40 protein-coding genes and 1 pseudogene (2 of these 41 running past the window's edge) are annotated in these 57671 nt (G+C 42.4%); 10 read left to right on the top strand and 31 right to left on the bottom strand.

All coding sequences use genetic code 11. From position 1 onward, the window contains the following. The 12 genes from MHI37_RS04635 to MHI37_RS04580 all read right to left on the bottom strand — a co-directional run. Window positions 1-4631 carry the 5' portion of an FtsK/SpoIIIE domain-containing protein gene (locus MHI37_RS04635; protein WP_076337921.1) on the bottom strand. It extends 703 nt beyond the left edge of the window, so only the first 4631 of its 5334 coding nucleotides appear in the window; the start codon lies at window positions 4629-4631; its stop codon lies beyond the left edge, outside the window. After that, window positions 4631-6172 (bottom strand): hypothetical protein, encoded by a 1542-nt coding sequence (locus tag MHI37_RS04630; RefSeq protein WP_076337920.1) that lies wholly within the window; start codon window positions 6170-6172, stop codon window positions 4631-4633. The genes MHI37_RS04635 and MHI37_RS04630 overlap by 1 nt, the downstream gene beginning before the upstream one ends. Then, window positions 6165-8006 carry a hypothetical protein gene (locus tag MHI37_RS04625; RefSeq protein ID WP_076337919.1) on the bottom strand — a complete coding sequence of 614 codons (1842 nt, stop codon included), beginning with the start codon at window positions 8004-8006 and terminating at the stop codon, window positions 6165-6167. Before MHI37_RS04625 ends, MHI37_RS04630 begins: the two co-directional genes overlap by 8 nt. A 154-nt stretch (window positions 8007-8160) precedes the next feature. Beyond that, a complete protein-coding gene (locus tag MHI37_RS04620) occupies window positions 8161-8991 on the bottom strand; it encodes a hypothetical protein (protein WP_076337918.1) in 831 nt (276 codons plus the stop codon). Between the two features lie 14 nt (window positions 8992-9005). Next, complete coding sequence (locus MHI37_RS04615; protein WP_076337917.1) at window positions 9006-12482, bottom strand: hypothetical protein; 3477 nt, start codon at window positions 12480-12482, stop codon at window positions 9006-9008. Next, window positions 12475-13374, bottom strand: a complete 900-nt coding sequence (locus MHI37_RS04610; protein WP_076337916.1) for a DUF4007 family protein — start codon at window positions 13372-13374, stop codon at window positions 12475-12477. The genes MHI37_RS04615 and MHI37_RS04610 overlap by 8 nt, the downstream gene beginning before the upstream one ends. A 689-nt stretch (window positions 13375-14063) precedes the next feature. Beyond that, window positions 14064-14438: a transposase gene (locus MHI37_RS04605; RefSeq protein ID WP_144023725.1), complete on the bottom strand. Its 375-nt coding sequence runs from the start codon at window positions 14436-14438 to the stop codon at window positions 14064-14066. Between the two features lie 482 nt (window positions 14439-14920). Beyond that, entirely contained in the window at window positions 14921-16057 is a 1137-nt protein-coding gene (locus MHI37_RS04600; protein ID WP_076337914.1) for a DUF6155 family protein, read from the bottom strand. 381 nt (window positions 16058-16438) lie between these two features. Continuing rightward, window positions 16439-21301 (bottom strand): S-layer homology domain-containing protein, encoded by a 4863-nt coding sequence (locus MHI37_RS04595; protein ID WP_076337913.1) that lies wholly within the window; start codon window positions 21299-21301, stop codon window positions 16439-16441. A gap of 183 nt (window positions 21302-21484) precedes the next feature. After that, complete coding sequence (locus tag MHI37_RS04590) at window positions 21485-24529, bottom strand: ATP-binding protein (RefSeq protein WP_076337912.1); 3045 nt, start codon at window positions 24527-24529, stop codon at window positions 21485-21487. A 24-nt stretch (window positions 24530-24553) separates the two neighbouring features. Continuing rightward, window positions 24554-25693 (bottom strand): response regulator, encoded by a 1140-nt coding sequence (locus tag MHI37_RS04585; protein WP_076337911.1) that lies wholly within the window; start codon window positions 25691-25693, stop codon window positions 24554-24556. Window positions 25694-25965: 272 nt separating this feature from the next. Next, a complete protein-coding gene (locus MHI37_RS04580; RefSeq protein ID WP_144023724.1) occupies window positions 25966-29700 on the bottom strand; it encodes an ABC transporter ATP-binding protein in 3735 nt (1244 codons plus the stop codon). A gap of 225 nt (window positions 29701-29925) precedes the next feature. Between MHI37_RS04580 and MHI37_RS04575 the strand changes: the two genes are divergently transcribed. From MHI37_RS04575 to MHI37_RS04565, 3 genes are all read left to right on the top strand, one after another. Beyond that, window positions 29926-31089 (top strand): Gfo/Idh/MocA family oxidoreductase, encoded by a 1164-nt coding sequence (locus MHI37_RS04575; protein ID WP_076337909.1) that lies wholly within the window; start codon window positions 29926-29928, stop codon window positions 31087-31089. Window positions 31090-31140: 51 nt separating this feature from the next. Beyond that, window positions 31141-31908: a sugar phosphate isomerase/epimerase gene (locus MHI37_RS04570; RefSeq protein WP_076337908.1), complete on the top strand. Its 768-nt coding sequence runs from the start codon at window positions 31141-31143 to the stop codon at window positions 31906-31908. A gap of 135 nt (window positions 31909-32043) precedes the next feature. Continuing rightward, window positions 32044-32889: an AraC family transcriptional regulator gene (locus MHI37_RS04565; protein ID WP_076337907.1), complete on the top strand. Its 846-nt coding sequence runs from the start codon at window positions 32044-32046 to the stop codon at window positions 32887-32889. A 38-nt stretch (window positions 32890-32927) separates the two neighbouring features. Here the strand turns inward: MHI37_RS04565 and MHI37_RS04560 are convergent, their stop codons facing one another. The 6 genes from MHI37_RS04560 to MHI37_RS04535 all read right to left on the bottom strand — a co-directional run bounded on the left by MHI37_RS04560 (window position 32928) and on the right by MHI37_RS04535 (window position 40843). Beyond that, window positions 32928-34532, bottom strand: a complete 1605-nt coding sequence (locus tag MHI37_RS04560; RefSeq protein WP_076337906.1) for a helix-turn-helix domain-containing protein — start codon at window positions 34530-34532, stop codon at window positions 32928-32930. Then, window positions 34510-36219, bottom strand: coding sequence for a sensor histidine kinase (locus tag MHI37_RS04555; protein ID WP_076337905.1), 1710 nt, complete (start codon window positions 36217-36219; stop codon window positions 34510-34512). Before MHI37_RS04555 ends, MHI37_RS04560 begins: the two co-directional genes overlap by 23 nt. A 193-nt stretch (window positions 36220-36412) precedes the next feature. Beyond that, on the bottom strand, window positions 36413-37741 hold the full coding sequence (locus MHI37_RS04550; protein WP_076337904.1) for an extracellular solute-binding protein: 1329 nt from the start codon (window positions 37739-37741) through the stop codon (window positions 36413-36415). Between the two features lie 79 nt (window positions 37742-37820). Then, a complete protein-coding gene (locus MHI37_RS04545) occupies window positions 37821-38651 on the bottom strand; it encodes a carbohydrate ABC transporter permease (protein WP_076337903.1) in 831 nt (276 codons plus the stop codon). A gap of 18 nt (window positions 38652-38669) precedes the next feature. Continuing rightward, a complete protein-coding gene (locus MHI37_RS04540) occupies window positions 38670-39548 on the bottom strand; it encodes a sugar ABC transporter permease (protein WP_076337902.1) in 879 nt (292 codons plus the stop codon). Between the two features lie 407 nt (window positions 39549-39955). Then, window positions 39956-40843: a LysR substrate-binding domain-containing protein gene (locus MHI37_RS04535; protein ID WP_076337901.1), complete on the bottom strand. Its 888-nt coding sequence runs from the start codon at window positions 40841-40843 to the stop codon at window positions 39956-39958. Between the two features lie 114 nt (window positions 40844-40957). On the opposite strand from MHI37_RS04535, the gene MHI37_RS04530 reads away from it, so the two are divergent. Beyond that, window positions 40958-42340, top strand: a complete 1383-nt coding sequence (locus MHI37_RS04530) for an MFS transporter (protein ID WP_076337900.1) — start codon at window positions 40958-40960, stop codon at window positions 42338-42340. Window positions 42341-42376: 36 nt separating this feature from the next. On the opposite strand, the gene MHI37_RS04525 is transcribed toward MHI37_RS04530, so the two are convergent. After that, the gene (locus MHI37_RS04525; protein WP_076337899.1) at window positions 42377-42937 is read right to left on the bottom strand and encodes a TetR/AcrR family transcriptional regulator; all 561 of its coding nucleotides are present in this window, start codon (window positions 42935-42937) and stop codon (window positions 42377-42379) included. 157 nt (window positions 42938-43094) lie between these two features. Here MHI37_RS04525 and MHI37_RS04520 point away from each other — a divergent pair, with 157 nt between their 5' ends. Together MHI37_RS04520 and MHI37_RS04515 are read left to right on the top strand one after the other, a co-directional pair. Beyond that, entirely contained in the window at window positions 43095-44027 is a 933-nt protein-coding gene (locus MHI37_RS04520; RefSeq protein WP_076337943.1) for a DsbA family protein, read from the top strand. 19 nt (window positions 44028-44046) lie between these two features. Further along, complete coding sequence (locus MHI37_RS04515; RefSeq protein WP_076337898.1) at window positions 44047-44349, top strand: monooxygenase; 303 nt, start codon at window positions 44047-44049, stop codon at window positions 44347-44349. A 182-nt stretch (window positions 44350-44531) separates the two neighbouring features. On the opposite strand, the gene MHI37_RS04510 is transcribed toward MHI37_RS04515, so the two are convergent. Next, on the bottom strand, window positions 44532-44885 hold the full coding sequence (locus tag MHI37_RS04510; RefSeq protein WP_076337897.1) for a VOC family protein: 354 nt from the start codon (window positions 44883-44885) through the stop codon (window positions 44532-44534). Between the two features lie 325 nt (window positions 44886-45210). Between MHI37_RS04510 and MHI37_RS04505 the strand changes: the two genes are divergently transcribed. Next, on the top strand, window positions 45211-45612 hold the full coding sequence (locus tag MHI37_RS04505) for a VOC family protein (RefSeq protein WP_076337896.1): 402 nt from the start codon (window positions 45211-45213) through the stop codon (window positions 45610-45612). Between the two features lie 207 nt (window positions 45613-45819). On the opposite strand, the gene MHI37_RS04500 is transcribed toward MHI37_RS04505, so the two are convergent. The 4 genes from MHI37_RS04500 to MHI37_RS04485 form a co-directional block, all read right to left on the bottom strand. Then, window positions 45820-46389: a DUF4256 domain-containing protein gene (locus MHI37_RS04500; protein WP_076337895.1), complete on the bottom strand. Its 570-nt coding sequence runs from the start codon at window positions 46387-46389 to the stop codon at window positions 45820-45822. A 105-nt stretch (window positions 46390-46494) separates the two neighbouring features. Then, the gene (locus tag MHI37_RS04495) at window positions 46495-47037 is read right to left on the bottom strand and encodes a histidine phosphatase family protein (protein WP_076337942.1); all 543 of its coding nucleotides are present in this window, start codon (window positions 47035-47037) and stop codon (window positions 46495-46497) included. 209 nt (window positions 47038-47246) lie between these two features. Then, complete coding sequence (locus MHI37_RS04490; RefSeq protein ID WP_342556536.1) at window positions 47247-48062, bottom strand: hypothetical protein; 816 nt, start codon at window positions 48060-48062, stop codon at window positions 47247-47249. After that, on the bottom strand, window positions 48059-48592 hold the full coding sequence (locus MHI37_RS04485; RefSeq protein WP_076340088.1) for an RNA polymerase sigma factor: 534 nt from the start codon (window positions 48590-48592) through the stop codon (window positions 48059-48061). Before MHI37_RS04485 ends, MHI37_RS04490 begins: the two co-directional genes overlap by 4 nt. Before the next feature lie 360 nt (window positions 48593-48952). On the opposite strand from MHI37_RS04485, the gene MHI37_RS04480 reads away from it, so the two are divergent. Next, window positions 48953-49426: a DUF2975 domain-containing protein gene (locus MHI37_RS04480; protein ID WP_076340087.1), complete on the top strand. Its 474-nt coding sequence runs from the start codon at window positions 48953-48955 to the stop codon at window positions 49424-49426. Between the two features lie 144 nt (window positions 49427-49570). On the opposite strand, the gene MHI37_RS04475 is transcribed toward MHI37_RS04480, so the two are convergent. From MHI37_RS04475 to MHI37_RS04465, 3 genes are all read right to left on the bottom strand, one after another. Further along, entirely contained in the window at window positions 49571-49753 is a 183-nt protein-coding gene (locus MHI37_RS04475) for a hypothetical protein (protein WP_144023832.1), read from the bottom strand. A gap of 803 nt (window positions 49754-50556) precedes the next feature. Continuing rightward, window positions 50557-50925: a DoxX family protein gene (locus tag MHI37_RS04470; RefSeq protein WP_076340086.1), complete on the bottom strand. Its 369-nt coding sequence runs from the start codon at window positions 50923-50925 to the stop codon at window positions 50557-50559. 251 nt (window positions 50926-51176) lie between these two features. Next, entirely contained in the window at window positions 51177-52892 is a 1716-nt protein-coding gene (locus MHI37_RS04465) for a glycoside hydrolase family 2 TIM barrel-domain containing protein (protein WP_076340085.1), read from the bottom strand. 119 nt (window positions 52893-53011) lie between these two features. Here MHI37_RS04465 and MHI37_RS04460 point away from each other — a divergent pair, with 119 nt between their 5' ends. Further along, window positions 53012-53836, top strand: a complete 825-nt coding sequence (locus MHI37_RS04460; protein WP_076340084.1) for a response regulator transcription factor — start codon at window positions 53012-53014, stop codon at window positions 53834-53836. Window positions 53837-53846: 10 nt separating this feature from the next. Here the strand turns inward: MHI37_RS04460 and MHI37_RS04455 are convergent, their stop codons facing one another. The 4 genes and pseudogenes from MHI37_RS04455 to MHI37_RS04440 all read right to left on the bottom strand — a co-directional run bounded on the left by MHI37_RS04455 (window position 53847) and on the right by MHI37_RS04440 (window position 56883). Then, window positions 53847-54728: a glycerophosphodiester phosphodiesterase family protein gene (locus MHI37_RS04455; protein ID WP_076340083.1), complete on the bottom strand. Its 882-nt coding sequence runs from the start codon at window positions 54726-54728 to the stop codon at window positions 53847-53849. A 113-nt stretch (window positions 54729-54841) separates the two neighbouring features. Then, window positions 54842-55129: a hypothetical protein gene (locus tag MHI37_RS04450; RefSeq protein WP_083676599.1), complete on the bottom strand. Its 288-nt coding sequence runs from the start codon at window positions 55127-55129 to the stop codon at window positions 54842-54844. 107 nt (window positions 55130-55236) lie between these two features. Beyond that, window positions 55237-56349: pseudogene (locus tag MHI37_RS04445) on the bottom strand (DEAD/DEAH box helicase); the annotation flags it as partial. A gap of 57 nt (window positions 56350-56406) precedes the next feature. Beyond that, the gene (locus MHI37_RS04440; protein ID WP_076340082.1) at window positions 56407-56883 is read right to left on the bottom strand and encodes a GCN5 family acetyltransferase; all 477 of its coding nucleotides are present in this window, start codon (window positions 56881-56883) and stop codon (window positions 56407-56409) included. A gap of 344 nt (window positions 56884-57227) precedes the next feature. Between MHI37_RS04440 and MHI37_RS04435 the strand changes: the two genes are divergently transcribed. Continuing rightward, window positions 57228-57671, top strand: partial view of a helix-turn-helix domain-containing protein gene (locus MHI37_RS04435; RefSeq protein WP_076335446.1) — the 5' portion only. Its footprint extends 240 nt past the window's final position; only the first 444 of its 684 coding nucleotides appear in the window; it begins with the start codon at window positions 57228-57230; its stop codon lies beyond the right edge, outside the window.

The following is a 57671-nucleotide window of genomic DNA, read 5'->3' as shown; positions in this document are numbered from 1 at the left end:
CCTCCTTCAAACTCACCACCCAAGTTTAAATAAAGTATTTCACCGTCTATCTCCTTGACACCAATAACGAAACTCATATTTAAGCCCGAACCATCGTTTTGTACTTTGCGGAGTTTCCAAACATCGGCTAAGGGTATTCCTTGCCTATGTGGACGTGCTAATGAAACCACTATCTCTCCAGGATGAGCCATGATATTGATAACATCAAGGGCATGAGTTGTTAATAGAATTGATCTTCTTTTTTCAACATCATCAACTTTTAATTGGTCGGATCCTTTTAATCGTATTACTATTGCGTTAGGTGTTAATCGATGGCTAACTACTTTAGCTTGTAAATTATAGCTAATTAGAGCCATTCTTAATTTATTTACAGTTTCACTTACCCATGTTTGGTCTTCGATATTATCCTCTACAGATTGAGCGTTTTGCTCGATCCAGTTGAATAATGAAGGTGTAGCCCAATGAGCAATTCTATTATCCTTTTCGTTATTGAATATAGTTGTTACAGAAGAAGAGATTTTATTATCCACTACACTTCTATGTCTTGTAACATTATTAGCATCATCTATATCCTTGTTTACGTCTTCCTCTACTTCAACAGAAGTAGAATTTTTTTTAGTGATTTCATCTTCAATAATAGAGGTAGTACCATTATTACTTGCAGCTAGGAAGTTGACTCTCGGAGCAGGTAAACTAGATTCATAAATCTCCCACGGCTTACTCTCATCCAATTTTTCGCGAATTGAGATGATAGACTCTCCTTTATGATAAGCCAAAACTAAATCTCTCACTAAATCTCTAGTAAACATCTCTTGATAGCATTTTTTTGCATTGGTGATCGGTAATCTTTCACTTTCCATGTTAGTATCAGGTAAAGTAGATAAAAACACATGAGAATAACCTTTAATCTCGATAGGAATTGAGCCATTACGAATACCCTCTCTTAACTCTTCTACAGAGAACGGTGATCCCGGATGTAACTCAATTCCATCATTTAGCATGTCACTTAATCTTGAGAGCCACAGATCCCTGTCGAGTCTACCAGGGTTGCCAAATATAGCATTATCCATTCTAGATACAGTATCACGCAGCTGTTTTGATGAATTTTTTTTCGCTTCTGAAGCTCCCTTTGCATCCACATACTTTGCTTCAGATATAAATACCTGGAGATGAGGTTTCTCTCCAACTATTTTGGGGCTCAGAGATAATATATCAGCAATCTGCTCTTCCTTTTGGCCTAACCAGGTTGCGTAATCATCCAAGAGAAACCAACTTATAGGTTGATCAACTTCCATTTCTGATTGGAGGATTGCTTTACTTAATACAACTCCAATTAACTCGCCAGCAAACACTCCACGTTTTGCAGCACGTAAAACAATATCACCTGAGATTGTATTAGCATCATCAATAAAACGCTCAGTTAATTGAACCAACTCTACCTCGCTTAAGCCTAAATTTAATGCATTCAATCGTCTTTTCACTAACACATTTAGCAAATTTAATTGTGATTTTGAGGACACTACTATATTAGATCCATGGGATTTATTATGTTGATACTTTATTACTTTCACACCTAAATTCTTTAATTGCCTGCGTTCTAACAATTCATCATAATTGACTACCCATTCACCCAGCTTATGGGCTTCATCAAAAATTGTCTTCACTTTTTCATTTTGAAATGATATTTGCCTAGCTGGTAAGAAATAAGTTCCTATACTAACATCTTTACCTTTAACTACTGAATAAATTGTCGTAAGATATGACCACCCGACAGATGGTTGACTCGGACATGTAAGATAAACAGTTGATTTTAATTCATCTTTAGCTGTAGAACGCCTTTTTGCCCACCGCGGAGGATAATGATCAAGAAGATCAGGCATTTGTCTAATCTTTACATCGTCCCATTCAAGACTTGCTTGTCTTGATATAACATCTTGAAGAAATACAATGTCAGCAAGTTTTCCCTCTTTGGGATCTGATACAGATGCCTCATGTGCCATAACCCCTACACGAAGTCTTGCCATAAAATCGCGTGTCACTTCACTTGCTACGAAAGAATCTGCATTATTATCCGTACTTTCGACCATCTTCATATACAATTCATTCAATTTATTCGTATCGCGATGTCGTAGGATAACTTGACATCGAACCTCGTCTTCGGTTTCATGCAAAGTCGCAAGTGAGTTAACAATGGTTTCGGGTAATCTAATTGAATCACAGTTATATAAGACTAGACTCAGATTTGTTTTCTCATGCGGTTGAAGATCTAAATAACGTTCGACAAGTTTTAATAGCTTATCACTTGCTTGTTTAGGATCCTCATTTGTCTGCATGTCGTTATCATCACGTAGTGGTGACTCCATTAAACTGTAGTCGTTTTTGGTATCTGAAACTGCAAGCAAAACGGGCTCTTGTCCCCTATACCCTAAAGATACTTCTGGATAGTATGGATTTAATACTTCCTCTTTCAAATCCATGAAAAACAAGCGCTGGTCACCAAAGTCTATTTGTTCAGTAGTTAACACATAGTTAATTAACCCTATAACTTGTCGCGCCTTCACGGACTTCGCAACCATACGCATAGGATGCCAAGGGGATATAATAGCCATTGGTTTATTTTTATCCCCATCAACCTTCACATTACCAATATTCATAACTGGCTGGAAAATATCAATTCGATTCATATCCCCTAGAGCATGCACCTGTAAAGTACGAAGAAACTTATCATACAATTCACATTGCTGGATTATTGAATCTGCATTAATTCCTTCTTGCAACCATTCTTTTAGAGCCAATTTGTATCCTTCGGAGAAATTTTCCCAAGCATCTTTAACAGAATCATAATTTAGTTGGGATAGTCTGTCCTCTTCCAACGACTTTTTTAAGTTACTCAAAAAAACCTTCTCAAGATCTGTTGCTTTAGCAAAGATACCAACTAAAGAACCTCTATCTCGACCAAAAACAGCCTGTAGTGTCCCAACATCACTTAAGGAGAGACCTTGAAGCTTTCCTTTCTTACTAACTGGATTTTGAGAAACAGTTGAGTATGAGAAAGGATGGTCCGCTAGTCTTTTTAAATCATCATGTAATTCTAATCCAATTCCCGACGAGTCACCTTGCCAAATGAGCTTAACATCATTTTTTTGTTTTGTTCCCATTAAGTCTTGATAAGTCAGTTCGATATAAAAAGCAATTTGAGTAGCTGTTCTTGCGCTAGAAGTATTCTTATTATTTTCTTTTTGCTTCCGTTCTACAACCAGCTGATCATATTTAAATAAATGATGAGTTTCCCAATTGACTTGCCAATCCGTTAATTTCTCCAGCCCTCTATATGCACAGCAGAAGTATAAGGCGACATCTTCATTTAGATCCATCCATGATTTTTTACTATTAGTCTTTTGGGTCCGTATCTTTAAAGATTTCACTCCAGTGACACTATCACATTGCGCAAAGAGTCTTTCAGTCGCTTCAAGCAAACCTACTAAAAAATCACTACACTCAATTGCTTTTCCATAAACATAACGATCCCACTCAGCCTTTAATGATTTGTCTGTTTCTAAATTTTGTCTATGCTTTTCATAAAACTCCTTGTCCTCATCTGTAGCTTCTTTTGCTTTTCTTTTTTTAAAAAATTCATTTAAGTTACTTATATAAGTTATTTCTTCATCCGTAAGAGTATTTGGAAATTCATCCTCGTATAATTGACGAGTTCTCTCAGCCAAGTTGATTTTCAATGGTTTTAACTCAAAAAACAAAAGGTTTACCTTATCTGATTCCCATTCTAACTCAGCCAAACTTTCTGCTGCATTAGACCAGTTTGCATTTGAGTTTATGAATAACTCCATAATAGGTTGAACAGTTGGATCAATTTTACTTTTCACTTTTTCATATGATGACAGAATGTCGCTATTCTCTATTAATTGTCTGTTGGGATGCTGTTTGTATAAGTAGCATGCTCTCTTACTGTACGCTTCTAAGAACATTTTTTTCCAGCGACTTGCATGTCCTAATGCATTATCTGGTATCGAATCGAAAAAATAAGAGTCACGTGGTATACGAAGAGCTGGTAATGCCCAGCCCAATGCACGTACTACAGGAATACTATTCTCAAAAATCACTTCACGCACCATAACCACAAACTCACTAAATTCCTCAAGACTGCATTCGCTTGCATCTTGTAGCCCCTTAAGGGATTGCTGCCAATATCTTTTTTGATCATCCGTTAGGGGTAAGTCCTTACTAGCTACTTGAACCCAGATTTCCGGTTGGCTCTTTAGGTCTCCCGCTCCAATTTTTGCAATATCCCTTAACGACTGTCCCTGATCATCATTTGTATTGGCTAGAAGAATAGCCGGTTTATCACATGCGGCATTTCTCCAATAAGTCGTTTTCTCATCAGTAACCATTTCTTCAGGCAACCCACTACCTTCAACAAGTTTGCGAGGAACTTTAATAGCTAGAGATAACGATAATAAAATATCCTGACTAATTGTTTTACAAATTACTGAAACTTGATCACCTGTAAGACGATCTAATAAAAAACGTGCTACTCCCTCTTCTGAGTTGCCCGTCTGTAATTGCCGGCGGAGATATTCAGTTGCTACTTGTCCTATAAGATCCAGTTGATTCATTAATTTTCATCCTCCCGAATTCCGAAGGGATTTTCTACATATGCGCAGGCATCAGATAACCTTCGCAATAATCCCATGCTTGCTAAACGTTGCTCGAGTCGCCTAGCATTTTCCGAAAATGCTTCCATATCAGCTCTTCCAGAATCCGTTAGTTGCTGAGCCTGCTTATCACCAATTATAAAACCAAACTTCTCATATAGTTTTTCTAAAAAGTCCTGAAACTCCATTCTCTTCGGCACTACACAAAGAACTAAGGATTTAAGCAACATATCTTGAGGAGCATATCTTAACCTTCTCGCTCCTCTTTTAGAAGATAATCCGATTTCTTTACCCCAAACACTATGAAATTTATCAACATGTTGTTTATGTCTAGTATTAGCAGCTGAAACAAACTTATTTATCAAGTCTTCGGGTGAATTAGCAGACTCTACTTCACTCTCTTTATTGTCCTTAGGCCAAGCATATTCTTTCTTCAAAAGGGTGATTGCTTCGGTTATATCTGTTATTTGATCCCATGAATCTGTTTCAACGACTTTTCTTATGTATGACTCTATTGCACGACGAGACAAATTATTGTGTTCTATAAACGAATCAGAAGATAAATCCCGTATAACTGTTTTCTTTGATGAGACAATCTCTAAAACAAATGTAAGCCGCTCCTCGTCTCCTAGCTCCGCTTTAGCGCGATTCAAACTATATATGATAAAGCGTAAACCGGTGATGTTTACAAGATGAGGAATAGCATCGTAATTTGGAATGTTGCTTTGTAATAAACTTAACCAGTCGTTAGCCATTGTCTGGTAATCTGGTAATTCTAGATATGGTAGATACGCTCCAGATCTAATAACAGTTGAAGATAATGTCTCCTTGGGTTCCAATGCAGCCACTAGACGATTAAACTTATTCCCTTGATTTAATACACTTTTGTTAAGTAATGAAAGTAGTTCCTCTCCCTTTCCACTTCTTGCTAACATTAAATACAATAATTCCCCAGTCCTACCAAAAAATCTTCGATCATTAGTAAATTGTCCATTATCTTTAACTTTTAAATCCTCATACAAACAATCGGGACCATACGGGAATATAAATTGAGAACTCCACCTTTTATTGTTTTCACCTTCAATGGTGGTTTCTCGCAGAAAGTGAACTACCTCAGCAAAGTCCTCGAATTTTGAGAACCGCTTCTCGAGGTAGCTGAAATCAGCATTAATAAGCCCTGCTTGTCCTTTATTCATGACATCATACCATTGTAGCCAAGCTTCTTTGGGATCATGTTTATATCTATTAGTTATCAAAGCTAATTGCGGGTTATTGAATAGTATATTGCGCAAATACAATCTAGATTTTGGAGAATAAGCTAATTTATTGGCCTCTACTTCGATAAATCCTCTCCCTGCATCTAGTTCTGATTGAAGCACATTTAAAAACTCCATAAAACAAAGCCATGGAGTTTGCTCATCGTATAGACGATGTCCCCAAATTGCTTCATCCACCCACATATCTCCATCATGTTTAGTAGGACGTGGAAGCCTATCAAGCATTGTATTTCACCTCCACGTTTTTATCATCTATCATACCTTCTGGATTCAATCGAATAATTCTAAAGCTCAAATCATTTACTTCATCAGCATCTTCTTCATCTATCTTACGGCGTAGTTCCAGCTGTTTAAGCAGCCTGCTTTTAAAGCCTAATATATCTTCATAGCATTCCCTAGAAAAACTACCAGGTAATGCCCCCTCAGCAACACGTGAAAGAAACTCATATCGAACTAATTGTAGAGGTAATTCAACAGCATCTACAGATGAGGACAGTTTAACCTCAATTACAAGTTTCCCAATATCATTAATTTTAAGTTGCATGCTTTCCCCACGCTTTTTAGGAACAGAAATACTCTCTTCAAATATTCTACTAACTTTTGCCTGGGAGTGACTTCCTGACGTAGCCAATATTAACTCATCGTTATTTTTTGCTAGTAAACCTGTAAATATACGATTTAAGCCTTGCGCAATTCGAGATGTAATATGTGAAGCTACTCTACCGTTTTGTGCCGTCTTGTATACGTCATTTAAGAATTCGCCGGCGTATTGAAATGTGGTAAGTTTCCAAAGTTTCAGTTCCTCTTCTTTCTCTCGAGAAATCACAAAAAATAATCTTTGCCTCTGAGAACGAAGTGAATCTAAAAAGGAATTCCCACTATCCGTTATTACACCTTCTAAATACTCCTTTTGATTTGCACGAAATGTTTGGTCTGCGCCGTAATATATATCATTTAGAACAAGATCATTGTAGTACACATTTAGATCAGGATCATCTTGACCAAAAATTAAAATATTATCAATAGTGTTACTTGTCTCATATCCTATTCCAAATCTACCTAATGTAGCGAAAACATCTGTAGACTCTCTTCTTCTTTCTGTGAGATTTTCACCTAGAATATTACGGTAGATGCTCGCTAGTGAAGTTCTATTGTTCTCGACAATTTTCACGGCTTCAGAACAAGACATAATTCTATCTCTTGCTTCTGGATGGCCTAATAACATATTCGATACTAGAAGAAGCAACTGCCTTATAGGAAGATGTATACCATTTAACTCACATAGTTCTAATAGATCAGTGACTCTTGAACGAATCAGATTTTGATCTGCGGTACCTTTAAGTCTTTTACGATTTTCCCATATTGGGCATCGCTTTTCTATCTGATCATTTTCCTTAAGAGAACAGTTATTACAATCTTTCCAACCTCGATGGTTCAATACGGCATCAACAATCTGTGGAAAAAGCTTTGCTGCACTGATTTGGCTCAAATTATAAAGCCTCAGATTAAATCCATCTTTCTCTCTAATCTCATTTACAAGTAATTCCTCTACACAAAGTTTTACAGATTCAGTATTTATACTAGTATCAATATTTTTCCATGCTTCCACTAATTGACCGTCATTGGCTGCAATCAAAAAAACATTACTACCATCCGGGTTCATTACTGAATCTACAAAGTCTTTAAGAATCCCTCTTTCTTCATCCTTCAGCTCACTTAAGTCCTTTATTACGTATAGTATTTTTAAGTTTGGTAATTCAAGTTTTTTAATTTTATCATCATTTTGCCAATCTTGTAGTGAACCGCTGAGAGAAATCCAAATTTCACGACAATTATAGGTTTTTCCATCCCCAGCAGTCCCTGTTAAGATAACTGATTTAGGTTTATTTGACTTATAATTATCAACTAACTCACTCAAATAAACAGAGTCAACTATTATCGGATCAATATTTTTGCGTTTCAGAATTCTATGTATGGATTCATCGTACATGTTATCGTTGCGTGGAATAGGGCCATATTGGCGAAGAAAACTTATCCAGCTGGATTCAACCATAGTCATTTTTCACTACCACCTTCTATAAAAAACTCATATTTAGGTCTTAAGTAGAGGTTCGACAAAATAATACAATTCCCTTCTATTGGAAACAAAAACTCCCCAGATATGCCTATCTGGGGAGTTTTATTATTTCTGTGCATTAAAAAAATGATTAACCTCAAGAAAATACACAAACACACGGAACCGTATCGTCCTCATGAGGTATTACTATTGGACATGATGCAGCAGCCACCTCATCCATTCCTTTGTTTACCATTTCAAGATATATTCTGTATTCACGAAGAGTATATGGTTTACCATTATCTTTTACTTTCAATATACTTACATCGCCTAGCATATCTCTCATTCTTTCTTCCATTTCTTCTTGCTCTTGATATTTGTGAGGCCATATCTTATAAAGATCTGCATAATGCTTAAATCCACCTCGTACACAGCGTCCTCCACAATTAGCGTGTGAAAATCCCAAATCATACATCCTTGGTAATTTTATACCCCACTCTTCACTTATAACTCTCTTTGCATCGAAATCTTTAATATTTAATTCAAATAAGGGGAATCTTGTTTCGACAGGTTCTAATGCTTGATGTCCATAAAACTCCTTTAGATTCTCAGCACGTTGCCTTTCATGAGCACCAATCCCAAAATAAAGAATGGGTTCAAGACCTTGATCCCTTAAATCCTCAATAAAAATAACAGTTTGCCTGACCTTTAACTCTGAAGAGCATTTGGCAAGCCTAGAGTTGCCTAAGAACCTAGTTTCTTTAAAAACTTCTTCAGGTGTCCTCCCATCAACCCTTTCAGTTATTTCAATCCCGATATACTCAGCCACTTCATACATAAACCTATAGTTATCATCATCTTCCCACAATGTGTTTGTGAAAAACAATATACAATTTTCTTTACCATGAGTTTGCACCATTTGATAGGTAACATAGGCACTCGCAGCGCCCCCACTAAACATTGCTACATGTACTGGTTTTCTGTTCATTTTCAGACCACCTTTTAACTATTTTCCATTTCTAGCCCATCCAACATATCTTTTGTGGAGATATCCTGCATCAGTCTCCACAGTATAACTAATATTTCATCATTTGTAACAGTTCTCCCTGTATATTTGAGCTTTCTTCTTATATCATCATAGATAAAATGGGACTTCGTGGAAAGTTCAACTTTAGGTAATATAATCGATTTTTCTCCTGACTTAATTTCAATAAAATCTTCTAATATATCCTGACTTTTAATATTATATAATTCATTTAGTAACTCCGCTTGAAATACATCATCAGTTGCATCTGACCATTCTTCCCTGCTGACTCCAACTAATGATTGAGCTATTGTATCCACATAGTTTTCAGAACCCGAACTTATTATTGCAGATAACAACTTAGAAGTCCTTCTTTTAATATTAGAATATCCTTTTGCCCATGTATCTAAATCATCATAATTTTCAATCTGAAGTGCATTAAAGATGATGTTCTCCATGTAATTCCTATGCACTATATTAATATATTCCTCGCCTTCAGCTTTCGCAAATTTAACCTTTTCGTTATCTCTTCCCATATTTGTAAATTGTATCAACAGTTCCATTGCATCTAAGGGGCGTACTTCACAAACTCTGATGATCTCACGTAATTGATTTGATAGTGCTGATTGTTTATCTGAAATCCGAGCCAATCTAGGAAGTGATTGATACCATCGCACTAGTACTTTGCTTAAATAGACAGGGGTTTGCGATCCTCTGTCTTCCTCTTTAATAAATTCGGAGAAACATTCCTCAACAAGTATTGTCAGTTCACTATACTTGCCTTCAATCGCTTGGTAGGCAAAAGTATAATTACTTGGATCACTTACCATTTTCCAGAGAAGTTCACCATTAATCACTTGTATAAATATATCATTATTATAGAATAGTATGTATTTCCATTCTTTTCCAAGTAAAGTTGGTAAGAGAACAGGTATTATGGGTTGACGTACTGAGAAAGGAGTATTCTTAAAAATATTAATCAGGTCTTTAAAATATCCCTTCTCCTGCTTTAAAACAGCCAGCAAACTTTCACGCAACAAAAGAAGTGAACTATCCTTTATTAGCTCTGGCCTCATTGGATGCAGTCCGTTATTCTTTAGAACAGTCGCATAAATCAAATAGTCAGGGCCAAAACCACTGATATTAATTTCATTATTATTTATCTTTATATTTTCTAGTATCTTATCAATTACCTTATATGCTCCTTTTTCTTGCACCTTTGCAATGTTCCTTCTATTAAAGGATTCATTTCTCACTTCAGGTGTAAAGGGATATAGCTTATTCATAATATTTGAAAGGTTATTACTTAAAGAACGTTCATCTGTAATTTGAAGAAAATTCCCCTCATAGATCCATTCACAATCACTAGTAAAACCCACATAGGGACTAAGTGTTATTCTTATATCATGAAGTAATGACCGCTTCAAAAAAGTTAATTCATCAATTAAAAAACGATCTTGGATTAAAAATACTTTATCTTGTTCTAAACTTTCAATCACGAGCAATTTCTCAAGATTATAAAAGATGCTATGAGCTGGATATTTCGGTATCACAAAAATTGCATTCTCGAAACAAGTTGAAATATAATGAATTTGTTTTTTCAATTGTTCTATCTCATCCAAATTATCAGTAACAATATATACAATGTTGAAATCAGCTTGTTCACTTAGTTTAAACTCGATCGTTTCTCCAATAACTTCGGATAAGTGAGCAATCATTACTTCAGCAAACCTTGTTACACTCTTCTCATCATTATAAAGCTTAGGTAGATAGAACCTTGATTCTAATAATTTCTCTGCTGATTCAAGTTTTTGTTCTAAAGAAAAACTTGTTAAAAGCAACCTACTTTCTATTTCCGATTTAAGATCAACTACACTCCCTTCATACAATACAAATCGATTTTCATCATTTAAGTAACGCAATACTTTTAATTTATATAATTCACCTATTAGTTCTTGGGTTTCCTCCAGGGTTAACATCATTGCAAATGAAATAAAATCTAAGCTTGGTATTACTCGGGTATTCAGATTAGTTATATCCCAGATTGTTAATAGTTTCATAATCTTCAATTGATCATCTAGATGTCTAGAAGGGATCAATCGTTTTTGCAATCTTCTAAATAACAGATAACTTTTTCTTGTATTAGAGTCATGTTCGAATTCATCAAAAGCAGGCTCAAAGTAATCAAACAATTTATCAGCGGTATACCAGTTCTTATATTTTTCATAGTGATATTTTAGACCACCATTTTCGTTACTCTCCAAAAATGTAAATAGTGTGCGTTCATTTTGAGCAACAATGTTAGCTAGCTTTGGCATACAAAAGAGAGTAACCGGGTGTATTGGATAACTTCCTTCAACTATAAGTGATGTTTTTTCAAACTGTGATAGTTCTGGAAAAAGCGGATACCTTGTTAAACCATTCCATAAATTCATTCGATAGTCATCCGAGTCCCATTCCCTGCGCATGTACTGAGTAGCCATATTAGATATACGTACAAATGTTGACTGATCACTTTCCACATTATAAAGAGCGTATCTTTTTTCAATACGTTGGAATTCTTTTTGCAAATCCTCGTTAAAACGCTGCGCATATTGTCTCATGTTTTTATGAGTAATGAGTAATATACTTAAGTTTTGGTATGAATTGTGATCCGCCAGTTCAGCAATATCCTGTAGATCTTGCATTGCCTCATGAACTTCATTGGAATTAAGGGACTGCAAGAATCTTCCAAACTCATCATGAACTATTAATAGCCCTTTGCCAACCTTTTGTAGCTCATCAAGTATATGATTCACTTGCGAAACTAACTCCCCTGAGAAACCAGGAATAAAATAGGAACCGGAAGTTAGACTCGGATAAATATTTGTAAACCATTCAATTTCTTCTTGGTTAAATTTCTCTATAAGTTTAATCCAAGAAGAAAGTTTCTGTTTCTTATTTTCCAATTCTTTTATAAACATAGAAAATGTCGCAGGAAACTCTAATTCCCATTTTTTAATAGTGTTAATTATTTCCATTATCAAGCTTGGTAAAATAATATTAGTTTCATCCTTCTTCAACGCCTTATGAATTGATGATATTAACGATCGCCGAAGATTTTGAACATTCCCATCTAGTATGACTGGTATATAATTAATTTCATGATTATTTACTTCCCTTATTATATCCCCAACCTTATCGTCTATTGTTTCAAACTTTTTCAATAACCTTCCTAAAACTACATCACTATATTGTTTAGAGATTAGTCCAGTTATAATAGTACTCATTAGAGATTTACCAGAACCATAGGGCCCGGATATAATATGTGATTTTTGCCCACCTAATACACCACTTAAAATCCCTTTAAACGGTGTAATATGAAATGGTGTTGGTAGAAACCTATTCACAAAGTTTTCTTCCCCGAGGTCAAAGCGGATATTAATACTAGAGTGAAATTTGAGTTGATTAGTCATGAATAATTTCCCCGTTCTTTCTACCATACTCATCTCTAAGATATTCGATAGGAGATATTTGAGGTAATAGTATAGTATTTAATCTATTAGTTCTTTGAAATATAATTGGATAATATAAATGCTCTGAAAGCTCTTCAAGTGCATTGATTATCTCTGATCTTTGTAGGTGAAATATATTACCCCATAAACTGGGTTTACTTTCAATTTCCTCCACAGATACATTGTCTGTTTCATTTCGTTCACCGTATTTTAATAAAACATACATCAATGCAGTGACTCCTATATTTTTATAACTTTGATTATTCTTTATAAATATGCTCGAACTTTCCTCGGATACAGATACTAACTTTAGTTTTCCAAATGGGCTTTGTGTAACATCTTCAGGATCTTTAAACTGCTGAACTTCAATATATAATCTTATCATACAATCTATATCCCTTTTTAGAGAATTTTCTGAAGTTTGTTCACCTTCACGGGCCGCCCAAATACTCAATTCATGAATGACTTCTTCTTTAGTAAAAGATGATCGGGAGAATGTATTGAAAAAACCATACCATACAAAGAGCCGATCGTTAATATTCCCCTTATCAATTAAGGAAAAATGTAATACTGACAATGAGTCTGAAAAATCAAGGTATGGATCATATTTATTAACAACTTCACCTAATTCAGTTAATAGGTGAATACTCTTATTTTCTTCGTTTTTCAACTCCATAGCAATATTGGTAGCTGTTAACCAAAACCGTAATGATTGAACCATGTTTTTACCGAGTCCTATTATTTCAGCCGCGTCTTTTTCAAAGAAAAACCTTGGATTGGACTGAATCATCTTAATCCCTTTACGTAACCAATTTAAACGTAAATGAAATGTTTCATGTTGCCCATATTTCATATGTAAAGATCCCCCTAATGTTATTAGCTCAATAATGAGAATGTACATTCGTATAATTTTATTATAACATAAACCATCTTTGCTGGATAACATTCTCCAGCAAAGATAACGTAGTAAAAGAAAAGATACACATATAATATTGATAATATAAAATGAGTTCCTTTTACTTCACAAAAAATTCACCTTTCATTATAGCATCCTGTCTATTCAACTGCATAAACGCTCTGCATCAGCCTATTTTGCCATTCCTTATTGAGCATTTATATGGCTCTCCAATTAGCTCAGGATCCGCTAGATATATGAACGAATGTTTGGTGCAATAAAAAAAAAAAAAAAACACGTTCGCATCGTGAGTACTTTAGCTAAATAATCTGCTATTACTTTCACACAATTTAAAAATAAGTTTCTTACAGATAAGGATTACTATTCCATAATGACACGTAACAACCCGCTTTATGAATATTTTACCGTTGGTACTATGTTTGAGAAGACCGCTTCGACTTAACGATTTGATATGCAGCGATCTTTTTAGTTGCTCATGATAAGAGTATTGTATCAGCAACGTTGATTGTAAATGATCTGAAAATCAGTTATCAAACGGTATGCTCGATGATGCATAATATCCTTAAAGCAATGGCGGACCGAGATGCACAATACACGCTCTCAGACCTTGTGAAGATTGAAGATTTTCACATCCACGCTCCGACTAAGAATGGCAATCGTGAACGTGGCACTGACAAAAACCGAGCGCTTGTCGCGCTTTCTAAAAATAAAAAGGGACATCCGTTGCTCGTCAAAATGGAAGTCATTGCGAACATAAAAAAGAAGGTTTTCCGCTCTACTGGATAGGTAAAATTCACACCTTCAAGCAGGCCGTTTGTCATCCTCCTATGAAACCATCGCAGAATTCCTTCTTCATGTCGCTTACCATCTTGGCTAGATTCATCATGGGTTCCAATTGCGAAAACCTGAAAGTACCAAGCAGCTTGTTTTCGTATGCGTTGAAGCGATGAACTGTAAATCGAGCATTGCTTATCAATGTCACAAAGTAAATACTTCTTCATGAAATCACTCCCGAGACCAGTATCACATCTTAATTTAATTATAGATCCTACTTTTCACAATATTGTCGGCAAACAAACGTTCTAACTCTGAGAAATTCATAACACAACTAAAAACCGATTATTAAGTACACAAATATGCACAAAATATTATCGGTTTGATTTTAGTAAATATACGGACAACATAGAACCATTATTTGAACTGCTCGGTTATTAGGGGACTAGGACTTAAGATGTAGATTCGACACCGTTTCACAATCCCCTTCTTTTCCCTATAATGCAACAAATTATAAATGTAGTACATCTCGAATATATCAAATATACGTTTCACGACAACTCACAGTCTTAAAAAGCCATCGGCACCTTGCAGACATACTGGAGATCGGTGCGATTATGCTCAGCGATGAGGGCGGCAGCTTGCCATGGTCAATTTGTTTCACACCTATGTACACGCTCCGCCTTTCAAGAAGTTTTATTAAAAGTCATTAAATCCATCTTATTTGCTCGTACAAATAGGACAAAGTATCGTGAAATCCCCAACCGATTCCATCCGTATCCGACACTATCGTGCCAATTCGTTTCTCGTATTCTTCAAACAGCTCGGCAGTATCATCAAAATTCACCGTCTGAACCACATCTTCATACATCGATTCCATGCTTTCGTAAAACCGCTCGTCGATATCGCCATAGGTAAGGGTAAAAGAAACGCCCATCTCGACGTAGAATAGCTTTAGCTCAAAACTATATTTCTCGCTGCCCGTCAGTTTTTTGAATTCGGATATTGCCTTCTTCGCTTCCTGCAGCTTTAGCTTTCCGTGGCCGCGCTGAGGAAAAAATTGATGTTCGATTTTTTTGCGATATTCAAGGAATAGCGACTCCACCGCTTCTTCCCCTAAAATTTTGACGAAGAGGAACCGTTCGATTTCTTTGCTAACGCCAAAGCATTCTTTTACAAGTTCCTTCAACTGTTCCTGGCTCATGCTCTTCAGATACTTGTTCAGAGACGTCTTGGTCAGCTTTACAGGTATTTTTTCCTCGGCTTGTGGAATGAGTGATTTCGGTATTAGCTTGTTTCTCCGCTCGCGAAGCTTGTCATTAACTTCGTCACAGTGAAAAGTCTCAGGATCATATCCTTCTTTCAGCCATTCTTTAAATTCGTCATGTTCCGGATGATTCGGAGTAAGCAGCGCATCCATCATATTTTGATAACCCCACACGCCACCAACATCCTCCTGAGGGCAGCTGCGCTCCCCGCCCAAACAAATGGGAGAGATTAGCTCAGAAGCTGAAGAATCTATTTTCTCTAACTTAATTGTGTGCTTCCAATTATCGCCAAAATCATAGATGTAGGAAAATTCCGTATTTTCCTTTTGCAAATGGTTGCTCACCATTTCTTTCTGCGCATTCAGTACTTCACGTGATTCCATATCCTCGAATGTCGGGTTAGGCAAACCAATGGCTTGTCCACAGATATGAAACTCATACAAATGATAATCCTCCCAGCCCATCATCACTTGTATGAGTTTATGAAGCTGATGAAACGTAATCTCAGGATGAAATTGAAATTGACGCCATATGCTTGGAGCAATATCATCTAGTTCTATTTTGCAAATATAGATCATTTAAGCTGTCCCCCTATTGTCCTTTAAAAAAGAATGCCTCAGTTCTTCTTCATGCATTTTCTTAATCTCTTCGGTCAATTCTTTTGCTTATTCCAGGGTTAAGCTACCGGTTTATCCATTTTTCAGGTATGGACATAGCAATGACAGCCTCCCTCTAATTTATAATCTTGTCAGCATTATAACATAGCTGTAACAGCCAAGGTGAAACGGCTATCAGCGTCCATTAGAAGAAAAGCTCATTTCTCAGTGATATGTAAGAATACTCATAGTTTTAAAAAAAAGGCCTTAGTCTCATAGAATTCAAGACTAAGGCCACTTACTGAATTGATGTTCCCACTATGACTATACGTCAAACACGGGGAGCAAACGCTTTTTATACTTTTAAATAAGTTCGGACTTTTGAAGCAGCTTTTGTACAATCACCGCAACCTCGGCCCTCGTTATGAATGCCTTTGGCGCTAATAGATTGCCAGGTTTCCCGCTTACAATACCTGCCCCAACATTGTCGGCTATGCTGCTGATCGCCCAATCGGATATTTGTTCCGCATCTGTGTACGGGCGCAACGTTATATTGGTCTCATGATTCGGAAGCTTCTCCTTCAGCCCGGTTATCGACATCGCTTTAGAGATGATAACCATAGCCTGCTCTCTTGTGATCTTCTGGTTCGGTCGGAACGATCCATCCTCGAAGCCGTTAATCAATTGATATTCATAAGCCGTGTTAATCACGCCGCTGTACCAGTCCGATGCCTTCACATCCGAGAACGGCGCTGTTCCATCCTCCGGCTTGAGTCCCAGACCCCGAACGAGGATAGCCGCAAATTCAGCACGAGTAATATCTTGATCAGGATTGAATATGCCGTTACCCGCACCCGAAACAATCATTCTTGAGCCCATGTCGTTGACAGCTTGCTCCGACCAATGGCCGAACACATCATTGAATTCAAGCGGATTCCAAACAATTGAATACATGCTGTTCGTCAAGCTGTTGATCTGCGCATAATATTTCCCATCAATACGCACGATCTTAGTCGGTACATGGCGAACGGTTCCGTCCGGATCAACCACTACACCAGTTGTAATATTGTTCGGATCTACGCCGTCCGGAATTGCTATCATTCTTTCGACATAGGCATTGAATTGAAATACATCGACAGTCGTGCTGCCATACACGGCTCTAATGGTAAAATCGAGCGGAGGCACGACAAGCACAAACTCGTATTTAGCTGCTGCACTCTCTACCACTTGCGACATATGATTTGGAGAAGCTGCGATTTCGATCTGCAGCTTGATGTCATTCAAATTGACCGATTCGCCAAGTTGCTTAATGATGGCATCCATATTGAGCTGCAGTGCAGGCAGCGTATAGGTCGATTTGTCCGTTTTAATTTCCAGAACCGCCTGCTTGCTTTCCAGATTTTTAACCATTTCCCCGTTTAGTTCGACAATCACGACATCAGAATTGGTATTGACTGGGATTGTGACAACGGTATGCTGCCCTTCCTCCTTCAGCTTGTCATCAAGCTTCTTCTGATCAACAGTCACTGTAATGACGGATTGATCTTGTCGCTTGCTCATCGTTGCGGTTCCCGCATTCTCCACTTTGCCGTTAACGAGGATTTCTACTCCATTATTGGTTGTTTCTGGACGCGCTGGAGCATTATCGTCGCTGCTAGGCGGCAATGCCGGAACGATGGAATTGGATTCGATGGACGACTCACTCTTTCCTGCCGCGCTAATCGCCTTTACCGTAAACGTATAGCTGATGCCATTCGTTAAGCCTGTCACGACAATCGGGCTTGTCAGGCCTGTAGTAAGCACATTACCCGGTGTTGCCGTAACCTCATAACCAGTAACTTCACTTCCTCCATTGTCTGCCGGAGCTGTAAATGTAATTGAGGCTTGTCCGTTTCCGGTGACTGCTGTTACATTCGTCGGCGAAGACGGTAAGGTCGCAGGCGTTGCATTGACTTGATTCGACTCCGCACTCAGACCTCCCGCATTTCCCGCTTTCACTACAAAGGAATAGGCCGTGCCATTTATTAGATTTTGCACAATGTAGGAATTATCCTCAACGACAACTATTGGTTCATCGTCAAATTGACCTGAATCAACAGCCATATAAATATTGTAATACGTTGCGCCTGTTACCGTATTCCAGCTCAAACCAATCTGCCGATCCCCTCCGGCAGCCACAAGATTGTGCGGATTTGCGGGAGCGTTTGGCAAGTTCACCGCTTGAGTTACGGAGAATGCTACAGGTGCCATATTATCCGCCGTTACCGTAATGATTGAAGTGTACGTGCCCGCTGGCAAGCCATTGCTTGCTTGAACGGTAAAGCTTGTGGCGGGTGCTCCGCTATTAACGGTCGCATCTGGCTGTGTGATGACAAAATCTTCAGCATTCATACCACTCAGCGATGCGGACAAGTTCGTCAAGCTGCCGGTGCCGGTATTCGTAATCTGAATTGTTTTTATTTCTTGAGAATCCGAGCCGTAGCCTTGAATAAGCTCTATTAACATTTGATCGGAAATTGCGTCGATCGTGTAGGTAGGCGCCTCGACTACCGTGATCGTCGTCGTTTTCGAATCGATATCGGCTGTAGCTGTCCACAATTCGCCATCCCATCTCTGCTTGTTGAACACAACAGTTACGGTATCAGCGCCTGCGACAGAAGGCGTGTAAGTGGACACATAACCTTCCCCGCCCAAGTTGAATGTTCCCTGCATGCCGCTTGGCGACGATGACCAGCTTACAGGAACATATCTTTCATCTCCGCTTACAACGCCCGCTTCCGCTTGACGATCACCGGTTGCCGTAAGCGTCACCGTACTGCCTGCTGTGACGCTGCTTGAGCTAAAGCTGTAGCTGTTGTTCGAAGTGCTCGCCGTCGTTTCTGTTAAGATACCTGGCTTGACTACCCGAATCTTTCCATTTTCAACCCACGCTGCATATAATGAATCCTCGAATGCGATCAGACTCGGATTAGTCGCGACCACACCCAAGCCATTCGCACCGTTAATGTCTACAATTGTCCATCTGTTTCCGTCATATTTCTTCGCGCGAATTTGGGAACTGTATGAATCGTTCTGTTCCTCCCAAATCACATACAAGGCATTGTCGAGAACCGCAAGACTGGAATTAAGAGCGTTTTTGGAAAAATCCGCATTCAACCCGTCTCCGTCTACACTTATCCAGCTTGTATCGCCTGCATACTTCTTGACGCGAATTTGTTTAATGTTTGATTCGTTCAATTCCTCCCATACTGCGTACAACTCATTGTCAAAAACAGCAAGGGCGGGATTAAACGCGTTTCTTGAAGAACCCGCATTCAGCCCATTGTTCTCATCGCCGCCTGCGGTTGTCCACTCATCCCCGTCATATTTCTTAATGCGAATTTGTTGAACGCCTAATGAATCGTCCTCCTGCCATATCGCATACAAAGCGTTATTAAATACTTTCATCTCGGGAAGACGGCCGTTTCCGAATGCATTCACATTCAATCCGTACTCTCCATCGTCTAGGCTTGTCCAGCCTGTCCCCGTATATTTCTTGACGCGAATTTCGGAGCCGTAGGAGCCGCCTAAATCCTCCCATATCGCATATAAACTATCGTTGAACACAGCCAGACTGGGAGAGCCAGCACCTTGTTCAGGCTTCAGATTCAAGCCGGTCGATTGATCGCCTTCGGCGCTTTCCCACCCGTCATCGCCATACTTCTTGACGCGAATTTGATCCGCATTTCCGCTCGTTTCACTCCACACCGCATATAAAGTATGATCAAAACCAATCAGCTTGGGAATAGATGCGCCTTGAGATGCATCCATATTCAATCCGTTTACATCGCTGCCATCTATGCTTATCCATTTTGCGCCATCGTACTTCTTGACGCGAATTTGATTGGCTGTTCCATTATATTCCTGCCACACCGCGTACAATTCATTGTTAATCACAGCTAAACTAGGAGAATCTGCATTTGATAGAGCATCGACATTCAAGCCTCCGCTGTCTGCGGGCTTCCAGACGATTGGTATATACGGGATCACAACGACCTCAATCATTGCCGTATAATTGCCGCCGTTCGCATACCCTGCGGGAATTCCGCCCAGCACTGCCGTGAACGTGTAGCTCCCCGCCTCATTCGGATTGTAACCGTCCGTGTCCAGCCACGACGCTACTGGTACGGTGATCAATTCATTGTTCGCCGTCACACTCCCTGGCAAAGCGGCGATTACCGCTGCTGCATCGGCATAAGCCGAGTTCCCTTCCGCCCCTGCCTGGACATCCTCAATCGCATCAAAGCCTGTGATCTGCACCGCGAGTGGAAGAGGATAGGAGGTTATATAGGTACCGTCGGCAGTAAAAACCTTCACCTTCTTTGCCGTCATATCCGTAACATACATAGTCCCATTTGCATCGACCGCCACAGCTCGCGGCAGTCTGAACCCATTGTTGTCAGTTCCCTGCGTGCCCGGCGTCCCGAGCGTCTGCAGCAGTGTACCATTGCTGCTGAACACTCTCACTGCATAATTCGAGCTTTCCACAACATACAGTTTACCTGAACTATCAATTGTCAATCGGCTATTGCTCGCAATACCGACTTCAAGAGTGGCCAATTTGCTGACAGCATCGCTGTTCAAAATATAGATCAAGTTACCGTCACTCGTAGTGACGTACAATTTCCCATCGACCCCGATATCTAGCCCGGTCGGTCGACGATTTGCCCCTTCCAAAAGGTTATAAACAACCCTACTGACGTACGTGCCATCTGCGGGGTTAAAGATCAGAATACTATAATTTTGAGAGACAACATAAATCTTCCCATTTCCAATCTTAATGTCTACCGTGCCGCCATCCGTAAATGTCCAAGTATTCAAATACAAGCCCGTATCGTCGAAAATTTGAATTCTCATATTGAAAGCGTCCAAAACGTAAATCCGCTTTTGACCCCCAGCGTCCTTCCCAACAGCAACGCCCTGCGGGTAATTCAAATGCGAATTGGAGCTTCCGGACGCCCCGGGCGTTCCAAGCGTTCTAATCAGGTTCCCGTCGGAATCCAGTACAAATACAGCATGCTTTCCTGTATCCGTAACATACAGGATGCCGTCTTCATCGACGGCTACGCCGTGAGGCGTATTGAAAGCGTACTCCGTGCTTTCCGCCTGAACTGCTTGCGGGAACGCACCTGCGCCGACAATAAGCGACACAATTAAAGTTATAATGAGTAATCGATTGGCGTTCAATTTTTGCATCTTCCTTTCATAATTGGGGTCTTTCGCTTCTCTTCATCCGATCGTCCATTCCAGCATATCTGATGGCACCTTAAAGAAACCTTAAAAATCGACAATTTCCGCCAATGACAAACAAGCCCCCACCGTATGCCGATGGGGACCTGTTAAATTGTTGCATGATATTGGCGCAAGTTGTTAAACTTGCGAAGCTTGAATGCGAACCGTTACCTTCGTCCCTCGTCCGGGCTCGCTGTCCAATTCCAGCGCTATCCCATATTCGTATTTCAACCGTTTGTTAATATTGAGTAAACCAACACCTTGCGACGCGCCAATCTCGGTCCCTTCCAGCAGTCTTTGCAACCGCCTCGGTTCAATACCGATACCGTCGTCAGACACAACAAACAGCCACTGACCATCCGACTTGCTTACCGTCAACGTCACCGTACCGCCTTCAATACGGTCTCCTATACCGTGACGAATCGCATTTTCAACAAGCGGCTGCAGCAGCAGAGGAGGAATCCGCAAATCAAACGCCTCTTCCGCTATATCTGCTTCGAAGCGAATACGGTCTTTAAATCGGTAATGCTCAATATTGACATAGGTTTGAATCAGATTGTACTCCTCTTGGAAAGGAATTCTCCCTTCCGTGTTGCTGAACCGGAAGCTGCCGCGCAAATAATCGGCGAGATCGACAATCAAATTGCGGGCACGCTCTATATCCGTATAGCTCGATGCAACAATACTGTTCAATACGTTGTACAAAAAATGCGGCTTGATTTGCGATTGTAGAAACGCGACCTCCAAATGAACCGCTTTGGCGAGTGATTCCTTCATGGCCAGCAATCCTCTGATTCTTGCTTTCAGTTCCTCACGATCGAACGGTTTGGGCAAGTAGTCATTCGCTCCCGCCTGGAAGGCCACCGTCTTATCCTGCTCTTGAATAGCAGACGTCACCATGAGAATTGGCAATTCCAACAAGGTATAACGTTTGCGAATTTCCTGACATACTTCATAGCCCGACATGCCCGGCATCATGAGATCGAGAATGACAAGATCGATTTTGCCTGGCGTATCGACTTGTTCCAGCGCCTCATACCCGCTCTTGACGGCGATTACGTGATAATCAAGCGTCTGCAATACATCGAGCAATATTTTCAAATTAACAAATTGATCATCGACGATAAGCACCGTATGCTTCCCATTGCGATTCAAGTCATAAGGCGTGACAAAGGAATATTCAGCTTGCCTCGGCATGACCCGGCTGTCCGGTTGGTCTGGCTTCGCTTCTATAGCCTCATTCGCAATTGGCAACGTAAACGTAAACGTCGACCCGGCTCCCAGTACGGAGGCAACTGATAAAGCACCGTGTTGAAGCTCTGCCAATTGTTTCGCAATGGACAGTCCAAGCCCGAAGCCGCTGCGTTCCTCGGCATCAAACGATTTGAAAGGCTCAAATAAATACGGAATAGCATCAGGCTCGATGCCTTCTCCTGTATCCTGTACTGAGATTTCAATCATGTTGTCACGTACCGCCCCCATAACTGTAATACTTCCGTTCTCCGTATGCTTAACAGCATTGTCCAGCAAATTGCCGATAATCTGGCTGAAGCGGCTCTCATCGGCAAATGCGGCAGGCAAGTGCGCAGGGACAGCGTTTGTTAGTCGAATATTGCGTTCTATGCTCAAATAAGAGTAGATACGCATTTGCACCTCCACCGCTGAACGAACATCGATCGGTGTCGGCGCCACCCTTAGCTCGCCCTGCTTGAGCCTGGACAAATCCAGAATGTCGTATACAAGCTGGGAAAGCCTACTCATTATACCGACAATCAATCCAAGCTTCTCCCGCTGCTCAGGTATAAGAGGCTGTGTTGCATCATCGAGCATCGATTTCGATATATTCATCACACCGTGGAGCGGCGTCTTAAACTCGTGAGATGTTCTAGCCAGAAAATCGTCCTTTAATTTGTCTGTTTGCAGCAATTGCTCCGACAGCTCTTCGATTTTGTGAAAAGCATTCGAGAAGCGAAGCGACATTAGCAGGGCCAGCATCAGCAGGACGAGAAACGGCTCCAAAGGAACAATCATATAGACCGGCACGCCAAAATAGATGTTCATATTTTGCTTAACTGCAAATATATTCAATGCGATAGCGGCAACAGCCAGATATTTGCTCCCCTCAACCTTATGAAGAGCCGCCGCTACGAATATGTAGGTTGCATAAATCAGCGGAAAAGTCACATAGATCGTCGTCAGTTGACGCACCTGCTCTGTCGCCATGCTCGCACCGAACAAATACAGCGCGGCGAGCAGTATTCCTATAATTAAACCGACGCGAACGATCCATTTGGAGCAATAAGGACGAAATGCGGTATACACATAAAGCAGAAACCCCAGCCCTCCCCCAATCGCCGAAATCATCTGAATACGAATGTAAAGCCAGAAAGGAAGCTCTCCCGCGACCTGCAACAACAACCTTTCCCCTCTTGTGCTCGTAAAGACCGCGATACACAGACACATCAAGCCAAAAACGAGCGAAGAACGATCTTTTTTCCGTTGCGAATACAATCCTGTAAAATACAACCCGATAATCAGAAACGCAGTTAGCGTAATCCAGTCATGAGCTTGCGCTTTATCTCGAATCCCGGCAATCTGATCGGCTGTTCCAAAATAAATGGATTCAATGATTCCGCTATCTACGGATAATTCGTAATTGGCAACATGAAACATAATCTCATTCCAGCCCGGCTGCAGCGTAAAATAGCTGACAAATGGCTTGTTCAATGCTCGATACTCCCGTTTCTCGGCAGGCTCCCCACTTGAGCCGACGATTTCACCGTTGACAATGAGCCGATTGGATAAATAAATGGACCCCGTTTTCAAGCCGAACACAGCACTCGTATCGCCCAGCTGAATACGCAAACGATAGGTCGCCATCCCCTTGATATCCATCACGCTCGACCACGACCCTGGCACTTGAATTATCGCCGGCTTCAAGCTCTCTTGCGCCGATGAGGAATGGAAATCCCGATGCGATAGAAGCTTGTCAGGGTACAGCTCCCACTCCCCATCCAGTTGAATGATTCCATCCTGCTCAAAGCTCCATGAGCTTAAATCCAAAGCACCCCTCACCGCCGAAGGTCTCGGCTTGTCAAGTAAGGAGGCGTAAAACAAGAGAGCGCCGTAGACTGTAATTAATAGAAGCAACGTTACAATTGCCGCAACCATACTTTTTTTCATAGGTTTCCTCGTATTCTCCTACTCTTATTGATTAATAGCTTGCCGATACAGAAGAAGCGTCGCTTCCTCCAGCGCGGCGCCCAGTTGAACACGCACAGCTTGTTCCAATTGCAAGTATACATGCAGCGCCTCATTGCGATTGCCCATCTCCAGATGCAGCTTAATCAGCTTGCGCCCGTCCGCCTCTGAATCAGGCTCAATTGACAGAAGCCGCTGCATGCTGTCGAGCGCAAGCGCCGTATTGGCATTCTTATAAAAATATTCATGCCATTTGCGAAGCGCGCGAATATACGAGGCGTTTATTTTCATCTGTCTGACATCCGCCCATTTGAAATCGCAAGCCTCCATGTAAGGTCCCTTATACATGGCGTTCATCTTGTCATACATTCGTTCATCATATCTCTCATCGGATATCATACTGTTCAGCAGCGTCTCGAATTCCATCACATCGGACGTTATGCCATTCAATTCAGAGACAAAGCCTTGGTCAGCCTTCTGTATGCTGATCGGGATGTTGTTATCGGTCAAGCTCTTTCTTAAATAAGACATGCATGTGTACAAATAGGTTTTCGCTTTGTTCAGATCATACTCCGGCCATAACGCTTCAATAATTGAAGCCGTATTCACAGGCCGTCCTTCATAATGGAGCAGAAATGCGCAAAGCTCCTTTTCCTTCTTCGTTTTCCATGCAAGCCTTTTTTCCTTATTATCCGATAACTGAATGTGGAAGCCTCCAAAAAATTGGATATGAGGGAATGTGCCGTCCTTCGGACGGGCCTGAACAGCAGCTTCAGATACATGTGGTTTTATAAGAGCAACCGCTTTTTGCAATCGCTTTATCGTAAATGGCTTCAACAAATAATCAGTCGATTGAATCTCAAATGCTTCGACTGCATACTCTGCATATGCCGTTGTAAATACAATGGGCATTTGGGGGCGCGTTTTCCTGATTGTTCTCGCCACTTCCGTCCCCCGCATGCCAGGCATCTGGTTATCGAGAAACACAGCGTCAACCCCATCAATGGGAAATTGGCTCAAAGCTTCAAGCGCTTGAATCGGATTGACATATCTTCCGACGACCTTTACATGTCCAATTTGCCTAAGCAATATTTCCAATAAATCGAGCGCATCCTCTTCATCATCTATGAGCATTACACGAATCATCAAGCTTGTCTCCTTATACCTTCTTATATTTCAAGCAAAACGGGGCCGTACAAAACGTATGACATCAATTACAGATTTGAACTTCACAAAGCTGCAATCGATCTGGCAATGGAAAATTCACTTGATTTTATCATGATTCTGGAAAGTTCGGAAGGCACACAGAAAATTCTTGGAGGTTTAGAAACGAAGGAACTCATGGGGGATGGGGCGACCCTGACAGACCTCCGGCCGGGACCGCCAAAAAGCGGCAATCCCGGCCGGATTTGCAATGACTAAGCTTTAACTTCTTCAGGCGTTCTGCGCAGCGCCCATCCTTGGGCTCTGCGACGCTCTTCCCAGAAACGGCGGTAAATGCCGCCGCTCGCGAGCAGTTCCTTATGCGTGCCCGACTGCACCGCCCTGCCGTCGTCGATCACGACGATATGGTCGGCACGACGAACGGTATGCAGCCGATGGGCGATAATGACGACTGTTTTGTCGCGGGCCAGCTCCGCGAACGCCTCCTGAATGTACCGTTCGTTGTCCGGATCGACGCTGGATGTCGCTTCATCCAGCAAAATAATCGGCGCGTCCTTGAGTATTGCCCGTGCAATCGAGATGCGCTGGCGCTGACCGCCAGACAGCAGCCCACCACCTTCACCCACCACCGTATCATAGCCGTCCTGCAGCTTTATAATAAAATCGTGACAGCGGGCTTTGCGGGCCGCATCCTCCACCTGCTCCATACTGGCGTCCGGATTGCCGTATCGAATATTGTTCGCCACCGTGTCGTTGAACAGATACACGTCCTGGAACACAAAAGCCAGTTGCTGCATCAATTCATCGGAATTCATGCCGCGTACATCCGCGCCGCCGATCGTCACTGCGCCCTGCTGCACATCCCAGAAGCGTGCAATCAAATGCAGCAGCGTCGTCTTGCCCCCGCCCGAAGGCCCGACAAGCGCCGTCGTCCCCTTCTCCGGGATGACCAGATTCAGGCCGCTCAGCACCGGCTTATCTCCGTAGCCGAAGGTCACGTCGCGGAACGCAATCTGGGAGCCTTGCATCGGCCGGCGTTCCGACGACAGAAGCGGCATATCCTCGACCTGGATAATATCGTTCATATGGTGCACCGTCGTCGCGAACATGCGCTTAAACAGGGCATAATCCATCAGCGGCAAAGGCTCATAGAAGCAAATGGCCAATACAAGGAACACCATGAAGCTGGCCGGTTCAAGCGTACCTTGCCCCGCGAACACCCCGCCGACGATCAAGACCAGCGCCAAGCCCAGCTCGAACGAAATATTGTATACGGCCGTATACGGAGTCAGCCCCCGATTAATCGCAATACTGGCATCTCTGTATTTTCGAATCGTTTCCTCATAGCTTTGCATCCGGCTACCGGCCAGTCCGAAGGAACGGATGACAGCTATGCCGCGAATATACTCCAAAATTCGGCTGTTGGCTGCCTGTCGTGCAAGCGACAGCTTCTGCATAATTCCCTTCAGCTTCCGTTCCGCAAGCCATGCCGAGACAACGCTGAGCGGCACCCCTGCCAACGAAACCAATGCAAGCCGCCAATCAATCCACAACATCGCAATTAGAATCAGCGGCGGAATGACGCAAGCCTTAATCAAGCCGATGACGATGGAAGGCACATAGATGTAGCTGCCTGCGTCGGTTTTCACCCGCGATTCCAGGACCGAAGCATCCTTTTGCAGGAAAAAGCCATAAGGCACCTTGCGCAGCCGGTCACCCAAATACAGACGAATATGCGTCAGAAAATGGCCGAACAATGGAAAAGACCATTTATTCGTCAGGAAATAAAACAGCGCTTGACCGACAAACATCAACGCCATCCAACCCACCGCGCGCCACGCCTCGTCGAGTTGACCGGCAAGTAAATAATACAAGACGGCGACCACTGCAATCGATCCAAGCGCAGTAAACACGTTCTCAAAAAAGGAAAAAACGAGCGCACCTCGCAGCTGATTACCCTTCTCGCCTGCCAGCAGCAGCGATTGCCGAAGCTCAGACATCTCACTCAAATGCCAGTGAGGATCGTCTGACGCCGGTTTGCTTCCGCCCTGCTTGACGCCGAATGGCTGCGAATCCGCAGCCGTCTCAGCACCCGCCTCGGCCCGCAACGGCGAATCCGAGGCGGACATCGCTGTTTCAACCACTGCGCCTGGAGCAGGCTGATCTTCTTCTAAATCCTCTGTCCCAGCCTCATATGCCTCCCAAAGGCGGCGATACAGTTCGCTGCTCTTCAGCAGTTCCCCGTGTGTCCCGACAGCCGAGACACTCCCCTCGTCAATGACGGCAATTTGGTCGGCATGCACCACGGTGCCAAGCCGATGGGCGATCGCAAGAATCGTCTTGGGTTCGCCGTCGGCAGGATGAAGCAGCCCTGCCAGCGCATCCTGAATGCGGGCTTCGTTCTCCGGATCAACAAGCGCTGTCGCCTCGTCCAGCACGATAATTGGCGCATCTTTCAGTATGGCGCGAATGAGACTGATCCGCTGCCGCTGGCCGCCGCTGAGCGCCATGCCGCCTTCACCGACAGCGGTATGATAGCCTCGCGGCAATTGTTCGATGAACGCATGACAGCCAGCCCGCTGGGCCGCAGCCATGACCTCCTCGTCCGTAGCGGCAGGCTTGCCGAGCCGGATATTATCCATGATGGTTCCCTGGAACAAGTAAGCGCCCTGAAACACAAACGATACGAGCGACATCAACTGCTCTTCGCTCATCTCTCGCACATCAACGCCGCCAATGGTCACGCTGCCGCCGTCCGTATCCCAGAAACGGGGCAGCAAGCGGGCTATCGTCGTTTTCCCCGCTCCGGATGGACCCACCAGCGCTGTCATAGTTCCCGCGGGAATTTCCAACGATACATCGCTAAGCACCGCTTTCTTGTTGTACGCAAAGGTCACATCCTGAAACCGGATGGTCGCATCCTTTGGTGTCTGCGGCCGATCGGCCGACGCCATTTCCGGTTCCTCCAGCATCTTGCTAACATTTTTGAGCGATGCAGCCAAACGAAAGGCCGTCATGCCGCTCGAACGGAGCATTTTGAATAAAGCCGTCCCCACGCCTAAAGACATGAGGATAAAAAAGATAAGTACAGGAACCGTAAGCTGCTCCTGCGCGATCAACCATATTCCTGAAGGAACAACAATCAGCAGCGTCGTCCGCGAGAGCAGCACTGCAATCGTTTTGGCCGGCATCCCCTTGCTTTCGATTCGGGAAGAGGTCTCCGAAAATTCACGTACCGCTTTCGCATAGCTCTCGAATGCCAACTCGGTGCGGGAGAAGGCGCGAATGACCTTCATTCCATATACATAAGTAAGAATAGCGCTGCTGACCGCCGCCCCAGCCTTGCCGTATCCGGCTTGCAGCGGTTTCAAATAGGTCATCACCAGTGAGTAACCGCCCACCGTTACACCGATGAAAGCGAGCACGGCCAGCCCCATCCGCCAATCCATCGCAAACATGATGGCAAAGGAGAGTATCGGCAAGGCCGTGCTTGCCGTAATGTCCGGCAGCAGATGGGCAAGGCCTTCCTCCAATTGCTCCACGTCTTCATTCAACGTGTGCTTGATCTTACCGCTGTCCGTCCGATCGAAGTAGCCGAGCGGCAGCTTGGCCAGCTTATCCGCCAAGGCCATGCGGACCTCATACACCACGTCGTAGGCGACGCGATGCGTCCAATTTGTCGACAACGCCGTCAGCAGCCCTTTGAGCGCAATCGCAAACAAAGCCGTCCCAGCAAGCGCGAGCAATTGCGCTAGATCGCCGAGCAAGCTGCCGTTCGTCAGCCCCATGCAGATCCGATAGATGACCCAGTAAGGAATAAGACCCATCAGGGTAGCAACAACGCCCGTCGCAATCGAGCCGGCCAGCACCGCTTTCCGCTTGAGCAGGAAAGGTTTTAAGCGGGATATGGGGGAAGGCGGTTTGATTTTATCGGCCTTCGGCGCCGAATTTCGTTTGGCTTGTATCGCTTTAGATTCCGTGACGATCACTCCCTAAATTAGTATAATTTCAATGATAATGATAATTATTTTCAATTATAACAAGAAAATATTGGACATTCAATAATAAGCACTCCACTCGTTTCCCGTTAAACAACGAGAATCAAATTCTGAGCGAATTTGATCAACGTCAGTGAATAGGATACGCAGCGATTCATGTTACGATTAACCTATTGAAAACGTTACTATTTCCATAAGTTGAAAGGATGAAGGATCATCACTAAATTACGTATTGGCATCATCGGTCTTGGGAATATGGGTGTGAAACACGCCACGTATTTGATTCAAAATGAAGTGCAGAATGCAGAGCTTACAGCTATATGCGATAACGCTCCCGAACGTTTGAAGTGGGCTAAGCAGCAATGGGGCGATAAGGTTCTTTTGTTCAACGACATAGATGTATTTTTAAGCAGCGGCAGCTTTGACGGAGTACTTATCGCTACCCCACACTACAGTCACCCGTCACTCGCAATTAAGGCTTTAGAGAAAGATCTGCATGTCATGATTGAAAAGCCTGCTGGGGTCTATACGAAGGAAGTTCGGAGGATGAACGAAGTTGCAGCCAAGTCTAGCAAAGTGTTCAGCATTATGTATAATCAGCGCACTAATCCGCTTTATGCCAAGCTGAAGGACTTGATTTCGTCTGGAGAGCTTGGAGAAGTACGCCGGACAAACTGGATCATCACGAACTGGTACCGCTCACAAAGCTATTACGATTCGGGTGACTGGCGCGCGACATGGGAAGGAGAAGGCGGCGGGGTACTCATCAACCAGGATCCGCATCAGCTCGACCTTTGGCAGTGGACAACAGGGCTTAAGCCTAAACGCATCCGGGCATTCTGCTATTTCGGTAAAAACCGTGACATTGAAGTGGAAGACGATGTCACCGCATTTGTAGAGTACGAGAATGGAGCCACTGGCGTGTTCGTAACGACAACTGGCGAGGCTCCGGGAACCAATCGTTTTGAAGTGACGGGAGACCGCGGTAAAATCGTGGTCGAAAACGATCAACTGACGTTTTGGCGCTTACGTGAGTCGGAAGCTGAATTTAACCGAACGTTTACGGGAGGTTTTGGACAGCCGGAATGCTGGAAATGTGATATTCCGATTGAAAATAAACCCCATGGCCACAAAGAGCTTACACAGAACTGGGTAAATGCCATTGTGAAAGGAACACCGCTGCTTGCTCCCGGTGAAGAAGGCATCAATGGCCTGACTCTCTCCAATGCCATGCTGCTTTCGACCTGGACTGACAATTGGGTGGATACACCTATCGATGAAGATTTGTTTTATGAGCTGCTGCAGGAAAAAATCCAACAATCTTCAAAAGCCAAAAAAACCGGTAATAATCAAACGCTTGACGTGGTTGGTTCACATTAAGCAGCAAGATAGTACAATATCATCTTAAAAAAACTTGAAACGGGTGAAAAAATGAGAATAGCAGCACAGCTTTACACACTTAGAGATTTTTTGAAAACCCCCGAGGATATTGCAAGCAGTCTAAAAAAAGTTAAACAAATTGGATATCATGCCATTCAAGCTTCTGGTCTGGGCCCTATTGGCGATAAGGAATTGAAAGAAATTGCGGATCGGGAGCAGTTGACAATCTGTGCGACTCATATTCCATTCGCAGACTTAACTGGCAATCTGGATGCTGTCATTGAAAAGCATAAGATTTGGGACTGCAAATATGTAGGATTAGGTGCTATGCCGCTAGAATACCGCAGCAGCAAGGAAGGCTATTCCGCTTTTGCCAAAGAAGCGACGGAAATTGGAAAAAAGCTAAACCAGGCAGGACTGCGTTTTTTTTACCATAACCATGAGTTCGAGTTTGCAAAATTTGATGGAAAAACCGGAATGGACATCCTTATGGAGGAGACGGATAAGGAAGCTGTAGACTTCCTAATCGACCTATTTTGGGTTCAAGCGGGCGGAGCGGATCCGATAGAATGGCTTCACAAGCTTAAAGGGCGCATGACACTCGTACACTTAAAGGATTTTGCAGTAACTAGTGACAGAGAGCGCCGCTTTGCCGAGGTCGGAGAAGGAAACATGAATTATCCTTCAATATTAGAGGCCTGTGAACGTGTTGGAATAGAATGGGCCCCCGTTGAACAAGACAATTGTTACGGACGCGATCCTTTTGAAAGCTTGGCAATCAGCTTTAATAATTTGATAGAGCTCGGCGCAAAGGCTTAAGCTAGTAATGGGAGCTCCGCACCGTAAGCCAGTCGCGGCCAAACGGCGACTTTATTATGGCTATCTCGGTGCGGAGCATATTAGCGAAGTACTTGCCTTCCCCATCGTGAATGTTAAAGGAAAGGAATTTTTTGTATGAAATCTGTTGCACCTTACCCAGAAAAGATCCGTTTCAGTTATATCAACAACAGAGCAATCAATTCCGTTTTTCACTCTCATAATTTCTACGAAGTCTATTATTTTCATAGCGGAAAGTGCAATTATTTAATTGGCGATAAAATTTACGAGCTGGTACCGGGCGATCTTATCCTATTGAACGGTATGACGCTGCATTGCGCGAATATCGACCCCGAAGTCGAGTATGTTCGCTCGATCATTCATTTTGAACCTGCGGAGCTGCAGGGATTCATGGAACCGCTCTACTCATTAAATATTTTGCAGCCGTTTCAGGAATTGAATAATTACCGGATTCGCTTACTGGGCCAAGAGAAAAAAGAATTCGAAGAAATACTGCTGCGCATGCACGAACGATTAGCTCAGAAAGATCCTATCGGCTATAGCCGGTTCCGTCTGGCCTTTGTCGATCTGCTGCATCTCATTTACGAATACTGCCAAAAACCGCTTAAAGATCGTGGAGAGCTTCCATCACAAAAGGCGATGACGGTGCAAAGCATCATTTCGTTTCTCGAGAACAACTATATGGAGGACATCCACTTAGAGCAGCTTCAAGAACACCTGCATATGAGTAAATTTTATTTATCCAAATTGTTTAAAGAAGTAACCGGTATTACCATATTCGATTTTCTGTACAGGCGTCGTATCAATCAAGCGAAAATTTTGTTCCTTCTGCAAAAAAAGCTGACCGTCACAGATGTTTGCTATAGGGTCGGATTCAAGCATCTCGCCCATTTTAGCCGTGTATTCAAGAAGCAGACCGGCGTTACGCCGGAACAGTACAAGAAGTCGAAGCACGAAGCTTAGATTCGTGCTGGATAATGAAGTGGTCCCCACTTCATTAATTACTTCAGCCTTCGATATTCAACCGGAGACATTCCCGACGATAATTTAAACAATTTGATGAAATAGCTTGTATTCTCATAGCCCACCATTTCGGCAATCTGTTCTACACTTTTTTCGGATTGTATCAAATACTCCTGTGCCTGCTCCATCTTGGCCCGCGTGACAAATTCGATAAAGGTCTCTCCTGTTTCCATCTTGAAAATCCGGCTGAAGTGGCTTCCGTTAAGATGAAGCATGCGGGCAACCTCATCCATCGTAATCTTCTGTGACAAATGTGTTCTCACATAACGTTTAGCTTCAATGACTTCTTTTCTTTGACTTTCGTGTTGTGTTTTGGCGACGTAATCGATTTTTTCCATAATAAAATGCTGCACAAATATAAACAACTCTTCCAACGATTCTAGCTCGAGGAGAGTGTTATGAAGCGCTTCTGTAGAATAAACATATTGAAACTGCTGCTGCGAACGATACTTCAGGTCGATATCGGACAAAAGCTTAATCACCCAGCCCCGAACTTCCTCCACTTTAAAATAGTGCGATCTGATCCATTGCTCCCAGTCGTGTAGTATCTCCTTCACCCGATCAGTCTCGCATTCTGCAATGAGTTGTTTGAATTCATCCAATGCTTTTGAATAATTTTTATAGATATCATCATTAGAGTCTCGAAACGCAGACCAATGATAAATCGTTTTCCCCGCAGCATAAAAACGCAAGTCCTTGCTCTCCGTTAATTCCTTCACATTATATTTGATTTCTTGAGGGGAGTGAGCTGGTTTAGAAATCATGAAGGACAGATTCATTTTTAAATCAGATTTAAACTCCTCTTGTATGGCGCGCAAATGAAGAAATACCTCATCTACGGCTTTACCCCCAAAATTTCCTTGCAGAGGAACTAGCAAAATGATTTCATTGACTGAATATTGAAAGGTCACTCCGCGCACCCTTGCATCAACTAATTCATATAAACCGCTTTCAAGAACATAAGTAAATAGCTCTTTCGTTTGAAAGCGTTGTTTCATTTCTCGGAAATGATTAGCGTAACAAAGGACAGGCAAATAGCTCTGCTTTTCCAGATCAATTCCAAACCCCTGCGCTTCAGCAAGCCATCGTTTAGGATCGACTAGAGGATTTGATACAGTCGAACGAATAAAGCTTGCCTTTAATGATGAATGATTTCGGTCCATCAAGATCTGCAGCTGCTCTTGACTCGACCGTTCCTTGTTTTCTTGTTTCATTTGCAAGTGTACGTTTTCCATCAGCTCGATCATCGTTTCAGGCTCCATCGTTTCTTTCAACACGTATTCATCTACGCTTAGCTTGATGGCTTGTTGGGCATATTGAAAATCATCTTGACATGACAAAATAATAACCCGCACTCGGTGATCGATTTCTTTAACAGCCTTGATCAGATCCAAACCGTTCATCACTGGCATCCCTATATCCGTAATCAGAAGATGAGGCATATCGAGCTTGCAATGCTCCAGCGCTTCCAAGCCGTTTTGATGTTGGCCTATCACATGCATATCCAATGAATCCCAAGGAATGAGTTGTGATAAGAATTCAAGTACGGGATAACTATCATCAACCAGCATAACCTTCCACATGACTTTTATCTTCTCCCTCCTGTATAACTAATTTGATCATGGTTCCCTTTCCCGGTTCGCTCTCTAACTCCATTAGAAACCCTTGTCCATATACCAATTTCAACCGCTCGTATACATTGATTAAACCGATGCCTGACATGCCATTGCTGTTTTTTGCTCGAACATTGCCACTTTCAACACCCAATTTAAGTTTGTTTCGCAAAATCTCTAACTCACTTGCGGTCATTCCAATCCCATCGTCCTGAATGGCTAGTACTAGCTTCTCTTGCATTTTCCATGCATGGATACTGATCTTTCCTTTGCTCTGCTGCAAAGCATGGATTAAAGAATTCTCAATAATCGGCTGCAGAATAAACCGCGGAACGGACTCGAGCAACGATTCAGAGCTTAATTCAATCTCATATTGAAATGGATTCTTAGAGGTAAACAGCATTAATTTCATATAATCCTCTACAAGATCCACTTCTTCCTTCAGGGTGATGAACTCGAGGTCACCATTGATCGTTTGACGAAGCAAACGCGATAATGAACTAATAATATTGGCATTATCACGATCTCCCCTCAGAATGATTCGCATGCGGACAGCGTTTAATATATTAAATAAAAAATGTGGATTTATCTGAGCCTGCAGCATCGCTAATTCCGCTCTTCTTTTCAATTCCTGTTCATAAGTAATCTGTTTTATCATCAACTCAATGCTGTCCAGCATCGTGTCAAATGATCGGCCGAGCTTCACGAATTCATCCGGTCCACTGATGTTAGATCGCATGGACAAATTACCCGCTTCAATATTCGTTGCGATCTTGACTAGCCTGACAATGGGCTTCGTAAATTGGCGCAATAAATAAATGAGAATCAATAAAAACAAAATAACAAAACCGATTTGGAGCAAAAAATTTGATTTGAAGATCGTATTAACTTGAGTGGTAACATTCTTGTAGGGAGTAAGACTAATCAGCTTCCAACCGGCAAAAGGGAGATTTTTCATGACCCCAATCTGTTTCTCTTCGTCAGACTCGCGTACCGTTACATCGCCTGATTGATTCCATTCTCCGAATTGAGGGTATTTCTCGCCTATATGATCGCTAGCTGATAGGATAGTACCATCTTCGGAAAGCAGCATAATATTTTGACTATCGCTATATTGTTCTATGATAGAACGAAGCTGTAATTCATGGATGCTGGCAATGACATAGGCGTATGGTTTCGAAGAGCTATCGCGCAATGTGCGTGCAATCGTGATCATATATGGATAACGATTGCTTTCGGATTTTATATAGGTCGGGTGAACTCCAACCCAATAGGTATCGGAGGAATCCTTAAATTGAAGATTCGAGAACCAGGCCTCCTCCTTGAAACGTAAAGGATGATATTCGTAATAACTGTAATCCGAATAGTATCTATCATCGGCAAGAAGGATCGTGCTATAGATTCCGAAATGATCTGACGTGAATGAACTGAGCTTTTCCTCCACTTTCTTCTGCATTTCAAAGGCTTTATAGCCTTCCGTTACGGGAGATCTTAAGATCGATCCCATCTCCACATCAAATTGAATGTTATTCGTAATCCTTATCAAGTTGTTCATAACATTTGAAATATGCGCCTCAGTAACCTCTAACGACTCGGATGCTGTATGTACGGCTCGTTCTTCGATTAAATTAATAGTAAAGAAACTCGTATTCAGCATAATGCCCCCGACAGGAATCACTAAACAGAGAAAGGAAGTAAAAATAATTTGTTTACGGAATGAAGATTTTAGACCACGCAACCATTTCACGATTCATGCACCGCTTTCCTCTTGATGCTGCTTTTCATGCTGAAATACAAGGAAAATCAACGGTCTGCTCAGTTTTATCTGAAAAGACCGTTGATTTGAAGTTTTATTGGCTATTCTTTATAATTTCTTGCCCTTTTTGAACCGCTGAATTAATGGTAGTGTCCACATCTGTTTCTCCAAGTAAGAACTTTTCAACTTCTTTCTTGTAAGCATTTTCGAGTTCTTCGTTAATTGGTGCTGGAATGTTGTATTGCTGCGGAATGCTATTCGTCATCGTGTACATTAAAGATTCTCTGTCGATCATATCTGGTGTTTTCGAAGAAGCAATCAAAGTATCAATAACTTTGTTTAAATCTGCTTTCTTCCATGCCGACATATATTTACCTTGGTACTGAATTCCTTCCGTTGTATACCACCGTACGAAGTCATAGGCTTCCTGCTTATGCTTTGATTTCGAGGATACACCCATGATATCTCCGGCAGTGATAGTTGATATTGGATCCGCTTCGTTTACTTTAGGATAAGGAGCGAATACAGTCTGGAAGTTAGCCGGTACTTTATCAGATCCGCCAGCTTCAGGAATCATGAAATCGCCCGTAACAATCATACTTGTTTTTTCACCAAAATATTGTGGCCTGTAATTCAGCTTTTGGCTCATCGTTTCTGAATACGGCGTTGCCGATTTGTCCACCATCTCCGCTTGCTTGCGGATATCTAGCGAACGTCTGACTAGCGAATTATCGATATTCAGTGTTTTGCCATCGGACTTAACAAGGTAGTAATCATCCGGCTGATTGCTCAAAGCCAAGTGATAGTATTGGGAGAACGTATGAAAGTACGATCCATACCTTTTGCTCGCTCCCTCGCCTTTGGTCAGCTTTTTCGAGTAATCAAGGAATTCGTCCCAGGTCCAATCTTTAGGAACTGAAAGCCCGGCCTCATCCAGGTGATTTTTGTTCATCATCACAAAGTAAATATTTTTCTTGGCAGGCAGACCGTAGATGGTATCCCCATAGGTCGTATCCATATAGTATTCGTCTTGCATATTAAAGCCATCTTTTGCGATGTAATCGTTAAGCGGCTCGAGCATATTGGCTGTAGCACGCTGAGCGTAATAGGTTGCATTGGAGAACATCATGATATCAATCTGATCGCCGGATGCGGAGGCAAGATCAAGCCTTTTCAGATATTCATTCGCATTGTTGTCTCCAGCGGTTACGGCTTCGATCTTAATGTTTGGATATTTTTTTTGGAACTCGCTATAGACCGTTTTCCAATTGTCTTGATCTTCATTGTACCAGAAGTGAAGTTTTAATGTAGTCTGATTGGTGCTATTGTCGGGAGTTGACTGCTTCTCCTTCTGAGCACCACATCCGCTAAGCAGACCTACAATTAATGCAATTGAAGTAAGAATATAAGACCAATGTTTCATCGTTTTGTTCCCCTTTTGTTTGATTTTAATAATACGAATTCATCCACTTATCAATCTGGTTCCTTCAAACTGCTGTCTTTTATCCTTTAACACCTCCCGCAGCAATACCCTCAATGACATTCTTCTGACCGATAATAAATATAATGAGCAGAGGCAAAATGGCCGATACGGCTCCAGCCATAATTAGTGAATAGAATTCACCGTTAATGTCTGCGAATTTCCGAATCCCAAGCTGTATCGTAAATAGGCTTTCCGACCGCAAAAATATGAGTGGATTTTGGTAATCATTCCAAGTCCAGATAAAGCGCAGGATTGCATACGTGGCAATCGCAGGTCGGACAAGCGGCATTGCAATACTGAAGAAAATCCGGAAGTGTCCCGCTCCATCGATCCGTGCTGATTCGATATATTCATTATGAATGCCCATAAAAAACTGGCGAAGCAAGAAGGTCCCGATAACGCTGAAGCTTCCTAGGAGGATCAGTCCCAGATGCATGTCGAAGAGTCCGAACCAGCGGTACATAATAAATTGTGGAACAAGAAAGGCTTGATGCGGCACCATATAAGTGATCAATACAACAAGAAATGTTTTCTCTCTTCCCTTGAAAGCAATTTTAGAGAATCCATAACCCGCCATGGAGGATACAATGACGGAGGTCACCGTTGTCAACAATGTAACCTTGATCGAATTCCAGTAATAGAGAGCAAACGAAAACTCACCCGCCCATACCTCCGTATAGTTTTCTATGGCACGCCAAGTTGTTGGAATCAACTCAATCGGGTAGTTGAATACGTCCATTTCCGGCTTCAGCGAGGCGGAAACCATCCATAGAAACGGCATTAGGAAAAAGATCCCGATGCCCCCCATGATAATGGTGACGACAATCTTTGATAGTTTATCTGATCGCATGAAATGGTCCCCCTTTTTTTAATAATTAACCCATTTTTTTTGACCGAGCCATTGAAGGACTGTCAAAAGAAGAACAAAAGCCAGCAATATCACAGCCATCGCGGACGAGTAGCCTGATCTCAAATTAATAAACGCCGTTTCATACAAGTAATAAACGATTACCGAGGTGGAATCGGCTGGTCCTCCCTGAGTTAGAACGGCTATGAGGTCAAATGCTTTAAACGAACTGATCACGCCGGTGACGAGTAGAAAAAACGATGTCGGCGAGAGTGTAGGGACAGTAACGTTGCGGAACTGCGCCCATGCACTGGCACCGTCAATATCCGCCGCTTCATATAGATCCTTCGGGATATTTTGAAGCGCTGCGATATAGATGATCAGGTTATAACCGATTTGAACCCACACCATAATGATCATGACCGATAATAAGGCGAAATCAGAGTCAGCCAACCATTTAGGCGGGTTATCCATACCGATGGATTTAAGAAATTCATTAATTGGACCGTACGTAGGGTGCATTAATACTCTCCATACGGCAGCTACAGCAACGATGCTGGAAATATACGGCATAAAGTAAATCACTTTAAAGCCATCTTTAAAAAACACTTTTTTGTTCAACACAATCGCAATGAGTAGAGAAAACAGCATCGTGACAGGCACGACGATAAGAAGCAGTATATTATTTTTAAATGCTGTAAAGAATGTATCGTCATTAAACAATCTACTAAAATTGTTCAGACCGACAAACTTCATTTGGTTCAGCCCGCTTACAAAGTTCCAATCCACTAAACTTAGCAGAATTGTAGCGATCAACGGAATAATGGTAAGCACCACCACCCCTAGCATCATGGGTCCGATAAAAATATATCCCGTTGCTGTTTCCTTCCAAGTTTTCATGGCTATGCAACTCCTTTGTTTTGTATATAAGTTGAACTAGAGATTTACGTTTTGGTCGCTACGCGAGTAGATCATTCTTACGATCGCTGTTGCAGCCAGATTCTTTGATTTCCTAAGACATTTAAAGGTGAGAATAAGGCTGCAAAGGCGAACACTTCGTTTCTCCAGAACGATCTTCTCGCTTCGCTAAATCTTCATTTTTTAAGTTCAACTTATATAAATGAGCTCTAATGAGGTAGTAAGCCAATTATCGACAATTTAACATCATAAAGCATCCAACGATTTATGCAGCTTTAAAATTATTTTTGCAGTATTCTCAGGGTGGGCTGCTTTGGACGACTGGTCTATGGCCGCCCCATATAGGTATATTGTCAAAAAAAAGAAGCAGGCTTTCGCCCGCTGCTTAATTAAATGGTCTGTTTGGATATCTCTCCAAAATAATCTACAACTACCTCACGGAATTCCTGAGCAGCCCGTGAAATGTACCGACTCCTGTGCCATAATAAAGCGATCTCCCGTACCAGTTCTTGATCCTCTACTTGGACATATTTGATATGTTCCTGTGAATTCCTTGCCGTGCTTGGCATGAAGGCTATGCCAATTTCGGCTTCCACAAGAGAGCTAAGCCTTGCAGGTTCATCCCCCTCATACACATATTTAGGTACAAATCCAACCGATTTGCATACAGAGTCAATCAAATCACGAGTACCGTAGCCTTTCTTTACACCGACAAACCATTCATCCTTTAGCTCTATCAAGGATATGCTGCTTCGATCTGCCAGCCGATGTCCCATTGGAACAGCTACAAGAATCGGGTCGATAAACACGATTTGACATTCGATGTCATCCCCTTCTATAGGAGGTGAGGACAAGCAAAAATCGACCTCTCCTCTATGAAGAAGCGTAACCATTTCCTGCGTGGTCAGCATTTGCACATGAAATTGAATATGGGGACGCTTTTTCCGAAACTCTCGAAGAATATTGGGCAATGTGCTTGCGGTGGTCACCGCCAATTTGAGTGTGCTATGTTCCGGGCTGGATAAATCGCGAAGCTCCTGCTTCCCCTGTTCCAATTCAAACAAAGCCCTTTCTGCACGGAGAAGGAAGCTGCTTCCGAACTCATTCAATCGCAGCTTTCTCCCTATTCGATCGAATAAAGGGACTCCTAGGTCCTCCTCCAGACGCCCAATCGTTTTGCTTAACGACGATTGAGTAACATGTAGATTTCGTGCTGCTTCGGTCATATGCTCCAAACGAGCTACCACGAGAAAATATTGCAGTTGAAGAAGTTCCATTTCGCACCGTCCATTCATTCCTTCTAGTCAATGTGATCATACCATCAAATGCGTTGGAATGAATAAGCAATTTCAAGTACGATGGCATTAATACGCTTTAAGGGGAGACCGAAAATGAGTGCTCGCAGCAGGTGGTTAATGATTTCAGTTGGTCTAGGAATTCTATTGAACCCATTAAATTCTTCAATGGTGTCTGTTGCTATTCCAAGACTGCAAAATGTATTCCAACTAGACTTTACAGGTGTTTCCTGGATTATTTTTTCTTTCTACATTGCAAGCAGCATCGCTCAGCCTGTCATGGGAAAGGCCAGCGATTTATTCGGTCGCAGGAAAATATTTCTTGCTGGGCTTGTCGTCGCCTTCATTGCTTCATTATTAGCTCCATTATCACCAAGCTTCGGGTGGCTCATCGTGTTCCGCATTGTGCAAGCCATTGGAACAAGCATGATGGTTGCGGTTGGAATGGCGATTGTGCGAATTCATATTACGGAGAAACAAGCGACCGCTCTGTCTGTTTTGTCCATATTCCTGTCCGGAGCAGCAGCCATTGGACCCTTTATTGGCGGGGTCATCATTCACTGGTGGGGCTGGCCTGCTATCTTTTTCGTCAATATTCCGTTTGTGGTGGTGAGCTTTCTATTATGTTGGAGGAATATTCCTAAGGACGAACCGTCAGCATCCGTTGCTCAGGGCATGTCCTTTCGTAAATGGTTTGATTTAATTGATGCGTTAGGGATTCTGCTCTTCACAGTAGGGCTGGTTGCCCTGCTCCTTGGCTTACTCTCGGCAAAATCATCTGGGCATATCTCATCAGAAAATGTCATTGCCTTGCTGGTAGGCCTCGCTCTGCTGGGGGCATTCGTAAAACATGAGTTAAAAGCGGCGTCACCCTTTATTCCTTTGCGCACATTCGCCAAATATCCTGCGATGACTTGGGTTAATGTGGAGTTCATGCTCGTTAACGTACTTTATTACTCACTCTTTTTCGGACTACCGTCCTACTTGCAAATGGTACGTCAGGTTAGCGAGTTCCAAACAGGGATTCTCATGCTAAGCTTAGGCTTGTGCTCGCTAGTTGCTTCTCCAATTGCAGGACGATGGATCGATAAATCAGGACCCCGGCCAGCACTGCTGGTGTCTGCAATTCTGATGACGTTTGGGTCGCTCTGGCTCGTCACATTGAATCAAGCATCACCAGTTATCAGCGTGTGCTTGGCTTTGGCTGCATTCGGTATTAGCAATGGGTTAAACAGTGTAGGTATGCAAGCAGCCTTGTTCCAAAGTGCTCCAAAGGAAATAATCGGTGTAGCCTCCGGACTATTTAACACATCAAGATACTTGGGAACCATACTCTCTTCCTTGTTGATCGGTATCGTAATGGGAGGCAAGTTCAGCTTCGAGGGATTTCAAGTGCTTGGGATTATCCTCACGGTAATTGCATTGTCTTTAGTATTCATGAGTCGGCGACGCCGGGAAACGGGGCAATTGCAGGAGTGAGCGTCCTTTTAAAAGAGCTTGAAAGACAAATGCCCCTTAAATTCTATCGATTCCAGTCCGTATATAAGGAATCGCTAATTTGATAAATTCTCCCGGTGATATCTTATGGCTATCTCTTCTCCATTCTACAGAAGCCCCGTAAATTCCCCAGCTTAATAGGACAGCTGTAAGCTTTAGAGCTTCTTCCTCTTCGGTTTTATGCTGCTTTAATAACATTTTGTGAAAAATAATTTGGAGCTGTTCCCTAATAATACGGGCAATGGTATCCTCGTAACCTCTATGGCAGCGACTGGATAATGACTTTTGGAAATTTGTTATCGCTTCAAAAATACGGACAAAGGCTTCTTCATTTAGTTCGTCATTTTGATAGAGATCAGAATTCAAATTAACTAACAAGACTACTGACAGTACCTTTTCCAATAAATCATATATATCTTCAAAATGATAATAAAAAGTTGCACGATTAATCATGGCTTCTGTAGTTATATCCTTTATAGTAATATCCTTAAATTCCTTTTTCCCTGAAAGTTCAATGAAAGAATCCATAATTAATTTGCGGGTACGTAGAACTCGGGGGTCCGTCTTTGATTCGGTCATTTTGTTAACCTCCTACTTTTCCAACAGGTTCTCAAATGTGTTGTATAAACGACAAATCCGCAGAACTATTGGTGTCGATGATTTTTATTATGATTTAAAATTCAATGGTAAGCAAATAAATATGGATTCGTCTTTGAATAGAAATGAGGAAAATATAATGTCGAACAATAATAATATGGTTTGTGATCTAAAAACAGGTGTATGCGGAGTAGCTGGAGAAGAGGATATGGAGATTATTGAGTTTAATCAGTCCTCAAAAGCGGTTAATCTTTATTATGTGACCGATCCTATTTGTTCGCATTGCTGGGCACTTGAACCTGTTCTTCGTCGTTTTGTAGAGCAGTATGGGCATTATTTTAACTTTCATACGATTATGGGCGGTTTGCTGGAAAAGTGGCATGACGGACCAATCGATCCTGCTAACGGAATTCATAAACCAGCCGATGTGGCTGTTCATTGGAGAGAAGTTGGAGAATATTCAAGAATGCCCATTGATGGGTCTTTAATGATTGATAATCCGGTTCAATCCTCCTACCCGCCCTCTCGCGTATTTAAGGTGATTCAAAAAAATTATACAGATGCAACAGCAGCAGAATATTTGCGCCGTTCCAGAGAAGCACTGTTCGCATTCAATCAAAATATTGCAGAAAAATCGGTTATGATTGAAATCGTAAATAAACTCGGCCTTGATGGAAAAGCTGTTATAAACGAAGCTGAACAACAGGTCGGTCTTCAATTGTTACATGAAGATTTTGATCAAGTTAGAAGCTTGGGTGTCAGAGGTTTCCCGACCATTGTTATGACCAATACGGAAAATAACGGCGTAAAAATTGTTGGCAGCCGTTCGTTGGAATACTATGTCAACGGTTTGAAAAAAGTTCTAAATCTCGAAGAATTACAAGCGAAGCCTATTCCTTCCCTTTCAAGCTTGTTTGAAAAAGAAAAACTTCTTTTCTCCAAAGAAATTGAAGTAATGTATGATGTTGAACAATCAGATATTAAATCTTTTATTGAACAAGAACTTCCAACAGATCGTTATCAAGTGAACGAAATTTTAGGGGAATTGTACATTACTACTACTACTAACTGAACTAAGGAGAGTGACCATCATGGCGTACGTATTACAAGTGAATTTTAAAATGAATGGACCGTTCGGAGACGAAATGGCAGAGGAGTTTTCTGATTTAGCAAAAAGTATCAACGAAGAAGATGGCTTCATGTGGAAAATTTGGACAGAAAGTTCCGAAACAAATGAAGCCGGTGGAATTTATTTGTTCGAAACAAAAGAAACGGCTGAAAAATATTATGTTATGCACATGAGCAGATTAGCTGGCTTTGGCATAACAAATGTCAACGCAAAAATCTTTGCTATCAATTCCAAGCTTACTGAAATCACTAAAGGACGCGTCTAGATCCTCCTTCTCCCATAGTGTATGAGTATAAGAGCCCGAGCGTAGAATAAGTTCGGGCTTTTACTGGCGGATAAATGCGGCTCTTAAAATGCTAATTACTAACTAGCGACACACAGTACATAATGCTGGTAGCCTGCGTCAAAAACTCTCGTACCTACCAACAAAACCGTCCATATCCGTTTTCAATGTTTATGTGCTAGGATATTGACAAGCTTACCAAAAGGGTCGCGAACATAAAATCGCCGAACGCCCCAAGGCTCGTCCACAAGCCCATATTCTATTGTAAATCCGGCATTCTTCATTCGTTCAAACGCAGCATCTACATCATCAACTTCAATCGATAGATCAGGTGTAACTGTATCCGATCCCCCTTGTGAAGCAAAACTAATTTGAATGCTCATCTCCTCATTTGAACCATAAGTTCTAATCCATCCATGATCCATTAACAATTCAAGACCGAGCACGTCATGGTAAAAGAGTTTGGCTTCCGCGATATCTTTCGTATTTATATTGGCAACGATTCGTTTGACCTTCAATTCATTCCTCTTTTCTTTTATAGTGTGAGTAATAATGTCACATCTCAATCGTTACGAACCATTAATATTAGACACTCCACATGTGTGGAGTGTTTAAAAATAGTTAAAACAAAAAAACGGCATTTGTTGCTAGTTGCACTTCTCCTACCTTGGTCAAGGAAATCTACCAAAAATTGATAATAATGATCTCTTCATATATAATTGAAAAATCAACTTTACCAATATTTCCAATATTGGGGTTTAGTAAAGTCCTGAAAACTACGGATTTTCAACAAGAGTAGTCGCTCTTAGCTGCTATGATTTCTAGACAAGGAGGAGCATTACTATGAGAATAACTCCCCACTTAAGTTTTGATGGGAAGTGTGAAGAAGCCTTTCTTGAATATCAACGAATCTTGGGCGGAAAGATAGCCACGATGTTGAAGTATGGGGATTCCCCTATGGCAAAAGAGGTAGCTCCAGATTCGCATAATCGAATTATACACGCTACTCTTCAAATTAATGATTTTACGCTTGCTGGAGCAGACACATTACACGGAGACTATAAAAAGCCTCAAGGTGTTTTTGTTATATTAAATTTCCCTGAGCAACTAGTAGCGAAAAAAATTTTCGATTCATTATCGGTTGGGGGAGAAGTGTATTTACCCTTTGAAGAAACGTTTTGGTCCGCAGGTTATGCTATATTAGTCGATCGATTTGGCGTTCCTTGGAAAATAAATTGTGACTAATCACCAATTCCCTTCTGCAGCCACATATCAAATTCCCTTGAGCCAACCTGCCACATCTCATCTATTCTTTCAGCACTATCAATATTAGACACTCCACATGTGTGGAGTGCCTAGTGTTACATAATGCTTGATATTAAAATCACTCGACACACAACAATCTTTCCGCTAACTAATATCGGTCAGTAAAGTTCAATGTTTGTGCAAAATTCAAACCCTAAGCGAGCCACGGAACCCTCTGGCGCCATAGTAGGAGTCCGCACCGTTATGATACACGAAGACATTGCCATAGCGATAATCAGCAAAGATCGCACCACCAAGTTTTCTAATCTCAGAAGGTGTTTTCACCCAACTCGATGTTTTCGTATCGAAATTCCCAAGTTTCTGCAACTCCAGATACTGTTCTTCTGTTAAAAGCTCAATGCCCATGTCAATCGCCATATTAATAGCGCTATTTTCCGGTTTATGTTGTTTCCTTGACTCCAGCGCCTCATTGTCGTAACAAACACTTCTGCGGCCTTTAGGACTTTCCGCTGAACAGTCATAAAAAATGTATTCACCCATCTCCTCATCATAACCAACAACATCCGGTTCACCGCCGGTTCTTTCCATTTCATGTAGTGACCACAGCTTTTCGGTATTAGCTTCCAGCTTTGCTTGGACTATAGCCCATTCAAAACCTTCATGGCGGTTCATATTTTTCTCAAAACGGGCTTTCAAAGCTCTGAGTAGCTCTTCACGTTGTTCTGATGACAACTCCACTTTTTCATTTTTCATCATAAAATCTCCTCCTTGAAGTTTTCGATGCTTCATATATTATCCCACTTTTTTTATTCTACTATTTAAATACTGAAATTTCATAGGTTTTCAATCCTCATTTGCTTTCTACTCCCATATTCGATGAATGTTAGGCTTATCATCAGCTGAGAAGATAAGATGAAAAACATCAGGATTAGATAAGGATTCCCACTCCTTAAACCCTATACGGTCATCAAAATGCATAAGTAGAAGTGATATCAGGTTTCCATGTGAAACGAATACAATGTTTTTGTCCTCACCATTCAGAACTTCCATTACTACACTAATGGCACGGCTCATAGCCGTGTTACTGGACTCCCCGCCCTCGTAACATAGGTCTAAGTCATCGTATGTTTTATGAAGCATATCTCGCCAGTCAGGATGATTTTGGCTTGATAAAATCCTCTCAGCCAATCTATCATCCAAAACAACTCGTATACCAATTTTTTCAGCCAATGGTGCTATGGTGCGGTAAGCTCTTTCAAAAGGGCTTGAAATGATAAAATCAATATCTTTATCTAAGAAAAATTTAGCAACAATCTCAGTTTGTTGAATCCCTAGATCAGTTAGCCCAGCATCAGGCTCCTGTCCATCTGCTTTGCAATGTCGCACGACATAAACATTTTTCATCATTATTTCCATCTCCTTACTAGCGCTGCTCTTCTTACACTCTCTTTTGTCCAAGGAGGAGTTATCACATATTCAATGACAATAGCCAAGAAGAAGAGGGCTTCTGTCGCCCCTCCTGCTTACTCATGTTTAACGCGTATAAATTTTGAAGATGACTATAGCTGCTTGAGCCCTCGTAGTTGAACCGGATGGGTAAATTATAGAGCATTTTATTGCTTTTGATCTACAAGCGTAAATTGCTTTAGCATGTAGTAAAATCTTGCTCCATGACCTTCTGCTGCCTCAAGAAAGTATTTTCCCGTAATGACAAAGCTTCCACCGTGACCATTAGAAAGCACGTATACTTTCACAACCGGGCTATCCCAGCTTTGCCCGTCCTTTGCAGATATGAGCGTTGCTTCTAGAGGCTCCGTGACCTTTACCGGCGCTTCAACTTTTGCATATTTCTCTGCCAAAAGCTGCTGTTGCTCCGCAATAGCCTGCTCAGGCAAAATCCCTTTCAGCTGCTTAATGCTCATTGAAACCTCAGGATATCGATCTTCCAATGGCACCTTTGGGACGATTACATCTTGATTCTCTTCTTGAACTAGCTTATATCTTTCTTCGTCGATATAAATCACAAAACCCGATTCTGTATCCTGCAATACAATATCCTTCTCTTCTGGCATACCCTCGTATTCCTCAATAACCTTTTTCTCAGGTTCAAAATATTGCTTTAATTGATTAACAAAAGCTTGACCCGTATTCGTCGTCACCATCACACCGACGATACTCGCTGCTGCAACAAGTGTCGTTACCCGAATCCATTTATTACCCTTTTTCATTTTTGTCTCCTTACTAAGACGTTTTTGTGTATGCTGCACCTGATTGTTGCCTTCTTCCTTAGCCGGATCTTCATTCGAACTTTGCTTCAATTGCAGCTCTTGCGCAATATTTTTCCATATGTCCTCTTTATCCATGGAGTCGCTAATCGAATGATTATTCAAAGCCTTCGTAATCATCTCATCTAATTGTTTCTCTTTCATTGCACTGCACCTCCAGATTCATGCTGTAACAAGTTTTTCAACTTCATGCGAGCCTTATATAACCGTGATTTAATCGTATTCACATTTTCCTGTAATACAGCTGCAATTTCCAGATCCTTCATATCATGCATATATTTCAAAATAACTGGTATGCGATTATGTTCATCAAGCTGCTGGATGGCAGTATAGAGAGATTCATATTCAATGAAAGGATGCTGATCTTGATGCAATGGCTCTTCCACTTGTTCAAAGGCAGCTACGTTATAGTTGTTCTTTTGACTTACTCGTTTGCACTCATTCAGTAAAATCGTATAAAACCACGGTTTAAATTCGCGATCCAAGTCAAATTGATTCAAATTCCGATAAACTCTTATAAACGCTTCCTGCACAACATCCTTAGCTGACGATTGCTGGTTTCGTAAAATAATGCTTGACACCCTTAATGCATATTCGAAGTACTTATCATACAATAATCTGAAATAATGCTGCTCACCGTGCTGTATTTTTTCAATGATTTGATTATCATTCAATAGTTCCTTCTCCCTTCTGTTCTTATTGAAAAGTAATTATATATATTACCCTCATGATTTCGATTTCGTTTTCAGGCGGTAAGTGGAAATTTATTCTTACTTTCTTCAAAATCATTTATTTTATCCTTACTCCACCCCGCTGATATTTTCAGTTCTTCTCCACTTATCTGCAACTTCTTGTGCAATATCTGTTTGAAAACATAATATTTGAATGCACAAAGAAACCATTTCAGTAGAGACGGCTTCTTTGCGATGCTTTTAAAACAAGATTAATGTATTGAGAAACAGTTAATATATATTGTAAAACGATAAAATCGGTATTATAATAGTATCAAACTTATACAGATGAGGAGTTTGATTATGAAACGCACATCAACATTTTTTTTGAAAATCACCGTGTTTCTGATGGGTTTACCAGCGCTTGCTGTATGTGTATTTGCACTGCTTTCTTTATTTCGGGAAACAAATGATTACTTTCCAGGCAAACTATATGCTGTAGATATCGTTTATTTTGTAGCCGCAATACCTTATTACATCGCACTGTATCAAGCATTTAAATTGCTCGGTTATATTGATCAAAATATCGCTTTTTCAGAGCTGTCCGTTCGGGCATTAAAGAAAATCAAATACTGCGGTTTCAGTATCTGCATTATTTTTGTGGCGATGGAGCCCGTTTTGTACAACATGGCAAAACAAGACGATACACCGGGTATGATTTTGCTTGGTCTGGTTGTAGCCTTCGCCTCGTTTGTCATCGCCATATTCGGGGCAGTGCTTGAGAGATTATTGCAAGTTGCTATTAATCTAAAGTCGGAAAATGAACTCACAGTTTGAGGGAATCCCATGGCGATTCAGAGGAAATTAAGTTGTATTTAGTAATTTCCTAAATAAGGTGAAACGGCTGTCGACGTCCTTTGGCGGCGCCAGCGCGATTCCTATATCCTACTTCTTGTTTACAACTAAACGAGAATAAAAAGATTACACCACTTGTTTTCGTTTCATCGTGCAATAAAGCAACATCACATTAGCCAACGATAGGGCTACGGTCATTCCAATGGCTACAAACGGGTATAGAATAGATAGACCGAATACATTGATTGTTTGGAACGTTGCAAACAAGTCATAAGCAATCATTACATTTGTATAACTGAACTTCATCAATACATCTAACCATCCAAGTCTTCTATATTTGTAGCTCCCCCTATTCGACCAATTGATATCTCTAGACATTTCTCATTCGATCATCGAACAGCATTAGGGCATCTGCAACGACTTTGTAAGAAGGGATGGTTATTTCCGATTTATCACGAGACAGGACAAAGAATTCTATATTATGAATTAACACGGAAGGGATTGGATAGTGGCATATGGTAATTTACAGTTTAATTTACAATAAGAATGGTGCGGGTGGGTATGGGTGCCATGGGTTCGGGGGCGGGTTCAAGGGCAGAATTTACTTATTTTCCACTCTGCGAGCTATAACTACATGGATTTCCTACAGTTAGTATATCCTTGGGCGGACCATTTCTATAGCTAAATGGATTTTGTCCAACTAGTTTGATCAAAATGGACGATTGAAGTCGAGATACTCAATTCTAAATGTAGGTTTTCCATCTAGTGAAGTCATAAATCGGAAAACCATCAAAACTAACTACATAAAATCCATTTAGTATCACACCGCAGAGGGGTTTAATCACTAACCCAGCTTATTCGTCGAATTAGATCCAGAATTAGATTCAGACGCCGTGCTCCTCCACCTCGTTCCGTACGCACGGGATGCCCCGCCTAGCGGTTTACTCCCTGCGAAACTCCCCACCATATATCTCCACCAAATCAAAAACGCTACCCGAAGGTAGCATTTTATCATTTGTGTGGTGGAGGCTAGCGGGATCGAACCGCTGACCTCTTACATGCCATACAGGCACTCTCCCACTATTGCGCATTTCACTACCATAGATATGAACTTACCCAAAAAGATGGGGCAATTCATCTGCATATAAGAATACTACTGCAATAGCAATCAAGAGATTCAATAAGGCCGGTATCACTTTTCCGATCGGATGTTTGACTCTGAAATGCGAGAGGCACGCCAATAGCATCATAATGCCTATCAATATCCCGGTCCATGCGGCAACACCCGGATACCAGTAGCCGATAATGAGTCCTATGCATCCAACAATTTGAACGTAGCCAGTAATGAGGCGAAACCATTGGGGAAGTTTAATCGAATCAAACAATTCGACCTGATGCTGGGCTCCTGCAATCTTGCTTCCGCCAAAGAATGCCATGGAGAAAAGCAGCCAACTCTGAAGAACGATCGTTAAAATATGCATAAAAATCATCATCCTTATCCATTTATTATTTATGACACCAATAAGTGTCCTATTTCATAATATAACACCATTACGTTTTCTGTAAAGCAATTATTATGATGTATTTGGTGTAAACTTTCTCCATTGGGCGATTTGGATTCTTATCTGAACAAAAATTATAATGGCATAGTTCAAGCTTCCATCGATAGATGAAGCACAAAAAAGGGACCCATCCCCCTAGGATGAGTCCCTTCTCCCTTAGTCCCTTCCGCCTACCGATCCAACAGATCCGACCGATAAATCGCCTTCACTACGCGATAAGCCAATTTCGGCTTGCGATACTCGCTTAGCAATCCTTTGTTATTGAAGCTCCGCGCGCGATCGCGGAAGTAAGGCCGGTCGCTCCTCACATCGACGCGAATGTCGGCGAAGTGCCAGATGAGCGTACCTGCAATGCGAGGGTCGTCGCGGAAAATCTTCAAGGCACGCGTCACCACATCCGCCTGATAGTCTTCGCTAAACAAGCGCGGCTCCCAGCCCGAATCACCGAAAATACCAGCTGCGCCGAACTCGCTCATGATGACAGGCTTGCCGCCTGCCCCATGCTTTTCCGCATGAATATAGTAGTTCTCCAGCATGCTGCTGAATCCATCGACGCTGCCTTCATACCAGCCATAGTATTTATTAATACCGATAACGTCGAAATAGGACAGCACGATATCCTGCTCCGGATGCATAGTCGCGTAAGTAACGAGCCTGCTGCTGTCCATGCTGCGAATTTTCCCCACGAAGGCTTTCGTCAGCTCGAGCGCTTCTTCCGTCCGCGTATCAATTTCGTTATGGGCTCCCCAGAAAATGATCGATGGATGATGATAGTCTCGGGAGATCATTTCATCCAGCATCTTAATGCCGCGCTCTATAAAGATAGGGCTTCCGAGCGTCTCCTTGCTCATAAAACAGCCCCACATCGGTATCTCGCTCCAGAGCAGCATACCATGCTCATCGAGCAAATCGATCCAGAACTGGCTCTGCGGATAGTGCGATCCGCGCACGATATTGCAGCCCATGTCGGTCAAAATATCGAGATCCTTCAGCATTAGCTTCGGCGGGAAGGCAAATCCCCACTCGGGATGCTCCTCGTGCCGATTCACGCCTTGGAGGTATAGCTTTTTGCCATTCAACAGAATGTCGCTGCCCTGCACTTCAACCGTGCGGAAGCCTGTCCGATCTATAAGATCGTCTTCCCCCGCTTGAACGGTAAATGTATAGAGCTCCGGCTCGCCTACATCCCATCTGCGGATCTTCTCAAGGCTCCCCCGAAGCGTCAAACTCACAGCCTGACCGGCAGCAATGTCAACATGTGACGATGAAAGGGAAAGCCCCTCCGTGAAGGCGTTCACTTCAACTTGGCAATCTCCCTTACTAAGCGAATGGAGCACGATGTGCAATTGAATATCCGCTGAGTCATCCTTCAACTGGTAATCTATTTTCATCGAGTCAATATACACATCAGGCAGCTCCTGCAGTTCAACAGAGCGAATAATCCCGCCATATGAGTGCCAATCCGCAATGTCCGTCGGCAGCGTTTGCCAGTCCACCGTGTTATCTACGCGAATAACGAGCTCATGCTTTCCTTGAGCAAGCTCCGGCAGAAGAACTGAAAATTGTGTAAATCCGCCAAAATGATAGCCTATATGCTTGCCATCCACGTACACATCCGCATGGTGGAGAATACCTTCGAAGACCAGCCGAATATTCGTTTCTTGCACATTATCAAAATAAGTACGGTACCAGGCAGCCCCAATATACTCATAAGTGCCTAATTCATTATTCCAACAAGAGGGAACGACATGCTTCCGGGAACCTTCAGGAAATTTAGAGGCCCAGCCCTCATGAATGCCTATATTGTCAGGGTCCGTTATGAAATCCCATAATCCGTTCAAAAGCCTCGTAGGTCGCAGAATATGCTGCTGAAAAGTACGTATCACAATAAACAAGCCCCTTTCATGTATGCTTCGTAAAGCGTATCATAAAAGAAGAGCTCAATTGAATGGATAAACCTCATCACTATTTGTCAAAATCGCTACAAGGATGGTGATCTCTGATCTTGAATAACCACCGTATTTATCATCATCGGCTTTCTTATGAGAAGCCCCCCGTTCCCGGATGGAAAGATATTCGCAATACGACCGATGTCCATTCCTTGTACTTGATCCAAAGTGGCGAAGGCGAATTTTTTCATGGGGTGGAGGAAGAGCCGCTGCAGGTGCAGTCAGGTGATTTGTTGTACTTGAAACACGGGTTTACCTTGACAATGCTTTCCTCTATAGACAAGCCATTATGCATTCGCATGCTCCTTTTTGATGTGCTCGATATTCCTTGCGAGCATAATCATTGGCTGAAGCCCATCCCTGTGGACTCGCTGAATATTCCTTTTTATAAGGTATACTCACCAGAGCAGTCGGATTGGATCGAGTCGCAATTCACACGCATTTGGTCAATTAAAGGAACCGATCCTCATGAACGGCAAGCAGAGTTCCAATATATGCTGTCTCGTTTGATATATTTCATGAAGGACACAGATGCGACGTCGCACAATCCTTATATGAGAGCTTTCCAGCAGGCAAAGCTTTGGATGGATACCGGCTATCATCAGCCTCTTCGACTGGAAGAGCTGGCACAGGACGCTAACATTTCCGTCTCACAATTACGCAAGATGTTCATGAAGCATATCGGCATCTCACCCAAAGCTTATTTAAATAAGGTTCGGAACGAACAAGCCAAAACGCTGCTGTTGCTGACGGATGAGCCGATGAAAGCGATCGCGGACGCATGCGGATTTGCAGATGAATTTCATTTTGGCAAAATGTTTCGCAGCTGGAATGGGATCGCTCCCGCTCGTTTTCGAACGATGAACAAATCGGAGCGTTAAAATCCTGACCTCACCCGGGATAATCCGTAATGACGCCATCCACGCCAAGCTGCTTCATCCGCATTAATTCCTCTTCGCTCTGGATCGTCCAAGCAAAGACCTTCCGGTTCCGCTCATGGATTTTGTTTACTATCTCCTCGTCAAGCAGGTCATGCTTATAATTGATGTAGGCAGCATAAGAAGTAAGCTCATCGAGCAGCTCGTCGGATAAAGGATGCTGATCCTCATGAATAAGGGCTGCTACCGGAATATCCGGCAGAAGGGCGTGAAGCAGATGCGTCGATTCGAAATCATAGGATTGAATCATGATGGCCGCGGTATTTTTCAGCTTATTCATCCCAAGGATACCGCCGTTCTTGCCAAACGCCGTATAGTTTAAGCGGGCCTCGTATTGGCGTACCACGTCCGCAACCTTCTCCTCCACGCCTGGCTCGTTCGGCGACTCCTTAATCTCGATCAGCATGCCCATCTTGCCTGCGAAGCGCTCCATAACAGCCTCAAACGATGCAAGGTTCGTCTCCTCCTCGTCGCCTGTATTCGTGCTTTTTCCAGCAGCAGCATCCATATCTTCCAGCTCATCAAGTGTATATTCGTCCACAGGGCCGGTATGCTCAGTCGTCCGATCCACGGTGTCATCATGAATGACCACTAGCTCCCCATCCTTGCTTAGCTGTACGTCAAATTCAATGTAGTCGGAGCCAAGACGCTCTGCTTCTTCAAAGGCAGCCATCGTATTCTCAGAGGTATGGCCTGAAGCTCCGCGATGTGCTATTACCAGAAATCCTTCTGGTGTATTTGGATTAGTTGTAGATATGAGCAATATTGCGCAGCTGGCCAGTAGTATGATTAGCCCAACTCTACGCCAAACAAAAGCTGTTTTTAGCTTACTCATCGTCCCACCCCCTATTGTCCAACTAACTTAAACACATTCCGCCTCCCTCAAAACAAAAAAAAAAAGAAACAACCCACAAGCTTCAGGTCGTTCCTTCTTTGTTTGTATGCTTATTATTTACCCGCATACTCCGTAGTCGCAGTATTCAACATTGTTTTCCAATCGGAAAAGCTAGTCTCCCGTGCTACATGGCGATCAAAGAGCTCATCTGGAATGTCCTTAATCTCTTCACGCGTTTCCGCTTGGAAGTTGCCCTTCTCCAGAAATGCCGCGAAGCTGGTCAAGCTGGAATACTTGCTCATAAATGCTTCATTAAACAACGCCTCTAATGAGACATGATCTGGGTCCTCTTGCGCTGTTTTCTGTCCTTGCAATTCCTTCAACAAATCCTCGAATGACATTGGCTTTTGCTTTCTCAGACGATCACCCCTAGTTTTAATTAGTTCATTTCGACTTGCTTTATTGTAACGTAATCTTAGCTTATTAGCATCGGATCAGATTGGTCCGTTACTACGGGAATCGTTTTCTTAATCATTTTCTGAATATCCTTCAAATATGGCACTTCATCCGTCTCGCAAAAAGATATTGCGATTCCGCTCAGCCCAGCTCTGCCCGTTCGACCAATGCGATGAACGTAGGTTTCTGGAATATTAGGAAGGTTGAAGTTGATCACGTGTGAAAGCTCATCAATATCGATTCCTCTTGCTGCGATGTCCGTCGCTACCAGTACTCTTGTCGTGCCGCTCCTGAAGCTGCTCAGAGCATTCTGCCGGGAGTTTTGAGACTTATTGCCATGAATGGCCTGGGCGGTAATATTTGCTTTGGTCAGACCGCGCACAACCCGATCCGCTCCATGCTTCGTACGTGTAAACACGAGTGCCGATACAATGGATGGATCCTGCAGTAGATGAGTCAACAAGTTTTGCTTGTTGCTTTTCTCTACATAATAAACAAATTGTTCTATTCTATCAACCGTGGAAGAAGCAGGCGTAATTTCTATTTTCACTGGATTGACGAGCAGTGCTCTAACCAGCTTCGAAATTTCCGGCGGCATCGTAGCGGAGAAAAATAAAGTTTGTTTTTTGCTAGGCATTTTTGTAATAATTCTCTTCACGTCATGGATAAAGCCCATGTCCAGCATGCGATCGGCTTCATCAAGCACAAGAATTTGCACATATTGCAAATTAACAAGCTTCTGATTGATGAGATCGATAAGCCTGCCTGGCGTAGCAATTATAACATCTGCGCCTCGTTCAAGCGAACGCTCTTGCACTTTTTGTGATACACCGCCCACAATAGCCAAGCAGCGCAAATCAGTAAACTGGCTGTAAGCCTGTATATTATCGGAGATTTGGAGAGCCAGCTCTCTTGTTGGTGTTAATATTAAGGAACGTGTACGTCGAACACCTTGGGGCTTACTTTGCTGCTCGCTCAATAGTTGAACGATTGGCAAAGCAAATGCGGCAGTTTTTCCTGTTCCCGTCTGAGCGCAGCCAAACAAATCTCTGCCGTTCAGCACGACTGGAATCGCCTGCTCCTGTATGGGGGTCGGGGTTGTGTAGTTCTCTTTGCTCAGCGCTTTTAAAATCTCAGGCGCAAGCTTTAAATCGTTAAATGTCATTTTGTCTCCTTCTTACTAGAAAACGTAAATTCCCAATCACAGCGAATGTTCCTGCTCTTAATTATAGGTCATCCAAACCGTACTCCCAAGAGGCTCGAAGCCTTGCTTAAACCAAAAATTTCGTGTTTTATCCAGTGTGTATACGTACATTTTTTTGTGCGGATATTTGGCTTTAAGCCAATTTATAAAAGAAGCTGCATAGCCTTTGCTTTCAAATTCCTTCAATACATCCAACACTTCTATAAAGACGAAGTCCTTCTTGTTTTTGATATCAATGTAGAAGTCCTTCTCCAAATATTTCTCATCATCGCTAAAATAGTCCTTTTCCGCCTTTTGGATGAGCTGTTTTCCATTCCCATACTCCCAAATGACGCCATAGCCGACCATCGTATCCTCAGCTTGAATCATATAGATTTCTTCCGGTAATTCTGTTTTATCCCTCGTGCTCAATTCCCCAGCATGATAAGCCGAGGTTATTTCGCTAAGCGTAGTTTGTATTTCATCATCAAATGGCTTGGCAATAATCGTTGGCATTCTTGATCTCCTTTTACTCCGCGGGGCATAAACCATCTCTAAATAAAAAGAAGCAGGATGTTATCTCGTTCCCTGCGTCTTCTACTTTGTTGTGTATATTCCATTGTCCTTAGACATCTTACCATAAATAAGCGCCGCTAACTAGTAAATATCCCTTCCATACGATTCCCATTGTGCAAGCTATGGCTGCTGCTGCCTTCCCCATTCGAGACTTGAACCCTAGAGATAGCACCTATGCTAGGCGCACATAAAGAAGCCGGAGCATATCATTATGATATGCTCCCATCGTAGTAGACAGTAGAAAAAACAAAACTTCTACTTCTACCATGATAGGAGTTTTTGCTTTGTCAAAAAGGAGTGCAATTTCATTAGATGTAAAACTACAGGTTGTAAAAAGATGCCTTAAACAGGATTCAAATCCTCATCATGAAGCAAAGCAACTGGGGATCGACGATATGACTGTTGTGGATTGGATAAGGAAATACAAAGCAGATGGTTATGAAGGGTTAAAGGAATCCAAAGCTTGGAAAACGTACTCACATGAGCTCAAGCAGACCGCGGTTCGTGACGTTCTATCCGGAAAGTACTCCATCCGAGAAGCGACAAACCAGCATCACATTTCAAGTAAAAGTGTTTTGACGAACTGGATTTCCAAGTATACTTGTGGGAAAGAAATTAAACCTACTCGTAAAGGAACGGTTCACATGAATAAAGGACGTAAAACCACTTTTGAAGAGCGTATTGAAATTGTGCAGTATACCCTTGCCAATCAGTTGGATGATCAGAAA

Origin of the sequence: Paenibacillus sp. FSL H8-0548 (genome assembly GCF_038630985.1) — a bacterium.
Lineage (GTDB): Bacteria > Bacillota > Bacilli > Paenibacillales > Paenibacillaceae > Pristimantibacillus.
The sequence above is the reverse complement of the archived record's forward strand: the minus strand, read 5'-3'. Positions and strand labels throughout refer to the sequence as shown.

Coding starts and splice junctions, on each gene's coding strand:
- MHI37_RS04630 (WP_076337920.1), bottom strand. CDS start 6,172: ATGCTTGATAGGCTTCCACGTCCTACTAAACATGATGGAGATATGTGG.
- MHI37_RS04625 (WP_076337919.1), bottom strand. CDS start 8,006: ATGACTATGGTTGAATCCAGCTGGATAAGTTTTCTTCGCCAATATGGC.
- MHI37_RS04620 (WP_076337918.1), bottom strand. CDS start 8,991: ATGAACAGAAAACCAGTACATGTAGCAATGTTTAGTGGGGGCGCTGCG.
- MHI37_RS04615 (WP_076337917.1), bottom strand. CDS start 12,482: ATGACTAATCAACTCAAATTTCACTCTAGTATTAATATCCGCTTTGAC.
- MHI37_RS04610 (WP_076337916.1), bottom strand. CDS start 13,374: ATGAAATATGGGCAACATGAAACATTTCATTTACGTTTAAATTGGTTA.
- MHI37_RS04605 (WP_144023725.1), bottom strand. CDS start 14,438: ATGAAGAAGTATTTACTTTGTGACATTGATAAGCAATGCTCGATTTAC.
- MHI37_RS04600 (WP_076337914.1), bottom strand. CDS start 16,057: ATGATCTATATTTGCAAAATAGAACTAGATGATATTGCTCCAAGCATA.
- MHI37_RS04590 (WP_076337912.1), bottom strand. CDS start 24,529: ATGAAAAAAAGTATGGTTGCGGCAATTGTAACGTTGCTTCTATTAATT.
- MHI37_RS04585 (WP_076337911.1), bottom strand. CDS start 25,693: ATGATTCGTGTAATGCTCATAGATGATGAAGAGGATGCGCTCGATTTA.
- MHI37_RS04570 (WP_076337908.1), top strand. CDS start 31,141: ATGAGAATAGCAGCACAGCTTTACACACTTAGAGATTTTTTGAAAACC.
- MHI37_RS04565 (WP_076337907.1), top strand. CDS start 32,044: ATGAAATCTGTTGCACCTTACCCAGAAAAGATCCGTTTCAGTTATATC.
- MHI37_RS04560 (WP_076337906.1), bottom strand. CDS start 34,532: ATGTGGAAGGTTATGCTGGTTGATGATAGTTATCCCGTACTTGAATTC.
- MHI37_RS04555 (WP_076337905.1), bottom strand. CDS start 36,219: ATGCTGAATACGAGTTTCTTTACTATTAATTTAATCGAAGAACGAGCC.
- MHI37_RS04550 (WP_076337904.1), bottom strand. CDS start 37,741: ATGAAACATTGGTCTTATATTCTTACTTCAATTGCATTAATTGTAGGT.
- MHI37_RS04545 (WP_076337903.1), bottom strand. CDS start 38,651: ATGCGATCAGATAAACTATCAAAGATTGTCGTCACCATTATCATGGGG.
- MHI37_RS04540 (WP_076337902.1), bottom strand. CDS start 39,548: ATGAAAACTTGGAAGGAAACAGCAACGGGATATATTTTTATCGGACCC.
- MHI37_RS04535 (WP_076337901.1), bottom strand. CDS start 40,843: ATGGAACTTCTTCAACTGCAATATTTTCTCGTGGTAGCTCGTTTGGAG.
- MHI37_RS04530 (WP_076337900.1), top strand. CDS start 40,958: ATGAGTGCTCGCAGCAGGTGGTTAATGATTTCAGTTGGTCTAGGAATT.
- MHI37_RS04525 (WP_076337899.1), bottom strand. CDS start 42,937: ATGACCGAATCAAAGACGGACCCCCGAGTTCTACGTACCCGCAAATTA.
- MHI37_RS04520 (WP_076337943.1), top strand. CDS start 43,095: ATGTCGAACAATAATAATATGGTTTGTGATCTAAAAACAGGTGTATGC.
- MHI37_RS04515 (WP_076337898.1), top strand. CDS start 44,047: ATGGCGTACGTATTACAAGTGAATTTTAAAATGAATGGACCGTTCGGA.
- MHI37_RS04505 (WP_076337896.1), top strand. CDS start 45,211: ATGAGAATAACTCCCCACTTAAGTTTTGATGGGAAGTGTGAAGAAGCC.
- MHI37_RS04500 (WP_076337895.1), bottom strand. CDS start 46,389: ATGATGAAAAATGAAAAAGTGGAGTTGTCATCAGAACAACGTGAAGAG.
- MHI37_RS04495 (WP_076337942.1), bottom strand. CDS start 47,037: ATGAAAAATGTTTATGTCGTGCGACATTGCAAAGCAGATGGACAGGAG.
- MHI37_RS04490 (WP_342556536.1), bottom strand. CDS start 48,062: ATGAAAGAGAAACAATTAGATGAGATGATTACGAAGGCTTTGAATAAT.
- MHI37_RS04480 (WP_076340087.1), top strand. CDS start 48,953: ATGAAACGCACATCAACATTTTTTTTGAAAATCACCGTGTTTCTGATG.
- MHI37_RS04470 (WP_076340086.1), bottom strand. CDS start 50,925: ATGCATATTTTAACGATCGTTCTTCAGAGTTGGCTGCTTTTCTCCATG.
- MHI37_RS04455 (WP_076340083.1), bottom strand. CDS start 54,728: ATGAGTAAGCTAAAAACAGCTTTTGTTTGGCGTAGAGTTGGGCTAATC.
- MHI37_RS04450 (WP_083676599.1), bottom strand. CDS start 55,129: ATGTCATTCGAGGATTTGTTGAAGGAATTGCAAGGACAGAAAACAGCG.
- MHI37_RS04440 (WP_076340082.1), bottom strand. CDS start 56,883: ATGCCAACGATTATTGCCAAGCCATTTGATGATGAAATACAAACTACG.